Below are 57,671 nucleotides of genomic sequence, written 5' to 3'. Positions count from 1 at the left end.
TCATTATTGTCAATAAACCTGCAGGCTGCAAAACGCATCCTAACCAACCGAACGAAACCGATACGCTGCTCAATCATCTTGCGGCTTATTTAGCACCAAAAGCGCAACGTCCCTACGTCGTCCATCGCTTAGATAAAGAAACAAGCGGCGCGATTTTGTTTGCTAAAAATCCGTTTGTTTTACCAATTCTGGGGCGTCTCCTTGAGCAAAAACGCATTTATCGTCGTTATCAAGCAGTCGTTCATGGCTTACTGAAAAAAGATTGTACCATTCATCAAGCAATCGGCCGTGATCGTCATGATAGACGAAAACGCATCATCGATCCAAGGAATGGACAAGAAGCTGTTACGCATGTCACCATTGCCCAAACACTCAAAAATACTACCCAAATTTACTGCGTCCTTGATACCGGTCGAACGCATCAAATCCGGGTCCATCTCGCAAGTCTTGGTCATCCACTTGTCGGTGATCCGCTTTATCAACCTAAAGTCGCTCCTCGCCTAATGCTGCACGCGATTGAAATGCATTTTATTCATCCTTTTACGAAAGAAAAAATGGTGGTTCAAGCACTTCCTGGTTTATGGTAAAAACAATTCCTAAACCTAGCAAAAACGCCTTTTTACAATAGTTCAGATAGTCATTCCCTGATTACTATTGTGAAAAGACGTTTTTTGCGGATGTTTATCTCGTTTTTTGCCGGGTGACGTTTAAGTTATTCTCTAGTTGCGTTGCTTTATGTTGATAGTGTTTATAAAGCGTCGCAAATTTTCCCTTGTATGTTTCGTCCCACGGTTTGGATTTTCCACAAAAATGCAAAAAGACGGTTTCTTCAATTAGATGGTTCACATCCCATTTGCCTAAACTCGTTGTTTCATAGACCGCTGATTTGCGGACATCGTAGTTAAATAAAAAGTCAGAGACTGCTATGAACTGATCTCCATATAAGCCATTCAAAATATCTTGATCAGGTAGGAGTAAATTCAAACGATTATTCTCAATAAACGTAAAAATATCTTCAGCCTTCACTACTTTACGAATTTGTTTTAAGTTCATTAATAGCACACCTGAATTATAATAACCTTCTGCTTCGTAGGTTTTTAAACGAATTTTATTAATCACATTGGTGACGTTCGTCAAGTGCGTATGACTCGCAGCTGCGTAAAGATGCTCCCCCATCTCCATTTGATAAAGCTCGACCACATCATTAATACATAAGATATCCGCGTCAAGATAGAGGATTTTTTCGAGGTGATCCGGTAAAAATTGGTGCGCAAGTAAGCGATAATAAATAATTTCCGGATAGCGTTCAGTCACAGGCGCTTGGGCAAAAAGTGTCGCTCGGTCCATCTTCAAAGGATAGTAATTCATGCCCAACAATTGACAAAACACCGTTAATTCTTCGTCAAATGTCGTTTCTTCAGGATGTAAAAGATAGACATTATACGTGGTAGCACTTGAGTTTTTCTGAATTGAATATAAGGTCGTCTTCAACTGACGAACAAATCGTTGATCAATCGCAAAGAGTAAATTTACTTCCATCTTAACACTTCCTTTAAACTAAATATCGTCACTATTCAATTATAACAACTTCTCGTATTTTTGATAGTCTTCCTAGACAACTATTATTGTTTCTTATCGTTAAGAAGGCGACGGTATTGTTACCATACGTTTGATTGTGCTAAGGGTTTGTGCTCATTTTAGGATTATCGATACCAGTTAAGAGCATCTATCTCCAATAAAATTTCACCATTTAGCCATAAAAAAACCTCCACACTCGCCCGCGTAGGCGTAGTGTGAAGGTTCGGATAAACATGTTTGATTTTGTCTATAGATATGGTATTCCCTCATTTTAATTTTAAAAAAAGGCAATTAGTAAATAAAATTAGCTGGATCAACAAAACCACTCCAAAGATCCGTTGCGATTCCAAAATGCAAGTGAACGCCAGTCGAATTGCCTGTCGTACCCATTGTGCCAATTTGTTCTAAGGTGGTAACGCTTTGACCCACGGTAACATAAACATCTGTCATATGCATATAGTAGGTGTAGTAGCCATTGTCGTGTTGAATAATCGCATAATTCCCTGCACTCCAATGATTTCCTGCTTCCACAACCGTGCCATACCGTGCCGCTAAAATCGCCTCACCTTGATTGCCAGTGTAATCAATGCCGTCATGCATATTACCCGAATAACCTGTGGGGTCCGCTCGATAACCAAAAGAACTGCTAACATTTAATGCTCCTTTTAAGGGAGAAAGAAATCCGGTTACAGCTAATTTATCGGCCAATTGTTTCGCCTTCGCTTCCGCTGCTTTGGCTTTTTCTTCCGCAATAGCTTGTTCTTCTTTTAATGTTTCTAACGTTGCCTTTTCATCCGCTAACATTTCCGTTAAGGTTTCAAATTCTTCCACTAACGTTTCTTTCTCAGTTGTATTTGTGGTAACGTCTGCTTCTAGTTGAGAAAGAGTTGTCTCTTTTTCAGCGATTGTCGCTTCTAAAGTAGCCATTTTTTCTTTTAACGTCTTGATTTCATTTTCATGATTATTGATGCTATATCCCGAAAGATTCGCGCCTGACATGACGCCTTGAATAGCCGCCACGACCCGGAGCCGTTCTTCTTTTGTCATTAATTGTTCCTGAAGTTGCGCTTGTTCGTTATTCAGTGCAACGATTTCTTTTTCTATGATTTCTTGTTCGGAATTCAAAGTCTTGTTTTCTTCTTCAAGGGTAACTTGTTGGTTTTGGTTTTCAGTGACTTGTTTTTCTAAGACAACAATCGTCGATTCTTGGGCCTTAATCTGGGGTGTCGTTTCAGTAGCTTGAGTAACGTCTGGTAAGCAAAACAGCAAGCCTAAGCCTGCAAGTAAAACAAAAGACTTCATTTTCAATAGTGGTACGCTCCTCTAAATTTATTCCTTCGCTACTTTAGCATAAATTAGCAGAATAAAGCGTAACAAATCCACAACAAGTTGATATCAATTAAAGAGAAATGATGACGAAAGACGCTATCTTGCAACATGAAACCCTTTTCTATGACAACTAGATTACAGAGGTCTTGTGATTTAATTTCTAAGTAACTTGAGTTCATCTTGGGTTAAGGGTCGAAACTCACCTAAAGCTAACGTTTCATCCAAGGTTAATCCGCCCATGCGCAAGCGTTTTAAATACGTTACTTCTTTCCCCACGGCTTTCACCATGCGCTTCACTTGATGGAACTTTCCTTCATGTAAAATCAAACGAATTTGGCACGTATTCGCCGCTTCATCGACAGTATCAATCATTAATTCTGCGGGCAGACAAACTTCGCCCCCATCAATTGTGAGGCCTTCTTTAAATAAAACCACATCTTCAGGTGTCATGATTCCTGCTACTTCCGCATAATATTCTTTTTCAACATGATGTTTCGGTGACAAGAGACGATGAGCAAGTTGGCCATCATTCATAATCAATAATAATCCTTCGGTATCTTTATCGAGACGACCAACCGGAAAAAGGTCTTCGCGAAAGGTGTCATCATCAAATAAATCTAAGACTGTAGCGTCGTGATTATCGACTGTCGCCGAGACGACTCCTCCTGGTTTATTCAATAGATAATAAAAATCTTTTTGATAATGGACTCTTTCTCCCTCAAATAAAACGAGATCTTTCTGTTCCTCAACCTGAAATTTATCGGATTTCACAACGGTACCATTGACCGTCACATATCCTTTTTTGATTGACTGTTTGACTTCTTTTCGTGAGCCAAAATTCATATCGGCTAAAAATTTATCTAAGCGCATTGGACTAACTCCTTCTCTTTTATTCAAAAAAAGAGCTGTGTTGCGACTGCTTGCTACGAGTCAATCTTCGAATCGTTCACGAGCGAAGGACTTGTAGCTGACTGTCTCAACCTCAGCTATTTTTTTATTTAATTCTTAATTTATGACGCAAACGAACCATGTTAGGTCCTAATAGTTTATCGGCAATCCGGATTTTCAATCCTAAATAAAGATACGCAAATCCTCCGCTACCGGCTACTAACATGACCAAGATAAAGGATTGGATTTTATGTTCATCGCTCAAGAACGATCCAAAAACAGCTTTCGCAAGTGCTGCAACGACGATCATACAAATCGTCATCAATAACATGAGGAGCGTCCGCCGTAACACGAGACTGCGATTAAAATGCGTTTTTTGATGCAATTTTCGCAAATTCAGGTAACACGCAACACCTAGCCCGATCGTTGTTGAAAAATGCGGACCATAGGACTCTAAAAGATAAATACTGGGGGCTTGTAATAAAAATTTAACGATAAAGCCGATTCCAAAAAATATCATCGCAGACATGTTTTCATAAATCCCTTGCAGCATCGTTGCAGAAATCATAAATAATCCTAACACTAGACCGGATAGACACGCTACCATTAATAAGCGTGAACCTAGTACATTATAGCCGTAAAAAATAGTATTTAATGGATACGCCAGTAACACCATGCCAAAAGTGGCAGGAAACATGATAAACGAGTAGAGTTGTAAATTATTGGTTACTAATTTCGTTAAACTCCGTTGATCTTTTTGGGCGTAAGATTCCGTAATTAACGGCAATCCGACGGCAGCCATCGCCGTTGCTAGCCCGATCACGACCATCGTCAATTTATCGGGATTGACACTGAATAACGCCATTAAATTTTGCAGTTCTTGATTGGTATATTCCGTAAACATACTCATCATGCGAATAAAAGTGAATTGATCGACTAATTTAAAAATCGTAATCGCCGATCCGACAATAATAAACGGAATCGCTTCTTTAACAGTTGAAACCAATATCCCAACCGTATCAATTTTTCCAAGTTCTTGACTTTGCTCCGCTAAAATCGCCATTTTGACTTTTTCTTTTCTAAAGTAGTAAAGTAAGACTCCAATACCACCTAATGCCCCAATAAATGCCGCAAAAGTCGATTGCGTTACCGCCGAAACGTAGTCACCACTTCCTAAACGCATAATGATAAACGTCGCCATCAGCATATAAATGACACGGAAAAATTGTTCCACTAACTGTGAAATCGCGAAAGGACCGACATTTTGAGTCCCCTGGAAATACCCTCGCAAGACACTCATGACGGGAATGACAAGAATCGCCACACTTAATGAACGCATCGCTGGCACTAAGTCGTCTCCGCCACCTGATGCTTTGGATAAGGCAGGCGAGGCGAGATACATAACAGTGGCACTAATAATTCCAAAAATAAACATGATTTGCAGTGCGCGTTTTAATAAATTTTGACTCGTTCGATACTCTCCTCTGGAATTATGAAAAGCGATTTGCTTGGCAATCGCCGCCGGAATTCCTGCCGTTGAAATCATGATAAATAAGGCATAGACATTATAGCCCATCCCAAATAGGGCATTGGCAGTTTCCGCATTGTCGCCCAACCAAAAATACCATGGAATAATGTAAACCACACCAATGAGTCGCGAGCCGATATTACCGACGGTTAACCACGCAGAACCCCGGGCCATCTTCTCTTCATTTGTTAGCAGTGGTTTTTGAATCTGTTCTTGATGATCCATTTGCCTCTTTCCCAACTTTCTTCTTTTTACATACCTTCTATTTTAATGCTTAAAGACTTTTGTCGCAATCTATTTCTTTCGTTTAGAAGTGACTATGCTATAATTATCTATATCGATTCCTACGAATAAGGAGAAAACGTATGTATACCATTACAACCACAGAGCTTTATACTTTATTAAGAAATCATCAATTACTCGTTTCATCCCCTATAGATGACACTTTACCAGAACAAACCTTTCATCACCTTTCGTATGATTCGCGTGATGTTCAAGCACAAACCCTTTTCTTTTGTAAAGGGTTTGCGTTCAAAGAATCCTTACTACTCGATGCCATCACAAAAGGGGTGACGGTTTATTTAAGTGAAATTTCTTATGATACAAAAGCAAATGAGATTTTGGTCACCGATATCCGCGAAGCCATGGCCGTTATCGCCCAAGCTTTTTATCGTCATCCACAAGATCAACTGATTAAAATTGCCATGACGGGCACCAAAGGAAAAACGACGGTTGCCTATTTTGTTCATAAAATTCTTAAAGATGCGTATGGGCCAAAAGTCGCCTTGTTTTCTTCGGAAGAAACGACAACAGATGGTGTGCACTATCATCCTTCTGTTTTAACGACACCTGAAGCATTGGTCTTATATCAACAAATGGCCCAAGCAGTTGAGAACGGACTCACGCATGTAGTGATGGAAGTCTCTTCACAAGCCTATAAAACCAAACGTGTTTTTGGACTGACGTTTGATCTTGGTATTTTCTTAAATATTAGCCCCGATCATATAAGTCCGATTGAACACGAAACATTTGAAGAGTACTTTTTATGTAAACAAGAATTACTGTTACATAGCAAAAAAATGGTGATGAACCATGAGTCGGATCACTTTGAGGTCTTAGAAAATCTCTGTCAGACAAATCATATTCCTTACCTGACTTATGGTGGTTCAACGGCTGATTACCCCGTTATCGCCACGGACGATCCTCGAACCTTCGAACTCAAAAGTGCCACGGATCCGCTAGCGATTAATGGCGATTACGCATTAACCATGTTTGGTCACTTTAATCATGAAAATGCAGCTGCTGCACTACTGGCTACTGCTTGGTTAGGAACACCAAGAAACCATATGAAAGAAAGTCTCAGTAAGTGCGTGATTCCAGGCCGGATGACCCTCTTTGACTTACCAAATGGCGCGCTTGCCTTTGTCGATTTTGCTCATAACTACTTAAGTTTGCTTTCAATGGGACAACTCGCAAAAGAAATTCGTCCGCATGGCAAAGCCATTGTCATGACCGGAAGTGCTGGCGGCAAAGCGCTCTCGCGTCGCAAAGATATGGGACTCGCGATTACGCAGATCTATGATGTCGCGGTTCTAACGAGTGATGATCCAAATTTTGAAAATCCGAATGCCATTGCCGAGGAGATTCAACAAGCAATCGAAAATCCTGAAGTCACTGTTTATCGCGAGATGAATCGAGAACAAGCCATTTATTTAGCCCTTTCACTCGCTGGTCCCAATGATGTCGTTGTGCTGGCTGGGAAAGGAAACGAAGCCTCGATGAAAATTGAGGGGCACGATGCCCCTTATGACGGAGATGCGATCTACGCCCAAAAATGGATTGCTACGCAAAAAGAGGCTTGATATGTTGCGTTTTTGTAACAAAAATTACGTTATTAATATATTGCCCATTTTGTAACAAACTTTCGTTATAATAAACCCGAAGAGATTGGTAAAGGGGCTTGTTCCATGAAATTTTTGCAAAAGAAAAGTGTGATGATTGTTGTATTCAGTCTTTGTACTGTCATTATCGGTTTACTGGCATGGAAGTTATTAGTGCGTTTTGAGATTATTCAATTGCATGCACTCGCACCGAAACGTTATTCACGGACAAATTCGGCTAGTGGGATGATTTTAGTTTTCTTCATGCCCATTATTGCGACTGGAATGTTGTTTTTAGGTGTTACTCGAAAAAAAGATTAGATTAAGGAAAGATTTCTTTGAATAGAAGAAGTCTTTTCTTATTTTTTACTAAACAGCCTTCATGAAAATTTCTAACTTTCTTCCTTTTATGTTAGAATGTTGTTTGAATCATTTAAATATGAAATTTTAATTATTAGGACGTGAAATTATGTGCGGTATTGTTGGTTTTGTGAATCAGAAAAATCAAAAAGAAGCCACTATTGAAGCGATGATGGAGCGAATCATTCATCGCGGACCCACGAGTTCCGGAAAATACGTGGATGAGCAAATCGCTCTTGGTTTTCGTCGCTTGTCAATCATTGACTTAGAAGGCGGCTCACAACCGATCTATAATCAAGATCGGAATAAGGTCATTATCTTTAACGGCGAAATTTACAACTATCAGATATTGAGAACAGAATTAGAAACTCTAGGCTATCTCTTTGAAACAAAAACGGATACTGAAGTCATTCTTCATGGTTATGAGGCTTGGGGAGTTGACGTGTTACAAAAACTACGCGGTATGTTTGCCTTTGCGATTTGGGATATCAACAAACAAGAACTCTTTGGTGCCCGTGATCATTTTGGAATGAAACCTTATTACTATGCGGAAATGAATGACACCTTTATGTTTGGCTCCGAAATCAAGAGTTTTCTCGCGCATCCAGATTTTGATAAAACGTTAAACAAAGCGGCTCTAAAACCGTATTTAACGTTCCAATACTCACCACTTAATGGCGAAACGTTCTTTAAAGGCGTTCACCGTTTAGCAGAAGGGCATTACTATTTTTATAAAGATGGCAAGCTAACGATCAATGAGTACTGGGATGCCGATTTTACGAAGAAAGAAAAATTAACACGTGAGCAATGGGTCGATAAAATTGATCAAACGGTACAAGAATCCATTATGCTTCATAAAAATGCGGATGTTGAAGTTGGGTCTTTCTTATCAAGTGGCGTCGATTCGAGTTATGTCGCGGCCGTTTTACGACCAGAACAAACTTTTTCGATTGGTTTTGATGATAAAACGTATAACGAAGCGATTGAAGCGCGGAAACTAACGGAAACAATCGGCTTAAATAATATTGCTGCCATCATTCACGGAGAAATGTCTTTCAAAGCCTTCCCCTTGATTCAATATCACTTGGACGAACCGGATGCGAATCCTTCGTGTGTTCCGCTTTATTTCTTAGCAAATTTAGCGTCACAGCACGTCAAAGTCGTCCAATCTGGCGAAGGAGCCGATGAACTCTTTGCCGGTTATAGCGCCTATGGCTTACATACGCATTCCAAAGTGGTACGGGTTGTGGCTCAAGGTTTAAGAAAATTACCAAAAGGCCCACGTTATTCGATTGGTCGCAAACTAGGCAAGATGAAAAACTTCCAAGGTCGCTTGCACTTGTATGCCGCTTCTGCACCTGCAAAAGACTTTTTCATTGGTCATGCAGAGATTTTTGAAGAACAAGAAGCTGCTTCTTACTTAACGGCCGCTTACCAAGATGCGCCAAGTGTGGCAGAAATTGTCGCACCACATTTTGCCAAAGCTGAGAAATTAGCGGATGAAGAAGTCAATAAAATGCAATATTTAGATGTCCATCAGTGGATGCCAAAAGATATTTTATTAAAAGCTGACAAATTAACCATGGCAAGCTCTTTAGAGTCGCGGACACCATTACTCGATATCGAGTTGATGAAACTAGCGCAAAGTATTCCAACAAAATACTTAATTAACCAACACAACACCAAAGATATTTTCCGTCAAGCTTCTAACCGTCACCTACCAGAAGCTTGGGCAAATCGTGAAAAACTTGGGTTCCCTGTGCCAATCAAAGCTTGGTTACGAGAAGATTTTGGTTATGCTCAAGTCAAAGCGCTCTTTGAAGAAGCATTTGTCAAAGAATTTTTTGACCAAGCGAAAATCATCCAACTATTGGAGGATCATCATACAGGCAAAGCCGATCTCCAACGTAAAATCTGGGCTATTTATGCGTTCTTAACTTGGTACAAAGTCTTCTTTATCGACACAGATATTCCTAAAGCCGAACCAATTATTTATGATACTTTTTAAGAAGAAATAAAAACAGCTGACACCCCGTTTATCATCGAGGTGTCAGCTATTTTTTTGGTTTTTCGCCAAATCGTATGGATCGAAATTGATACTATTTGGCGAATGAATCTCAGTTAATCGCATGTGAGATACCTTTGCTCGATCGAACTTTTGAGTGCATTGTCCTATTCTTGGCAGAAGCCATTCACTTATCTCCTAAGGTTTTCTTTCTTCTTCTGTGTTACTTCGACTGGGAATTTTACTGATCATCCCTGTTGGGCTCGTCGACCTCAAGCAATAAATTTTCGGCTCGTTTTAAGTGCCAAAAAATATAACACAACATTCCAAATAAGAGCACGATTCCGAAGTAGGCTCGGATTGCAATCACGTAAAGAACCATTAGGCTAAACAGGAACACCGCGACGTAACGCCCGATTTTTAACGCACGTTGGGCTTTCATTTTTGGTGTCATCCAACCCCCTCCTTCTAGTCCACCTGCGAATAAGACGTATTATTTACTACCACTTGATAATATGGTCATTATTTTTCGCTACTTGTTTTTTCCCATAATTGTTTCATGACTGGAACATTCGCCAAATCGGTCATATTTGATGGAATAATGACCGTATTTGTCTCACTATTTGCGACTTCTTTAAAAGCTTCTAATCCTAAGTATTGTAGCACTTCTGGCGTCAATTCACTTTCTTTAATCGCTTGATTTAGCGCTTTAATCCGTAATTGTTCTGCTTCTGTGATGACCCGAATTTTTTCAGCTTCAGCGGCTGCATCAATGCGTGTTCTTTCTGCGCGTGCTTCTGCGTCAATTTTGGTTTGTTTGGAACGTGCTTCAGCATCAATTTGCATTTCGGATGATTTGGCTTCAGAGTCTAAAATTAAAGAGTGTTTGCGTCCTTCTGATAAGGTTATCATCGATTCTTTATCACGGGACGCCGTGATGAGTTTATTCATTGAATTAATAATTTCATCGGAAACTAAAATTTCACCAATATTAATCCGATCAATCGCGAGTCCATAACCCGCAGTAATATCTTTAATCGACTCAAACAACGCGACGTTAATTTCTTCCGTTCCATTTAATACTTCATTTAAATCCATCTTTCCGATAATTCCGCGTAAGTTCGACTGCGCATCTTGAATCATCGCGGTTACAGCATCTTCGTTGTCATAGACGAAAGCACGAACATCTGTCACGTGGTACTTAATCGCTTCATCAATTTGGACAATTACGTTATCGCGCGTAATCGCACTTTGAGGAGGAATTTCTAATGGTACTTGTTTTAGTGACACTCGTTGGCGGACTGTATAGACGATCGGGATTAAAAAATGAAGGCCCGGTTCTAACGTCCGAACAAACTTCCCGAAACTTTCCACAACTTTCACTTCTCCTTGATGGACAATCACGGCCGTGCTGGTTAATAACCAAATCAATAAGGCAAAGATTAAAACAAAAATAACGATTCTAGCAACAAACATCTCATACACTCCTTTTATTTTCTAATTTCAATGTAGTCTTCACTTTCTTCAATTAAATAATCATTTACTCGCACAAAGGCCTTACCATTTTCGATGGCAAACACTTCTAACATACTATCGACATTAGGTTCACCTTCAATGACTACATATTCGATGTAACGCCCCAGCGCAAAAACGACGCCTCTAATTTGCGTGCCTTTACTGCGAAAGTACTTACCGAGTAATTTGTGATCCAAATAATCCAATTTCGTCAACTCCTTTACTTGTCACAGACTCTCTTTCATTTTACCACTTTCAGCTTCAGACACAATATGAAAACCGTTTCTACTATCAACCGCTTCGCTGAACGCTTTTGAATAGGCTGTTTTCATTTCACTTGTCATGAAAACAATTGAAGTCAGACATGTAACAAAAAAACTGACCTACTTACTCTTTGAAGTAAGGTCAGTTTCCATTCATTGATTAATTGGCTACAATATTAACCAATTTTTTCGGAACAACAATCACTTTACGAATTGTTTTTCCAGCTAACAGTTCTTTAATTTGAGATTCTTCTTTAGCTAATTGCTCCAGTTCCTCACGCGTTGCTTGCGTTGGCACGAATCGTTTTGCACGAACTTTGCCATTGATTTGAATGACAATTTCGACTTCATCTTCCACAAGCGCTGCTTCGTCATACGTCGGCCATGGTGCATACGTCAAGCTTTCTGTGTTTCCTAGAATCGACCACAATTCTTCCCCAATATGAGGCGCAATTGGTGCCAATAATTGGACGAATCCTTTGATATAGTCAATCGGTAACGCGTCGACTTTATATGCTTCATTGATAAATACCATGAGTTGCGAAATTGCGGTATTAAAACGTAGTTCTGCGAAGTCCTCGGATACTTTTTTGACCGTTTGGTGATAGACTTTCGTTAACGTACCATTGTTAATCGTCGTAATCCGGTCACGCATTTTCCCATTCTCGTCAACGATTAAACGCCAAACGCGATCGAGGAATTTGCGACTACCTTCAAGACCATTTTCATTCCAAGCGATAGCTGCGTCTAACGGTCCCATGAACATTTCATACAGTCTTAACGTATCCGCACCGTATTGTTTCACGACATCATCAGGATTCACTACGTTACCGCGTGATTTCGACATTTTTTCATTATTTTCGCCGAGAATCATTCCTTGGTTATACAATTTTTGGAATGGTTCAGAAGTTGGAACGACGCCAATATCGTACAAGAATTTATGCCAAAAACGAGCATATAATAAGTGTAAGACGGCGTGTTCCGCACCTCCGATATAAATATCTGTCGGTAACCAACGTTCTAATTTTTCATAATTCGCGAGTTCATTTTTATTATGAGGATCGATAAAACGAAGGAAATACCAAGAGCTTCCCGCCCATTGTGGCATGGTATTCGTTTCACGACGCCCTTTCATGCCTGTTTTTGGATCGACCACGTTCACCCATTCCGTGATATTAGCAAGAGGAGACTCACCAGTACCACTTGGATGAATATCGTTCGTGACTGGCAAACGTAACGGTAATTCTTCAACTGGTAGCGTGGTTGTTGTGCCATCTTCCCAGTGAATGACAGGAATTGGTTCCCCCCAATAACGTTGGCGTGAGAATAACCAATCTCTGAGACGGTAGCTAACTTCTTTTTTCCCAACTCCTTTTTCTTCTAACCACGTAATCATCGTTGCCATCGCGTCATCTTTTTCTAACCCATTTAAGAAATCAGAATTGATGTGTACACCATCGCCGACATAGGCTGCAACATCAATGTCGCCACCTTCAACAACTGGAACAATCGCGATTCCAAAGGTTTTCGCAAATTCATAGTCACGTTCATCGTGCGCTGGAACAGCCATAATAGCACCTGTTCCATAAGTTGCGAGGACATAATCGGCAATCCAAATCGGCACTTCTTGCCCATTGGCTGGGTTAATCGCATAAGCTCCCGTAAAGACGCCGGTTTTTTCTTTCACTAAATCGGTCCGCATTAAATCTGATTTTTTACTAGCCGCATCAATATAAGCATCGACAGCTTCTTTTTGTTCTGGTGTCGTAATCTGTTGAACAAGATCGAGTTCTGGTGCTAACACGCAGTACGTTGCACCAAATAATGTATCCGGACGTGTCGTAAAGACGGTAAATTCTTCGTCGCGATTCGCCACTTTAAACGTCACGTTCGCGCCGTAAGAACGACCAATCCAATTCCGTTGCATTTCTTTAATGCTTTCTGGCCAGTCCAACTCTTCTAAATCATCTAATAAGCGATCGGCATAAGCCGTAATTTTTAACATCCATTGACGCATCGGTTTGCGAACAACATCATAGCCACCACGTTCGCTCTTGCCATCGATGACTTCTTCATTGGCGATGACTGTTCCAAGTTCCGGTACCCAGTTAACGGCCACTTCTGCTTCATAAGCTAACCCTTTTTCATAAAGTTTGGTAAAAATCCATTGCGTCCATTTGTAGTACTCTGGATCGGTCGTATTGATTTCACGGTTCCAATCATAACTAAACCCTAGTGAATTAATTTGACGACGGAATGTCTCAATATTTTTCTTGGTAAACTCAGCGGGATCATTACCAGTATCTAACGCATATTGCTCTGCGGGTAAACCAAAAGCATCCCAGCCCATTGGATGTAAAACGTTATAGCCTTGGCTGCGTTTCATCCGAGACAAAATATCGGTTGCGGTATACCCTTCTGGATGCCCAACGTGTAATCCTTGTCCGGATGGGTAAGGAAACATATCTAAAGCATAAAATTTAGGTTTATTCGATTCTTCTTTCGTATTAAAGCAATGATTTTTTGCCCAATACTTTTGCCATTTCTTCTCAATTTCTCTGTGATTATAGTTCACGATAAACGCTCCTCTGCTCATTTTTAATCATAAAAAAAGCCCTATAAGAAACAAACTGTTCCTCATAGGACGTTAAAGACGTGGTACCACCTACATTTACTAGCTAAAAAAGCCTAGCCTCAACGTTTTAACGATCGTCACCGTATCTTCCTACTATTCTTCAAAAGATAACACTCAAAGGCGAGTTCAAAAGTTTCTCTGTACATTTCCACCAACCATGTACTCTCTACGAAAAGAACGACTCTCTACTATTCCTATTCAAACGTGTTTTATTCAACTTAGATGTATCTTAGCAAACTTTCAAATGTCTTTCAAGTTTTTTAACGAACTTTCAATGTTTGACCGACGTAAATCGTATCAGACGTTAACGAATTTAACGTTTTTAATTGCGCAATTGAGAGATTGTATTTTTGAGACAGCATCCAAAGACTATCGCCACTGACTACTTTATGGCTCTTTTCATTACTTGTATTAGTCGTAGTCTGAGCAGTCGTTTGATTGACGACTGGTTTCGTCGTCACCGTGTTTGATGACGTGCTTGCGTTGCTGACCTTTAGGGTTTGATTTGGATGAATCAAATCACTCTTTAAATTATTCCAATTCCGTAATTGATCCATCGTGATACCATGTTTATTGGCAATTAACCACACCGAATCCCCTGCTTTGACGGTATAGGTCTTTGCCGTTGTTGTCGTCGCATTAGAAGAATTACTACTGTTATTTGTATTCGTTGGCGTTGTCGGTTTCGTGGTTGTTCCGACATTTGTATTCGTTGATGTCACTGGTTTTGTGGTTGTTCCAGTACTCGTCCCACTTGCTTGGCTGACAATCAACTTTTGATTCGGATGAATTAAATCACTCTTTAAATTATTCCAACTCCGTAATTGCGCCATCGTAATACCATGATTATTGGCAATCAGCCAGACTGAATCGCCAAATTTCACCGTATACGTTTTCGCTGTGCTGGTCGTTGGTTTAGAAGTGGCATTATTCGTCGCATTATTTGACGTATTCGTATTCGTCGGTGCTGTCGGTTTCGCTGTCGTCCCCGTATTCGTTGTCCCTGTTTGACTGACGACTAATTTTTGACCTGGATGAATCAAATCATTTTTTAAATTATTCCAACTCCGTAATTGTGCCATCGTAATGCCATGGTTATTGGCAATCAACCACACCGAATCACCGGATTTTACCGTATACGTTTTTGCTGTACTTGGCGTCACCGACGTCTCTGGTTTTGACGTTTCGGGCGTTGGTGTTGGTGTTGGCGTTGGTGTCGGCTTCGGCGCTTCTGGTGTGACCGGCGCTTGGCTCGATTGACCTACGATTAGTTTTTGACCAGCATGAATGAGGTCACTCTTTAAATTATTCCAACTACGCAATTGATCCATCGAAATCCCGTGATTATTGGCAATCAACCAAATCGAATCGCCTGATTTCACCGTATAGGTTTTCGCGGTGTCCGTGCTACTGCCGGTATTACTACCTGAGCCTGTCCCAGTATTGATCACCGGATTTCCATTGCCTGTATTCGTTTGATTTTGATTGTTTCCAGTGGCTGGAGAATCAAAACGCGTCAATTGATACATTTCAATTGTGGAATTGAGCTTGCTGGCATAGTTTGGATCTGTTGCGTAACGACCCGTTAACCAAGCTGTTGCATCACGGTAGCTCTTCGTATTGCTCTTCCAAGCGCCTGAATAATAATAGACGCCTGATTGGAAGCTAACATTTCTTAACGTGGCAGCATTATCTGCAAATGATTCTGCAAAAGAAGGATACTTTTTAAACGGCTCATTTTTCGTCACCCATTGACCATTTAAATATTCCAGTGTACTCATATACACGGTCTGACCATTGTAACTTCCTTTAATCCCGAACAAATTATAATTTGGCGCTTTAGATAACGTACTACTACCCCAACCACTTTCAATAATGGCCTGCGCAATCATGACTGACACATATAAATCATTGGCATCTGCCACGGCTTTTGCTTGTTGTGCGATAGTATTAATGAAGGTCTGAGGGTCAACAAAGGCTGACGCCCGTGCCAAGCCAGCAGAAAATGGCAAGATTGTCGGCGCTTGAACAGCCGATTGTGCTTCTTCAACGAGAGCGGGTTCTTCGATCACAAGAGGTTCTTCGTTTACTTCGACCTCTTCCATCGACGGATCTTCCATTGATGTTTCCGGAACAACAGGTGTTTCGGCTACATTATTTTCTTCCACCACTTCCGAAGCGGCTGGCAATTCAGGTGTTTCCGTTACGACTGGTGTTTCGGTTGCTTCTGAGGATGCTTGCATTTCTTCCTCTGCATTGACGGATTGAACGGCTGAATTCGTTGTTTGGACAGCTTCAGACGGGGTTGTTTGTTCTATATACGTATCAGATTCATCTGCTAAAACAGTGATGACGGGCGAGAGTGGCGCAACTGCTGAAACAGCTGTGACTGTTGTTCCTAAGACAGCCGCTCTTTTCTTCATATTACGATAAAAAGTCCGTTGCTCTTCCATTTGACGTCGTTCTTTTCGTGTCAAAGACTTTTCCATTTTCTAACCTCCGATATACTATTGGATAAACTTATCACTAGTATACCTGTTCCTTTTTGTTAAGAAAAGTTTAATCTGCACTTTTAGTGAACTGTAATATAGGTGTAATACTTTAAGGTGTGAAAAATCCCTTGATTGCTCGTGGAATGCTTGCGAAATTTGTCAGCTATTGTATACTAAAAAAGATTATCTATTCTAACTTCTAATTATTAAAGGAGCGTACCATGAAAAATAAACTATATTATCAATTTGCAGGTAGCTGTAGCCTCTTGCTTTTCGCTTTTTTAAGCTATGTGATGAAATTCTATCCGAGCTGGATCCAACCGTTTGATACTTTTTTAGCCGAACCACTTTATCAACTACGTCCAACCTTAAGTGGCTTCTTTTTGTGGATCACCCAATTTGCCAATCCGATTCCACTCGTGATTCTTTTTCTAGCCGTTTTAGTGATCTTACTGTACGGCAAACAGTACACTGAAGCCATTTGGTTAAGCGGTGGCGTTATTTTAGTGGCCGGCATCTTAAATCCCGTATTGAAACTGTTCTTTTTACGTGAACGTCCGACTTTAGAACACCTTGTGACGGAGCATAGTTTCAGCTTTCCAAGTGGACATGCCGTAGCAAGTATGGTGTTTTATGGTAGTTTAATCTTGCTGTTACCCATTTTTGTCGAAAACAAACAGCTTCGTTGGTTCTTACAAGGATTACTGGGTTTGATTATTCTTTCGATTGGGATGAGCCGGATTTATTTAGGTGTTCATTATCCATCCGATATTCTTGGAGGCTATGCTTTAAGCTTAAGTTGGCTCCTCCTAACATTCCCTCTTTATCAAGAACAACGCTTTATCTGGCGTTTTAAAAATAAACAATATTAAGAAAGAAGCAGACCGATGAATCCTTTTCCTTTTACCGAAGATCCAAACAAACGTTATCATTCATGGAATTACGCTTTACGCCAAGCTTTTGGAGCAAAAATATTTAAAGTTCCCATCGATGGTGGTTTTGATTGCCCGAATCGCGATGGGACGGTGGCACACGGCGGCTGTACTTTTTGTAGTGTATCCGGTTCTGGTGATATGATTGTCGCGCCAGAAGATCCGATTCCTGTTCAGTTTACGAAAGAAATTGACATGATGCATAAAAAATGGCCGGATGTTGATCGCTACATCGTTTATTTTCAAAATTTTACGAATACCCATGCACCGATTGACGTGATTAAAGCTCGTTTTGAACAAGTCGTCAATCTACCAGGAGTTGTCGGTTTATCGATTGGAACACGACCAGACTGCTTACCAGATGACGTGGTTGAATACCTCGCAGAGCTCAATCAGCGTCTTTATTTATGGGTAGAACTTGGTTTGCAAACAACCTACGAGTCCACTAGTAAGATGATTAATCGCGCGCATGATTATCAGACGTATCTAAACGGCGTCGAAAAACTCCGTCGGCATCAGATTCGCGTCTGTACTCACCTGATCAATGGCTTGCCTGGTGAAACACAAGAAATGATGGAAGAAAACGTTCGACGTACGGTAGTTGACTCTGATATTCAAGGCATTAAAATTCATTTACTTCACTTAATGCGCAATACTCGCATGTTACGTGATTATCATGAAGGAAAATTACAACTCCTTTCCCAAGCAAAATATACTGAAATTGTCTGTAATCAACTTGAAATGATTCCAGCCGAAATCATCATTCACCGACTCACTGGTGATGCTCCTAGAGAAACGCTCGTCGGGCCGATGTGGAGTTTAAAGAAATGGGAAGTGTTAAATGGGATTGATCAAGAGCTTTTGCAGCGTGACTCCTATCAAGGGAAATACAATGCCCGAATGACTGGAGGGATTGGATGTTAAAAACGGCTTTACATTTCAGTCGACAATTACTCGCAGAAGTTCTACAACCTGGTGATATCGCCGTCGATGCAACGATGGGGAACGGTCACGATACACTATTTATGGCAGAATGTGTCGGTAAAACTGGCCTTGTTTACGCCTTCGATATCCAAGCGCAAGCGATTGAAGCGACTAAAGCTCGCTTAACCGATACGCCTTTTGAACAACGGGTACAATTAATTTTTGACGGCCACCAAAATCTAGCACTCTATTTACCCAAAGGAATAACCATTAAAGCCGCTATTTTTAATCTTGGTTATTTACCTAAGAGCGATAAATCGATTATTACTTTACCGAATACGACCAAAAAAGCCCTCGATGCGTTACTCGAGCGCCTAGAACCAAAAGGGCGAGTGGTACTGGTAGCTTATTATGGTCATGAAGGTGGCGAAGCCGAGCTATCGACCGTGCGTCATTACTGTGAACAACTACCACAAGAACGATACAACGTACTCAATTATCAATTCATTAATCAAAAGAATCAGCCACCAATATTATTTTGTATTGAAAAAAAATAACGAATGCTTAAAACAGCTTGAAGGGATTTTTGAAAATGACAGAATTACGTGTTGCAACGTACAATATTCGCATGGATGCTGTAGAAGATGGCGATTGGGCTTGGACTGCTCGCAAAGAACATGTCCTCGACTTAATTACTTACCATGATTGGGACTTATTTGGGATCCAAGAAGCCTTACCACATCAATTGATGGAGTTAAAGACATTGACCGACTATGCTTTTATCGGAACAGCTCGTGAAGACGGCATCAACACCGGTGAATACAACGGTGTCTTTTACAAAAAAGAACGTTTTGAATGCATCGAAGAAAAAACATTTTGGCTTTCCGAAACACCTGATGTACCAAGTATTCATCCAACTGCAGGATGCCATCGTTTATGCGTTCTTGGATTATTCCAAGATCAAAAAAGTGGTGCCCATTTTGCCTTTGGCGATACTCATTTAGACCATGTTTCAGAAGAAGCCCGTGAACTTGGAGCACAATTAATTATTGACAACGGTCTATCGAAATTTAAAGAATACCCAACGATTTTAGTCGGTGACTTCAATGCCGAACCGACGGAACGTGCTTATCAATTACTAAAAAACCAGCTCAATGATAGCCGCTATGTTGACGGTGTTTTTTCTTATGGTCCAAAGGGTACCTTTAATGAATTCCGCTATGATTGCCCTTGGCGTGAACTTGTTGAAATTGACTTTATCTTTGTTTCAAAAGAAATAACTGTCAAAAAAGTAGGCACGCTAACAGATAGCGTTGATCATCATTTTCCGTCTGATCACTTCCCAGTTGAAGCGACGATTATTATTTAGTTCATTTAACCTCTTACACATGATTTCATCGTGAGTAGGAGGTTTTTTGATATAACCGTGCTCGTTTCACCACTTGAAAAATGAATAGAATAATAAATCAAGCTGTCTTTTGTCTTTAGAAAACAACTTTATGAAAGATTGATTGTAAGAGTGAATCATCTGAACTGAAACCCTCAACAAATGGTTAGCGAACCGGAGAGGATTCTTGGCGTCAGAGTCATTTTGAGGAGTCGAGTAGCATTATCGTAGTTCATGAAACATAAAGTTCCAAGTATTCATATGCCGTTCCACCTATGTTCACTCTCCTATATATTGTGATCAGTCTTACAATTTAAGTGTTAGATACGTAGATTTTTTTATTTAGTATACATTATCATCATTATTAAACGAAAATCATATCCACATAGGACACACATTCACTTACAATACTTTTTTTAAAACGAGATATTTATTTAACATATCAGTTTAGCAAAAATTTATCTTATTCGAATTAACATTCTTTTAATTACTAATCAATAAAATAAAAAAGCGGAGTTTTGAAACGAAAAAAATCACACTATTATGTAGTCTCACTTTAATTAGCTTGAGCTCAGTACCCATTAATGTGTTTGGATCAGTTATTGATAAAGAAAATAATGTAACAAAGCTCGTGGTATCAAATTCTATGTATGAGTTAAACAGTTTCAGTATACACAATACTATTAATCACCACAGTGTTGTACCTTATGGTTTTGGAATTACAGCAGTATTCGTTGCCGGAATATTAGCAGGCTATATAATTGATGGTTACATAATGTTTGCATCTGGACAACCGGCTTCTAGTTGGATATCCGATGGGATGCACGCAGCATTGAATTACTATAATAAACAATCTGGCTTCGTATCCACTATTCGTGTTTCTAAGGATGGTGGGATCTATGGTGGAGGTGGTCATCCTTGTTATCTAATATTCAAATCAACCCAAACGCCTAAATATATACGAAAAAAGCATACCCACGATAATTCCGGCGATACCAGCTATAACCATTTTCCATTTTTTGACACTATTTCTCACCTCTTCCAGTAACATAATTAAAAGTGCTGATTTATAAATTATTTATTTCAGAGTTTACAGTGAACTGAACACCGATAAACACTAAAATAAATTCATTAAAAATAATCCAGTATTAACTCCCCATAAAAGAAGAATCGAAACATCTTTTTAGAAGGTATTTCGACTCTTCTTTTCTAGTTTTTATAAAACAAACATACTTAAATATCAAATCGATTCATAAAATTTTAGATCTTTTTCCATTTCTAATAATATTTGATCGTGCGCGATGTTATCGCCTAACAACATCGCTGTTTTCGCAGCCACACGATACATGACTTTTGCTTTTTCTGTATCACTTACATGGAATAAGAGATACTTTGCTTCCATCATCTGCAAGATGGGCTTCTTTTGAAATTCTTGATTCTCCTCAGAAATCGTCTTGGAAATATCTAACAACTGTTTGTACGTGTCATAGTCTTTTAATTCCGATAAAAAATTCAATGCGATGATATGTATCTTTATAGCCAGATAGGCATTTGAATCATTCGAATAATCCGAGTTTTTAACGAGCTTATTGATTGCCTGCTTCGTCGTATTCCTATTTTTATAAGCTTTATCTTTCCCAAAAATATAAAAGAAATATAAATAAATTAGTAGAAAATCAAGCTCACATAGTTCTTTTTTTAATAACGTCTGTGGAAAATATTCTTTTAGCAATCCTGATTCAAATTGAACGTTATTAAAAACCACAATATCTGTAGTCGCTCTCAGAATATCAATAGTCAATTGTTCTTCTTCATTAATCTGATCATAAAAATTATCGTAAATTTGATCAAACAGCAGGTTAACCTTCTCTGCTCGTATCGAGTCTTTATACATCGTTTGTTTCATTAACTTATTTTTTAGCCTAATGTACCCTATAGGTAACTCGATATATGAATCATCAATTAAGCTATTTAGGGAGATTTTAAGCTTATTAGCTAAAAAATTTAGTTTTGTTAAAGTTGGGAGAGATTTTCCAGTCTCTATTCTAGCTAATTGTCGTATTGTAATATTAGATTCATCTTCACAAACCATCTCGCGAGTCAATTTTTGACTTTCTCTAGCAACACGTACTTTCATTCCCAATTTTTCCTTCATAACTACTTCCCCCCTCCTTCTATTACGCCTATATTATTTTTACGTACTAATGAAGCACTTCGATTCTTTTTTTAAAGTTATTTTACCATAAGTTGAATTCTTTTTTTCTACATTGTTATAAAATTCAAAAAGGACATGACATTGATGTCATGTCCTTTTTGAATGAAACGAGCTAAATTGTATGTATTCAAATACTAAATAGATGAAGGTGAGTTCATGCAGTATATTATAAGTTTACTAGTGGATTATCCTTGGTTTTGGACTTAATTTCTATACGAGTAAAACATACTCTGTGTCACTGAATCTCGTAGTCAAATCTATGAATAATAATTCTAGTTTTCAAACAAGATATACCGGTGTTTTGAAAATCAGAACTTATTGTTAACAAAATTCTGTTCTACCTAAATAACAACTTGAAAGATGTTGAAAATTATGGAAATGATTTCAGTAGAAGTAACGCCATTCGATTGGCAATGGTATTTCATTTAATTTTTTAGTAAATATCCTCCTAATTAATTATTTTTAGGAGGATATTTTTTATTCAAGAAAGGAGTAATATAAATGAACTATAAAATTATGTATCCATTATGGAACTTAGATAAATTCTATTTTAAATGGGATAAACAAACACTTCGAATTGGAACTGAAGATACCGGTTCTTGGAACATTTCCGATCCTGAGGGCATTTGGGAACAGATGATTGGTTTATGTAATGGTAATCGCACAACCGCCGAAATTTACCTGTCAATAACCAATGATTTTCCCATTAAAGAAACCGTAGTTATAGATGCCTTAAAGCAATTAGCAGAATCAGGGTGTTTAACTTTTCTAATGGATCCATTTATTATGGATGATTGGGCGAGTCGATACAAAACTAATATCGCATATTTTACATCAAAAAATGTCAATGGATTTTCAATACAGAAAAAATTAAATTCTATGAAAGTTACTATATTAGGTTTAGGCGGCGGTGGTTTTACAATACTAACCCATCTAGTCAGTTTAGGTGTCGAAAATATTCATGTTGTCGATTTTGATAAAGTTGATTTATCAAACTTGAGTCGACAAGTCGTTTTTAAAGAATCTGACATCAATCGATACAAAGTAGATGTTGGCATTGAATACTGTAAAGCAAGAAACTCTAATATAAAAATAACGCAATCTAAAAGAAAAATTGAAAATGTCATTGATGCTGAACTGGAAATATCAAATAGCGATTGGGTATTTTGTTGCTTAGATGAGCCTGCATACGTCGCACAACGGATTGTAAATAAAGCTTGTTTCAATCTACAGATTCCAGTTGTATTTGGTTTTTGTCAAAAAGAAAATGGTAGAACATTTATTCTAGATCCAGCAAGAACCGGATGTGTGGATTGTTTATTCAGTCAAATTTCCAATAATCAGTTCGTGCATTTAGTACGCTCTTTGAAAAACTCTAATTTTCAACCTGTTACTTCTGCTACTTCTGTAACAATTAATTTACTCTGCGCCTTAATGATTAAAAACTGGTTAGACAATATTATTTATAAAAAAAACAATGAAAATCAAATTATTCGTTTAGATTTTAATGATTTTAGCACACGAAGCGTCATTGATTTTAATAAACAAGAAAACTGCCCTACATGTGGTAACAAATCAGCGAATATCCCACAAAAGATTTTTGATTTAATAGCTATAGACTAGGATTCTTTTCACAAAACAATCTAAATTGATATATGTACTCTCATAATCATGGTACTATACACGTAATCAAATTAAAAGGAGTGTCTAAAAATGAAAGGGTTGTATCTTTTTAAATATGGCAAAGGGAAATGGTTATTCCTGACAATTGTTTTATCGATTCTAACGAGTTTTGGGGGTATTTTTACTGCATACATTACGGGAAGATTTATTGATAGCGCGACAATGGGTAGTGTTGACGTGTTATTTCAAACAATTCTCATTACGATTATTGGTCTTTCCATCTTATTCATCTTAGGAATTGCATTTATTTATGCTAAAAACAATTTAATTTATCAATGCAATACAGCGATTAAAGCGATAACCTTTGATGCTAGTTTGAATTCTAGTGATGAGCATTCGATTAAGGAACAACTTTCACTTTTTACCAATGATTTAAAGCAAATTGAAACAAAAGGATTTCTAAGTGAAGTCGCAATGATTCAAAATGCGTTGATGTTCGTCTTTGCTTTAAGTTACGGTATTTTCCTTAGTCCTTTGACGATGTTGATGTTTGTCATCGCTTCTTGTGTACCGATTATTATTTCTCAATTATTTGCCAAAAAAATTGAAAGTAGCTCGGCTGCTTGGTCTGCTAATAATAGTCTTTATACCGGTAAATTGAGTGATTACATGAAAGGAAAAGACACAATTGTGAATTACAATGCGCAAGATCCTGCCAAAAAAGATTTTTCGAAGATTACGACTCAGCTTGAAAATAGTTTGAAGCGCATGAACAATACAGTCAATCTCAGTAATCAAACGGTTGGTTCGGTTGCCAACTTGGCGATTTTCGGTTTAGCATTTAGTTTTGGTATTTATCAAGTCATTCAAACAAATCTCTCAATCGGTCATTTCATGGCAATTGTACAAGTGACGAATTACTTAATCAATCCGTTGATGACCATTGTTAGTGCGGTCAATGATAAGAAAACGACAACGGTTATTTTCAAAAAAATTGAGGCGCTTGAAGCAAAAAACACGAATGTCTCCGGAAGTGCCCCCCTTGAAGTCCATTCGATTAAAGTCAGTAATGGTAGCTTAAATGTTGGTGAAAAGAAACTCTTTGGACAACTGAATTTTGAGTTGCAAAAAGGCGATAAACTACTAATTACAGGTCCTTCTGGCTATGGAAAATCAACGTTGTTAAAAGCTTTAGGTGGTTTTATGCCGTTTGCTGAAGGACAATACTTAATTAACAACCAAATATACACTTCTGAAAGCATTCGAAATGTCGTTGCGCTGATTAAACAAGACCCCTTTATTTTCGATGATACGATTTTGTTCAATATTACGATGGGCAATCCTTATCAGCAAATCGACCTAGAAATAGTTATCGAACAAAGCCAACTCGCTGAATTAATTGCTGAAAAAGGATTGAATTATGAAGTCGGAGAAAACGGTAAAAATCTCTCTGGTGGTCAATTGCAACGAATCGAAATCGCGCGCGGCTTACTAGCTAAGCGCGAAATTATTTTAGCCGATGAAATTTCTTCTGCTTTGGATAACGAAACGAGCTATAAAATCAATCAAATGTTACTCAAATCTAATGTAACCTTAATTGAAGTTTCGCATAAAGTCTCAGAAGAACAAAATGAACAATACCAGCAAATCATTAACTTGTCACAACTATAAATTTTTTGAGCCATGAAAGGAAAGAAAATGAAATGAATCAAACACAACAGAAGAAAATCAATCTATTTGGCGTGTTTGGCGTAATTTTTTTCAATTTAATCGTCGGACTAGCAGTTAGTATTATACTACTCGCATTGTTGTTTAGCTTATGGATGATTACGTTGATTTTCACCTTCTCACCCGTTCTATTCGTCATAGTTATTTTGACAAAACTACAAGCCTTCACTTGGTTCACATTCATAGCAAGTCTCCTCTTATGTGCGTTAGGTATACTACTTTATCCCCTCGCCCATAAAATAACGCAGCAACTATCCAATATTGCGAAAAAATATTTAAGGTATAACCAACAGATGATGTACCATTAACTGATTAAATTAAAACCCACCTGCTTTTCAGCTCAACGAAAACAACTTTATGAAAGATTGATTGTAAGAATGAATCATCTGAACTGAAACCCTCAACAAATGGTTAGCGAATCGGAGAGAATTCTTGGCGTCAGAGCCATTTTGAGGAGTCGAGTAGCATTGCTGTTTTAGCAACATTAGGATACGTTTGAAAAAAGGCTACATCTTTTAGGAAAAATGATTTTAAAAATAGACTCACAAAAGAATAACGACACTATTGTGGAAAGTTTTGTTCAATGAATTAAAAAAGCTGAAAAGGATTATTTTAACGAATACTCCCCTATGTTGACACTCCACACGACTAAAGTCGTCGGATTCTTAGGTAGTACGCCCTAACGGACGAAAATTGACTAAGCGATCCCCGAAAGTCCTTCGGTTTTAATATTTATGCTTGCATTAATATCTCTGTCATGAATTGTTCCACAATTTGAGCATACCCATTCACGAATATTTAGCTCTTTTTTGCCGTCATTATGACCACAAGAAGAACAAAGTTGTGAACTTGGGAAAAATCGGTCAACTTTAACTAAAGTACGACCTTTCCATGCACATTTATAGTCTAATTGTCGAACGAATTCACTCCAAGATACATCTGAAATTGACTTCGCTAATTTATGATTTTTAACCAACCCTTTTACATTCAAATCTTCAATACAAATGATTTGGTTCTCATCAGTAAGTCGTGAAGATAGTTTATGTAAAAAATCAGTACGTTGGTTGGCAATTTTCTCATGGATACGCGCAACTTTTACTTTTTGTTTTTGGTAGTTGCGACACTCATCTAATTTTCGATTGTGTTTTTTCGCAACTTCCAAACGCTTGGAAAGTTTTCGTTGTTCGCGTATTAACCGTTGTTCAAGAGAGCGATAGAATCGGTTATTATCGATTTTTTCTCCTGCGGATGTGATACAGAAATGAGTTAAGCCCAAATCTAATCCAATGTTATTTGCTACGGGTTCTTGTTGGAAATTCTCAGCATCAACTAAGAATGTCGCAAAATAGTTCCCTGATTTAGTTTGACTGATCGTCACGTTCATTAATTTCCCTTTGAAACGCAATTCTTCTGCCATCTTGACCCAACCAACTTTAGAAACATAGAAGTATCGTCCGTTGACTTTCATGCCTACGGCAGTTCGATAGGATTTCTTTGAATATTTTTTACTCTTGAATTTAGGAAATCCGAATTTAGAGTTGAACGTATTTTTGTACGCTTTATTCAAATCCATATTTACTTGGCTTAGAGGTTGTGCTTCAACTGCTTTTAACCAAGAAAATTCTTCTTGCTTTTTCAGTCCAGCATAGGTCAGTTTGTTTTCAATATATTCAGGATTTTCTTTTTTCATCTTGTCATTCGTAATCCGTTGGTCAAGTAAAAAATTCCAGTAGAACCGAACACAACCAAAGGTTTTTTGAAATTGAATTTCCTGTCTTGAATTAGGGTAGATTCTGATTTTATGGGCTTTTTTCATTTCTGTACACCTCCTTAACGTAAACTCAATATCTTGTCCTTTGACTTTCTACATATCGTTTAATTGTTTCACTAGAAATATTCCCTGCTGTTGAAACAAAGTAAGATCGTGTCCAAACACTTGGCATTTTACTTAAATGTTCAAATGATTGTCTTAATTCTCTAGATGTTCTTCCCTTAATCACCTTCATGATATCCGCTGGTGAATAGGTAGGTTGAACATTTACAAAAAGATGACAATGATCTTTATCTGTCTCTATAGCCATGATTTCCCATTCATTTTCTTTACAGATTGAATGAACAAGCGATTTAAAACTAGCGTCTACTTCGGAATTGACAAATAGTTTCCGACGATATCTAGGACAAAAAACAAAATGATAGTTGAGTAACGATACAGTTGTCTTAGAATGTCTATATTCGTTATCCATGAGTTTATTATACATCAAAAAGTGTATTAATTAAAAATTATTATACACAAATAGTAACATTTTTTTGACTTTATCGTGTGGAGTTTGTTCACACAGGTTCGCGACTTCCCATGCAGTTCTCTGATGAACTTCTTACACTTCCATGCAGGCACAGACTATATCTTATCCTTCAACTTTACTTGTTAAGGCGAAACCACTTCCACATGCTTGTGTGGACTTCCCTCAAGAGGAATAGTCGTTGAGCCTTCCTATTTCTAGGCTTGGCTGCTGATTTTCGATTATGTGAACACTTAGGATTTAAGCTTATGCCATCTAACGAATTTTTTCTGTTTTCACCACGTTCACGCTTGGGTTTGATATCCCTACGTTGTCGTTTCGTTAGCTTTACGAGTTCCCAGCAATTCAGTTTCTTCATTGGACAATACGAGCATTTGTATTGCCTCTAAATGCAAGTTTCCCTACATTCTTACAGTACGTCTACGGGCTATCATCCCACCATTAAAACAGTGGGTTTTCTCGCCCGCAAATTCTATAAAAACAGAACCATCCTCACCTATGATTGGTAAGGATAGTTCTATTAGATGGTTTGACTCTCTTTGCTTTTCACACGCCACCAAAGAATCGAATTTAATACGACTGTTCCTAAAAGAGCAAGTCCCAATAATGTATACATCGTTGGGATAATATCCATCATCGCCGACCAGTCTTCTTTTTGAACCAGTCTCCCAATATAGCCGTACTCTAGCCAGATACCTAAAGCACAAGCTAGCATACTAAAAAAAGAATAGTAAAAAAACTTTTTCTGGAAAAACATTGCAACAATTGGCAATAGCCATGCAATCGTCAGGCTCAAAAAACTTACTAGTATCATCATCTCATTATCCCTGTCCTTTTAGAATGATTATACACGATAGGACAAAGATCTAATTTCAATTGTTCTTTTATTATTACATTCTTAATCTTAGTCAAAAAAGCACCGTTCCTGAAGCGAACGGTGCTTTTTCTTTCAATTAGGGTAATTTGGGTTTGAATCGTTTTAATCGTAAGGCATTCAAGACCACCGAAATCGAACTAAAGCTCATCGCAGCACCGGCTAACATTGGATTTAATAATGGGCCACCAAAGGCATAGAGGATTCCCATTGCAACTGGGATCCCTAAAACGTTATAGGCAAAGGCCCAGAATAAATTTTCACGGATGTTTTTGATTGTTGCTCGGCTCAATTCAATCGCTGTTGGTACATCATTTAAATCACCACGCATTAAGACAATATCGGCTGATTCAATCGCAACATCCGTTCCTGTTCCAATCGCAATTCCGACATCCGCTTGGGCTAATGCAGGTGCATCGTTAATCCCATCACCCACCATTGCGACTTTCTTGCCTTCAGATTGGATTTTTTTGACTTCTTTGGCTTTATCTTCTGGTAAGACTTCACTAAACACACGATCGATACCCACTTGTTTGGCAATCGCTTGGGCTGTTTGATGATTATCCCCTGTAATCATCGCCACTTCTAAGCCCATCTTGTGTAGACGAGCAATCGCTGCTTGACTACTCGCTTTAACGGTATCGGCCACTGCGACAATCCCGACTAATTGATTTTCTAAAGCTAAGTACATCGGTGTTTTGCCATCCATCGCCAATTTCTGTGCATCGGCTACTTCATTCGTTAAGGGAATATTGTTTTCAGCCATTAATTTTTGATTCCCAAATAAGACTTTTTGTCCCTCAACAAAAACTTGAATTCCATGACCAGGAATCGCATTAAAATTATTACTTTCAGGTAAAACAAGGCCGTTTTCTTTCGCTCTTTCAATGATTGCTTGCGCCAGTGGATGTTCTGAACCCACTTCAGCTGCTGCCGCTAACGTTAACAATCCTTCTTCTGTCATTCCTTGATACGTCAACAGATCTGTTACAACCGGTTTCCCTTCTGTGATGGTTCCTGTTTTGTCAAATACAATCGTTTCGATTTTGTGCGTTGTTTCTAATGCGTCGCCACTCTTGATTAAGACGCCATTTTCCGCGCCTTTACCCGTTCCAACCATAATGGCTGTTGGTGTTGCTAATCCCAGCGCACACGGACAAGCAATCACTAACACGGAAATCGTAATCGTTAAAGCAAAGACCCAAGACTCTTGTCCAAATAAGAACCAAGCAAGACCCGCCAAAATCGCTAGTACAATGACGATTGGGACAAAGACCCCTGAAACTTTATCCGCTAATTGTGCAATGGGCGCTTTCGATCCTTGAGCTTCTTCAACTAAATGAATAATTTGGGATAGTGTCGTGTCTTCGCCGACTTTTGTTGCTTCAAACTTAAATGAACCCGTCTTGTTGATACTTGCCCCCACTACGCTATCACCGATTTTCTTTTCAACTGGTAAACTTTCACCGGTTAACATCGACTCATCAATTGCGGAACTTCCTTCAACAACCGTGCCATCGACTGGAATTTTTTCACCGGGACGAACGACTAAAATATCGCCTGTTTGGACGTCTTCAATCGCAATTTCAACTTCCACACCATCACGCATCACGTTGGCTGTTTTGGGTGCCAGACCCATTAATTTCTTAATCGCTTCCGACGTTTTTCCTTTTGAGACCGATTCAAAGTATTTCCCTAATGTAATCAACGTTAAAATAACAGCTGCGGATTCATAATATAAGTTCATCGCCGCATGAGCATCGCCTTGATACACTAAAATCGTACTATAAACACTATATAAGAAAGCGGCACTCGTTCCTAAAGCGACAAGTGAATCCATATTCGGATGACCTTTAAATAAGGTACGGAATCCTACGATGAAAAAGCTACGACCAAAATACATCACTGGAATCGTTAGCAATAATTGCAATGTCGCAAACGTTACGCTATTTTCCATTGGATTTAAAAAGCTTGGTGTTGGTAACCCAACCATGTCACCCATCGCTAAGTAAAGCAATGGTACCGTAAAAATAGCTGAACCGATAAAGCGAGTCCAAATATCTTTTAGATGTTTGGCTTTTTTATCTGCTTCTTCTGTCGTATTTTCTTTGCTTGAAGTGAAAATCTTAGCACTATAACCCGCTTCCTTCACGGCTTCAATAATCTCACGTGCTTGCACCGCTCCTGGATTGAATTGAACGACTAATTTTTCTGTCGCCAAATTGACTGCCGCATCCTTCACACCTGCTAAATGCTTGGCTGTTTTTTCAACCGTTTGGGCACAAGATGAACACGTCATTCCTTCAATCGCAAAAGTCATTTCTTGCGTCGGTTGAACGACTTCGTACCCTGCTTGATGAACCGCTTCGCTAATAGTTTGAGCAGTTAATTCTTGTTCATTATAAGTTACCGTTAATTTTTCCGTTGCAAAGTTGACTGAGGCCTCTTGGACCCCGGCGAGGTTTTGAACCGATTTTTCGACGGTTTGCGCACATGAAGCGCAAGACATCCCTTCAATCGGAAATGTTTCTTTTTTCACGTCATTTTCCTCCCTACTAATTTTTTAGTCTACAGGATAGCCCGCATGACTGAGCGCCTCTTCGATTTGTTGTGCCTTTATTTTTTGGTCATCAAAAGATACGTTAACGGTTTGTTCCGCAAGCTTTATGTCAATCTTTTTAACACCTGCTAGTTGCTCTAACGTAGCCGTAATCTTATTGGCACATCCTGCACATTTCATTTTTTTAATCGTATATCTTTTCTCCATCTTTCAACACTCGCTTTCTTTTGTTTACAATTGTAATCACATCTTTACTATATACCCATTATCTAAAAATGTCAAAATCAAATCCCTTAATCACGAAAAGAATCTTGCGCGCATCGACAGCATCTTTTTTAAGAGACGGGAATCAGTTCAATCGTTAGGGACCCTCGAATATTTTTGAGGCAATAAAAAGAATCGAGCATATTTCATTAAGAATCACTAAAAAAGGAAATCGACACATGAATAAAAATTCAGGTTATGGTATTCTTTTACTATGATAAAAAATTATTAGGAGAAACGTATGGATAACGAAAAATTGCAACTTTATACTTCCCTGTCACACTTTTTAGGGAAAACACTTGGTCATCAATATGAAATTGTGTTACATGTGTTAGATTCTGGAAATTTCCACATTGCTACGATTGAGAATAGTCATGTCAGTGGGCGGACAATTCATTCGCCGATTACCGGTTTTGCACTTGAGTTAATCCAATCTAAAAAACATAAAGTGCAAGATTACGTCTTAAATTACAAGTCGCAAACAATCAACGGTAAACAACTGAAAGGTTCCACCTTCTTTATCAAAGGAAAGAATGGCGAGTTAGAAGGCATGCTTTGTATTAATCAAGATACGAGTCGCTACGAAGAACTTTCGCGTGATATTCTCGCCTTAGCGAATCTGGCACCTTTTCCTTCAACGACATTGTTACCATCTGATGAGCCTCAATCAACCGATCTCGTCGAAATCTTAGACGAATCGATTGAAGGAATTGTCTACTCCATTGTTTCGCCAGACTTACTCGACCAAAAAGTATTATTGAGTAAGGAACTAAAAGTAGAAATTGTGCGTAATTTAAATGAACGCGGTGTTTTCCAAATAAAAGGAGCTGTCGCGCGCGTTTCAGAAATTTTACACATCTCTGAACCAAGCGTCTATCGTTACATTAAAATGGTAGAAAACAGCTAAGTTTTACAAGAAAAAACCCGATTGACCAATGAAAGAGTTTCCTCTTTTTATTGGCCGATCGGGTTTTTATTTATTAAAAATGATTATTCTTCATCACTACTTGCTTTCATCGGTGCATCGTAAATTTCACGATTAAATGTACCATCCCATTTATCAACGACGATCGCAGACACCATCGCACCTGCCACGTTTAACATCGTACGACCCATATCGATGATCGGATCAATTCCGAAAACCGCACCAATACTTGAAATCGTATGGCCATAGCCTAAACCATTCAAGGTAACAGTTGCTGCAACGGTCGCTGTTCCAGGAACGCCAGCAATTCCGATTGAACCAACTGTGACGACAACGACAACTAGGACGAAGAACGAGAGATTCAATTCCGTTCCCACCGCACCCGCAATTAAAGTCCCAAGCATTGCTGGGAAGACACCGGCACAGCCATTCATTCCAATCGATGTTCCAAGTGTCCCAACAAAATTCGATGTTTCACCTGATACACCAAGATCTTCTTGTAATGTTTTCAAGGTGTAAGGCAATGTTCCCACACTTGAACGAGAAGAGAAGGCAAAGACTAAAGTCGTAAAGGTTTTTTTGTAGAACGTAATTGGATTTGCGCCAACTGCTAGTAAAATCACCACATAAACAAGTAGCATGATGAAGACACCCGTGTAGAGCGCGGCAATAAAGCCTAACATTCCGATAATCGCTTCAACACCATTTGAAATAATGGTATTTGAAACTAAGGCAACAATTCCGTATGGCATTAATTTGATAACGTTTGTTAAGACTGAGTTCACTGTCACTTTTAATGAATCGAGTAGGACCATAAAAGGGGCAACTTCTTTTGGTTTTTTGACTTGTAAGAAACGAATCGCACTCGCAAACATCGCTGCGATAATCACAACAGAAACAATACTGCCATTATCACTCATGACTTGGAAAATATTATTAGGAATTAATTTTAAGAAAAATTCCGGAAAACTTTGTGCGGCAATGGTACCAATCGATTCCGCTTTAGCATCTGTTAAATCACCCGCAAAACTAGCTCCTTGTAAATTAAACAGTTTTACGACTAAAATCCCAACAATTGCTGAGATTGCGGTCGTTCCTAATAATGTTGCAAAGGTTCTACCCGTTAAACTTTTAATGCGGTCACCTTCAACATTGACAACTACTTGAATAATCGATAAGAACACCACAGGAATCGCCAATAATTGAACTAATTTCAAGAAACCTGTTCCAACTAAACTATACCAGACTGAAATTTCTGTTCTTCCGTAATCAAGGAAGATTGGGCTGGATTTCCCTACTAAATCAATCGCAATCCCTAAAACTAAACCAATGACTAAGGCAATAATCATTCGTTTTGAAAAGCTCGTCCGTTTATCTTTTAACACTTTTAAAATACCAATCGAAAGAACTAATAAAATAATAGCAATCAGTGTATAGGCATTACTGATTTTTAAAAACTGGGTAAAAAATGGTGATTCAATCATAATCATTTCTCTCCTTTATTTTGCAGTATTAGCCGCGACATTAATCGCTTCCCATGTCGAAGCGAACGGTGGTGCATAAGAAAAATCAATAAATCCTAATTCTTTTGTCGTGATTCCAGCATGAATCGCACTCGTTAAGCCGGTTGCTCGTAAGACCGTTTCGTTTTTACCGAACAATTGGGCACCATACAAGACAAACGTCTCCGCATCGTAAACAAGTTTAATCATGATTTTCTCTTGGACTGTATAATAATTTGAATGATTGGATGTTTCAATACAAGTTGTTCGTACATTCAGATTAAGCTGTTTTGCTTGCTTTTCAGTCAAGCCCGTACTTGCTGCTTCGTATTGCCCGGCTTTAATCGCACTCGATCCTAAAACTCCTGGAAAAGCGAGCATTTCATCTGCTTCCACCGCAATATTCGTACCGATGATACGCCCCATTTTGTTCGCAACCGTCGCTAATGGTAAATAGACATTTCCGGCAAGTCGATGAGGAACCGTCGCACAATCTCCCGCAGCAAATACCGCTTCTTGTGACGTCCGGCCATAAGCATCAATGACGATTGCGCCATTTGGTAACCTGTCTAATTCTTCTTTTAGAAATTGCGTGTTTGGTCTAAAACCAACTGCGACAATCACAACATCCGCCGGGTACTCCCCTTTATCGGTTTTCACGGCAGTCACGCGACCATCTTGTGTCACAAATTCTTCCGCTTTTTCGGATAAGTGAACGGTAATGGCTTCTTTCTCAACAGCCATTTTGATTTTTTCAGAAAACTCCGGATCAAACGGTCCATTCATCAGCGCATTTTCCGCCTCAATTAAATGAATGGTTTTTCCTTGTAAAGCTAATTGATCTGCCACTTCTACGCCAATAAATCCCCCGCCAATGACCACGACATCTTGAATGTCTTTTAAACGCGCTTTGAGCTGCGCTACCGGTTCTGGTTTGGTAATCGTGTAGACATTCGTTGAGTCAATTCCCGGGATAGGAGGGATAATCGGTGTTGCTCCAGTGGCAATCATCAAGCGATCGTAACGTTTCGTTTTCACTGATTGGGTTGTTAAGTCAGTCATCGTGACGGTTTTCGTTTGAAAATCAACCGCTACGACTTCATGTTCTAATAATAACTCAATTCCACTGGCACGCATTTGTTCCGGTGTTCGCGCAAACATTTCTTTTTGATCCTCAAATTGGCCACCTAAATAATAAGGTAACCCGCATGCTCCAAAAGAAACATAGGGTTCTTTTTCAATCACGGTCACATTTGCCGCTTTATTAGTCCGTTTTGCTTTTGCAGCGACACTCATTCCAGCCGCAATTCCCCCAATAATCACTATTTCCATTTGGTTTCCTCCTTTTCTTCTATGATTCTTTTATTCTACCTGTTTTTCTTTCATTTTGGAAAACTTAACACTTGTCAGATTTGGAACTGTCCCTACACCAACAGCTGTTTTTTCCGTTGTTTTTCTCTTACCTGTTAAATCGTTCGCCAATTCTCATGATAATTTTTTTTTATCAAATACGTAAAATCGCCTCCTTCACTAGTTTCAAAAAGGTTATTCCAAATGATCTTGTCATTTTATCTCGTTAAAACAGGTATTTTTTAACGAACGAAAGTGATTAACCTCATTGATTTGTGATCGCTTTCAATTATATCATAAATATTTCTTATGTTATACATTTCTTTGATAATTTTTTATCATTTTTGATTGACAAATACTTTTGGTCTATGTTACCTTCTTCATTAACCTAGTTATTATTTTTTTCATTTATATTTATTATGAATCGGTTGGAGGGTAAAATATGAACATCAATACAAAATTATTACATGCTTATCCGGTAATCTGTCGCGAAACAGGCGCTTCTTCTATTCCAAAATTTCAAGCATCAACCTTTCATCAAAGTGACGTCTTTAAGCATGAGGGCTATCAATATACGCGCTTTGGTAATCCGACCATTACCGCAGTTGAAGAATGCATTAAATCATTAGAAGATGCGTCATATGGGCTGGCCTTTTCTTCAGGAGTCGCTGCTATAAATGCCGTTTTATTTTTGTTATCGAGTGGCGATCACCTCGTATTAGGCAAAAACATTTACGGTGGCACTTACCAAACCGTCCATGAATTTTTAATTCGTTTTGGGATTGAGTGTACCTTTGTCGATGAATCAAATGTTTCCGCATGGGAAGCAGCGATTCAACCAAATACAAAAATGTTTTATTTAGAAACACCTTCCAATCCTTTATTAACGATAACCGATTTAGAAGCCGTCACCAAAATTGCGAAAACACATCAGCTACTCGTTGCTTGTGATAACACGTTTATGACACCTCTTGGCCAAGAAACCTTGCCACTTGGAATTGATATTGTGATTCATTCTGGGACAAAATTTATTAACGGCCACAGTGATGTGATTGCCGGTCTAATCGCAACGAACGATGAAGCATTGTATCAGCAACTGAAAATCCACCAAAAAGCGCTCGGCGGTATTCTCGCTGTGGAAGAGGGCTGGTTACTTCTTCGCGGCGTCAAAACAATGGGCTTACGAATGGAAAAATCCATTGTAAACGCTCAAGCGATGGCTGAATATTTACAGCAAAAACCGCAAATTAAACAGGTTTATTACCCAGGATTAGCTACACATCGCGGTTATGAAACGCATCAAAAACAAGCAAAAAATGGCGGGGCTGTGTTGTCATTTGAACTGGCGTCAGAAGAACACGTTCATCAACTGTTTGAAAACTGTCAATTACCGATTGTCGCTGTTAGTCTAGGTGGGGTCGAATCCATCCTTTCACTGCCATGGTGCATGTCGCATGCCTCCATGCCGGAAGAAGAACGCTTAAAAATGGGTGTTACCCCCACACTCGTGCGGTTGTCGTGTGGAATTGAAGACATCGAGGATTTAATTGCTGATTTTGAACAAGCCCTTCAGTCCTAACCAAAAATGCCATGCATTCAGTTGAATCTGAATACACGGCATTTTTTTATAATAAGGAGGATGCCCATTGCTTGACGGGTGACCGTTTGGCTTTTGGTGTTGATAACGTAGGATCTGCGTAACCTAAACGATAATTCGCAATCAGTTGATAGTTTGCAGGAAAGCCTAGTTCTTCTGATAATTCTTGGTCCATAACAAACGGACTCGATGCCCAAAAACCAACGAGACCTTCTTCATACGCCAGTAAAGAGAAGTTTTGAATTAAGGCAGCCGTTGCTTGGATCGCATCCGAATCAAGGCGAGGATTTTCAGGAATTAGCTCACGAGCAAACAAAATCGTCGCCGGCGCTTCTTTTAACAACCGCGTCATTTTAGTCGTAAACTTTTTCTGACTTTCCTCATCATGAATGAGCCCTTTTCGTTCATATGTCGCAATCACTTTTTCATAAAGCCAGTCTTTTTCTGCGGGTGTCGTCACAATTTTAGCTTGCCATGGTTCTCGTTTATGAAAAGGAGCGTAACTCGCTTTTTCTAATAATTGATAAATTAATTCTAATGATACCGGTTGGTCTAAACTTTTTTTGGAGGTTCGTCTGTTAATGATTGCTTCTGTGATCGTACGTTGCATAAAACTTCCGCTCCTTTGATTGTTATCTATTTTTGATTCATCTTAGTTTAACTTGTCAAAAGAACACGAGCAATTTTTTTGCTTGTTTCATGACGATCCGCAATCTAAAGGCGACGGTCATTGTTCGAAGAGAGACTAAAAAAAATAGGATCGTTGAAAAAAGTGTTGAAGAATGATACGAATATCAAGTATCAACACAAAAAGTTATACAACCAACTTAATTATTTTTATCTCTAATTTCTTCTAATATGCGTATAATCTTTAAAAGATATTTGAACATAAATACCACTATCAGACCTTTCACTATTATCATTCCTACGTTTATATACAAAGCCAATTCAGCCATGACCATTCTATACACCATCTATTTTAATATTTTTTTACATTATGATTTAGGCAAAATGAATGATTGCCAACAATGACAGAAATCTTACCAAAAAAGGAGCTGTGACTTTTGCCACAACTCCTTTAAATCAAACGATTGCATTCTATGCTCACCATCGCAGGGCCATTGAACACCCTCTGTTATTTCAAAATAAAACAAGCGAACATAGACGATGATTCAGCCTTCTTATTCAACTATTGAATTTATCGATACAAATCAAAGCGGCCTTTCGCCATTACTTCTTTCACGCCACCCGTTTCTAAGAGTGATTTATTCATGATCATTTTCTTCACAAATGAAGCAGGATAGCCTTTAACATTGACTTTTCCGACAAGTCCAAATGCATGTGCATTCCCAATCGATGCCACGGAACCTAACGATTGGAACGAAAAAGCTTTCGTTGGTTGGTTCTTTAGTTGGGCTAAAAGATTACGTCCAGCATGTGCACCCATTTTTAAGGCAATTTGAGCGGTTGTTGGATACGGACGATTCGTTAAGGGATCGATGACCGCACTGACATCCCCAATGAGATAGATATTTTCGTGTTTAGGATCGCGTAGATCAGGGTGAACACTTACGCGACCTCGACGTTCTTCAAAGCCTGATGCCCCAATAACTTCGCTTCCGCTAACCCCGGTGGTCCAAATAATCGTCCCCGTTTGGAGTTCTTTTTCTTCTTCTCCATCCGCATAGACGACCGTATTTTCTTTTAATCCTTTGATTGCCTTACCTGTCATCAAAGCAACATCCCATTTTTTCAATTTATTGAGACAATAGCTTCTCAACTCATCATTAAACATTGGTAGAATCGAAGGTGCGGCTTCTACACAAAAAATCGTGATTTCTTCTGGTTTCACTCCAGCCCGTTTGGCAAAGGCTTTTTTATTTTCAACTAAGGAACCCACTAATTCAATTCCTGTAAAGCCTGCGCCACATACCGTAATATTTAAATATTTACGATCTTGCGTTGCTTGATATTGATCCATCGCTGTCAAAATATGGTCGTGAACTTTTCTAGCGGAATCAATATCAACCATTTCTAACGCATATTCTGTTGCCCCTGGTATACCGAACGTCTCTGAACGGAAACCGAGCGCAACAACTAAGTAATCGTAGGTAATCACACCGCGATCTTTTAAAACAACTTCTTGCTTTTCGGGGTCAATTTTAAGTACATCATCTTGAATAAAAGTGGTCTTGGCTGGGTCGACAACATCGCTAATTTCATAAGTGATTTTTTCCCAAGGTTGTGTGCCTGCCGCTACTTCATGTAAATCGGTTGATTCAAAATGGTAACGATTGCGGTCCACTAACGTAATACTAAAATCCTCTTTGCTTTTTTGTAATTCTCTTAACGTTCTTAATCCAGCGTATCCAGCGCCTAAAATTGTCACATTCTTCATGACTGCCACTTCTTTCTTTTGTTTAAAATAAAGGTATTAACAAACCTACTAAATAGGTAAGTACTTGGATTGTTGAGCCCACTGCAAGGATTTTTACCGCGCAGATAAAGGTCTCTTGTTTATCTTGTTTTTGTAAAAAACGTGTTGTTTGCTGCCAAATAAAGGGAACGATCAGATAACTTAACAACACGCTCAGCGGTGCTAAGTTTAGGATAACGGAAAGTCCGATACTCATGAGCGCAATCACATTCATCGTCACAAATAACGATAAGGCTCTTTTTTTACCGATATAATGAACTAATGTATAGCGTTTATTTTTACGATCTTCTTCTAAATCACAAATATTATTTGCTAACATTAAATTGGCAATCCACATGGTATTTGGCAAGGCAATGATAACAATACTCAATACTTCAAAAAAATGCCAATGAAATGCTTCAAAAGCGTTTAAATAGACGCAAATCAGCGAAATCATGATCCCCATCGTCACTCCAGAAAAAACTTCGCCTAATGGCAGACTAGAAAGTGGTTTAGGACCAGAAGAATAAAAGATTCCCACAGCGTAACAATACAAGCCCATCCAAAATAATGGCCAACCGACTTGAGTGGCTAACCATAGACCAAGACCTGCCGAAAAGACAATCATACCGGTCATCAACCAAAATAAAAGACGAAGCGAGAGCTGTTCACGACCAATGATATTCGTCTTTTCTTTATAATCGTGCTCCTCAGTCGCATGTTTATAATCATTGTAATTATCTAAAATATCAACGGCCATATTAAAAATAAACATCGCCACAAAGTAAAGCCCAACATATCCTAAATGGAGGGTACCATAGCGATAATAACTGTAACAAAGACCAATTAAAAAAGGCAATACACTTGCCGTTTTGGCTTTCATTTCTACAAGTTCAAAAAATAGTTTAATTGTCATAAAAACTCCTTTGTTTTATAGGCAGATATTTGCCTTTTTATGCATAGATAAGCTAGAATGATGAAGAATGTATTTATAGAAAGGATACAACAATGCTTACTTACTTGAACGATTATCCCATGATTCAAACAAAACTCCAAGCTGTCTGCTTATTAATTGAAGAACGACTCCAGATTGAAAATACTGAAATCAGAAAAGCGCTCATTGACTTAACCAATGCGGGGGGGAAATTTCTCCGACCCACTTTTTTCTTCTTATTTGCCGAGCTAGGAGATAAAGAGAAACAAAATCCTGAGCAATTATTAAAAATTGCAGCGTCACTCGAAATTCTCCATATGGCGAGTCTTGTTCACGACGATATTATTGACGATTCTCCTTTGCGCCGAAACTTGATTACGATCCAGGCCCAATATGGCAAAGATGTTGCGGTCTATACTGGCGATTTGTTATTCACTATTTTCTTTGACTTGATTATCGAGAGTATGAACGGCTCTGCTTATCTCGCTAAAAATTCGGCAGCCATGAGCCATTTGTTGCTAGGCGAACTCAATCAAATGGCTGATCGATTCCACACTGACAATACAGTGGAAAATTATTTACACAATATCGATGGCAAAACCGCTGAACTCTTTGCCTTAGCTTGTTTAGAAGGAGCCTACTTTGGTCATTGTTCCGAAGAAACAGTTGGACTTGCCGAGAAAATTGGCCGAAATATTGGAATGGCCTTTCAAATTTATGATGATATTCTTGATTATACAGCTGACAAAAAAGCCTTGAAAAAACCGATTTTAGAAGATTTAGCTCAGGGAGTTTATACGTTACCATTGTTAATGGCGAAAAAACGACATCCTGAAGCCTTCATGCCTTATCTTTCAAAAGGGGCAGACATCACAGTGGAAGAAGCAAAAATTGTAGCTGATTTAGTCGTGACGTATCAAGGAGTGAAAGAAGCGAAAGCTTACGCCAAAAATTTCACGAATGAGGCACTCACATTAATTGACCGCTTGCCAAAAGGCGAAACAAAAAAATTGTTGAAAAAACTAACGACTTATTTATTGTTACGCACCTCTTAAAAAAGAGTTGAGACGATGACCGTCTCAACTCTTTTTTGTAGTTTTTTTACGAACGCCCTTCATCGATGGCTTTTAATTGTTGATATCTCAGGCTTGTTTTGGCTAATTCTTCTGGCGAGCCTGAGATTTCTAAAATGCCTTCTTCAATAAAGATGACTTGGTCCATTTTTTCAATCCCTTGTAAATGATGCGTAATCCAAATCATCGTTTTATCTTTTAGTGTGGTTAAAAACGTATCAATCAAGGCTTGTTCTGTAATCGGATCAAGTCCAACAGTTGGTTCATCAAATAAAATAATCGGCGTCTCTTTTAATAGCAAGCGCGCTAGCGCCATGCGATGACGTTCGCCACCTGAAAAACGTAGTCCAGCTTCATCCACCATGGTTGCGAGTCCATCCGGTAGGCTTTCGACTAAGTCTTTTAAGCCGACTTGTTGCAAGACTTCCCAGACTTTTTCTTCACTCGCCGTCGGATCTCCTAAGCGTAGATTATTTAAAATAGTCGTATTAAATAAATAGGGACTTTGTTGAATGACACCCACATAATTTGCGATGGCATCGCCAAATAGTGGTGTCGGAATTCCGTTTAAACAGACTTGACCTTGCTCAGGTACTAAATCGCCGCGCAATAAACTGGCTAGCGTGCTTTTACCGGAACCACTCCGGCCTAAAATCGCCATTTTGTGCCCCGCAGGAATCGTTAAATCAAGTTGTTTTAAGACTTGTTTCGTGCTCTTTGGATACGTAAAAGACAAATTCTCAATTGTTATTTCAATCGGGTCGTCTAGTACCGGATGCGCCTCTACTTCTTCTTTTACCGATAAATGATTCAATCGAACAATTGATTCCTTGTAGCGATTGGTCTCTTCGGCTGCTGAAGGCAAGACGGAAAAGGCATCAATTAACGGAAAGACACTTAAGACAAAAGCGGCGATCCAATTGGCTTTACCACCATGATTGCCAACAAAACGTTGACTAGTCCATAACAGCAAGGCTAAAAGTATTAGCCCAAAGACACATTGAATTAAAAAAGCCCTGCGATTATTAAAGCGACGCATCGCTTGTTGAACAGTTAATAATTCGGCTTGATTCGCTTCATGTAACGCCACATATTCTTCGCCTCTTTGGCTAAAAATCCAATCTGAAACGCCTAACACATTATCCGTTAATTCAGTATATAAGCCATTTTTATAACGTTTTTCTTGTTCTTGGCGTGCGCCGTTGACGAGAATCGACCAGACTGGCATGACAGCTACTAATAAAAAGAACAAAAGCGCCATCACAAGGGCAAACCAAAGGGAAAAGAAACCTAACGCGATGACAATAAAGAAATACAGAAGCCACGCAATAGCTGTGGGGAAAATCGTCCGTAAATACAAATCTTGAATATGGTTGATATCTTCCGCTAGTAACCCTAAAATATCGCCCATTCGGTAGTGACGCTTCACGAAAATCCCATCAGTTTCCAACGTTTGATACAATTTCAACCGTAATTTAGAGGTCATTTTCAAGACCCAATTATGACTGACCAATCGTTCAATATAACGAAAAACCGGCCGACTAATCCCAAATCCTCGCGTAAAGACAATGGGAATATAAATTAATAAGATATTTTCAGGTAACGAAGCTGCGCGACTAATCAAATAACCAGAGTTAAACATCAACGCTGCGGCACTAAAGAATGTCAGGAAGCCTAAAAAAATGGCTAATAGTAATGTTTTTTTGTATTGCTTCATGAAGGGTTTCACCCAAGTATCTTGCGCAAAAGCACTCAAAAGCGGAATCTTAAACATCGGCTTCCCTCCTCATTTGTTTTGTGAGTTCATAAAAATGTCCTTTTTGAGCAGTCAACGATTCAAACGTTCCCATTTCAACAATCGTTCCTTCTTTCAAGACAATGATCTGATCCATTTGATGCATCCAATGCAGACGGTGCGTTGCAAAAAAGACTAAGCGATCGGCCATTAAGGGTAACATTCGTTCCTTTAATTCAACTTCCGTCTCAATATCTAAGTGCGCTGTTGGTTCATCAAATAGTAAAATATGACGTGATTCATCTAAAAAGGCGCGTGCTAAAGCAATTCGTTGGGCTTGTCCGCCACTTAATGTCCGCGCACCGCCTCCTAGGAGTGTTTCTAGCCCTTCTGGCAGCTCTGCGACTAATTCATTCAGTCCGGCCACTTCAACTGCCCGTAGCACGGCAGCCTCACTTGCATCAGGTGTATAGAACGTAATGTTTTCTCGTAAGGTCGTTTGGAAAATATAAGGATTTTGTGGGATATAAATCATTTGCTCTTGCCACTTTTTGTGAGCAAAATGCTGCATCACTTCCCCATTAACGATACCACGACCTGAATCGGGGGTCACAAATCCACTAAGTAAATTGATTAAGGTTGATTTCCCTGAACCACTCATGCCAATAATCCCTATTTTTTGATGCCCCTGAACGTGTAAATCCGCCACATTTAAAACGGTTTTGTCCTCATACGAAACTTGCATCGCTTCAAGACAGAGCGTACTATCTGCTTGCCAAGGGGTCATCGATAAGGCTTGGGTCGGTACTTCTGGAACTTCTAACACTTCGCGAATGGCGCGCATGGCGTTTTTTCCTTCTAATGTTGCATGATAATCAGCAGAAAAATCACGAATCGGCAAGAAATATTCTGGCGCTAAAATTAAGACTGTCAAAGCAGGGAAGAGAAAAATCCCTTCATTGATTAGACGTAAGCCTAACATCACCGCGACAATCGCAACCGAAAGCGTCGTAAAGAAATCTAAGGCGAAACTTGAAAGAATGGCAATTTTTAACGTACTCATCGTGGCCTTCCGAAAAGACTCACTTGTTTGGAAAATACTTTTCCCGTAACGCTTGCTTAAGCCAAACATTTTTAGCGTATCGATGCCGCGCAAAGAATCTAAAAAATGATTCGATAACACTTGGAAAGAAGCGTACTGACGATCCGCTTTTCCTCTAGCAGCGTAGCCTAAAAGCACCATAAATAAAATGATTAAAGGATAAATGGTGATTAAGATGAGTCCCGATTGGAGATCCAAATAAAAAATAAACGCTAAAATAATCCAAGGAATCAACATCAGATTGATGATTTTGACGAGAATTAAGTGAATATAATTTTCCACTTGGGTAATTCCTTCTAGGGCCATAGTGGTCATATTCCCTGTTCCTTGTTGCTGGACGATGCTCGGTCCAACCCGGAATATTTTTTCCAGTAACGCTTTTCGTAGTCCTTTACTTTGCTCTGCCGCATAGTGATCTAACAGGTGATCGCGCAACCAGATACTCGCATGACGCGCTAAATAAATCACTAAGAAACCGACTAGCCAGGTTATCTGATCTTTCATCAAATCCCCTTGCCATAAATTCGTGATGATTCGAGCTAACGTATAGGCTTGCCCAATAATGAAGAGAGCTTGCAAAACCGCAAGTCCTGCAAGCATCCCCATTATTTGTTTAATTTTGGACAAGCTCATTAAAGCTTTATCCATCATTGCTTGTACCCCACTGAATCCTCGTCATGACGGATTCTTCCTCTAAGAATATAGTAAGACCATGCAATATATCCTAGGACAAATGGTAAAATCGTGAGCGAAATGAAACTCATTATTTTTAAGGTATAAGGCGATGAAGACGCATTTTTGATTAATAAATCAAATTCCGATGAGATCGAACTAATCATCACTCGTGGGAATAAGCCGTTAAACAATAGCGCGACTAACGTGACAAGTGTCAAACCACTCGCAAAAAAGGCTGTTCGCTCTTTGCCATAATTCAAGGAAACATTCGCAACTACCGTTAATAAAACCATCACTGCAAGTAAGAGAGTTGTTGAGAGGAAACGATACTCAAAGAAATCGGTTTGCATATAAAGCAACGCCGCAAAAATAACTAACCCAACATACAACACCCAATATAAGGCTTGCGCATGATTTTTTGCCTTCAATCGAACCGGACCGGTCGTTTTCATCGCAATATAGTTCATACCATGTAAATACGAAAGCAGCGTTAATGCGATACCGCCAACAATTGAAAAGAGATTAATATAATCAGTGAACGTCGCCATCATATTCCCATCCGCATCCAAAGGCATTCCTTGAACGAGATTCACGAATAAGACCCCAAAGAAAAATGGAATCATAAAGCTCCCTAGACTAAGCGTCCCCGTCCAAATCTTTTTATATTTTGGTTGGCTTTTTTCACGAAACTCAAACGACACGCCACGAATAATCAACCCAACTAAAATCAGTAACAAGATTAAATAAAATCCACTAAACAAAGACGCATACCAATATGGAAAAGAGGCAAACATGGCGCCGCCAGCTGTCACTAGCCAAACTTCATTGCCATCCCAAATCGGTCCAATCGTTTCAATTAATTGATCTTCTTCTTTTTCGTCAAAAGCGAGTGTTTTTAAAGACATGCCCACACCAAAGTCAAAGCCTTCTAAAAAGAAAAAACCGGCAAAGAATAATCCAATAATCAAAAACCACAATAGTTGTAAGCCGCTCATTAATACGCACCTCCATCAAATGGATCTTTTGGCATTGCCTGATCCAACTTCTCTTGCTCTTCTTGTGCTTCTGGCCCTTTATGTAACTGACGATTGACAAAGTACACCATCACGCCACCTAAAACAAGGAACAACGTGAAATACGTAATATTTGAAATCAGTAACGAAGTCGCAGAAACATTTGGTGAGATACTATCTTCAATTTTGAACAAGCCATAAACAGTCCACGGATAGCGCCCTAATTCAGTCACTAACCAACCTGCTGTATTCGCTAAAAATGGCGTGATTGTCATTAAAGAAGCAACCCATAACATCCAACGCTTCTCATATAAAATCGGATTTTTCTTCCGTGTAAAGAATAGTCCCAAACTTGATACTAAAAGGGTTAACATCGCAATTCCTGCCATAATTCTAAAACTCCAAAACAAGGTGTTCACCGGTGGGTAATAATCCCCTTCTCCGTGTTCTTCCACCAGTTCGGCATTAATGGTATTCATGCCCTTTACATAACCCGAAGGCTTGTTATACGATAAAATACTTAACATATACGGCACTTCAATGCCAAAGACGCGTTTTTGTTCATGCGTATTCATCCACGCAATCAGCGTCCATGCAGCCGGATCGCCTGAATCCTCATACAGTCCTTCTGTCGCAGCGAACTTCATTGGTTGATCATGAACAAGAGCCTTCATTTGTAGATCACCAGTTCCTAAGGCAGACAGTGACCCAACGAGTGCTACCACAAAACCAATGCGTAGTGATTTTTGATAAATCGTACGACTCACGTCACTTAAGTTCTTCGTTCTTAATAACTGAATGGCTGCCATTCCAGCAATCGCAATTCCCCCCATGATAATTGCTCCAGCAATCACATGTGTAAATTCATAAAAGACTTGTGGACTTGTAAATAACGCGACAAAATCAGTCATTTCTGCTCGTCCATTGTTAATCGTGTAGCCAACTGGATGTTGCATGAAACTATTGGCAACTAAAATCCAAAAGGCAGACATTAACGTTCCAAAACAGACTAACCAAATAAATGTCACGTGTAATTTCGGACTAACTTTATCCCAAGTAAATAACCATAGTCCGATAAACGTTGATTCTAAAAAGAAAGCTAACAACGCTTCTACTGCTAGCGGTGCACCAAAGATGTCTCCAACAAAGCGTGAATAATCCGACCAGTTCATCCCAAATTGAAATTCTTGGATTAACCCTGTTACGACTCCGACAGCAAAGCTTAATAAGAAAATATTCGCCCAGAATTTCGTCATTTTTAAATAAAGGTCATCTTTCTTAATCACATACATTGTTTCCATTATTGCGACGATAAACCCTGTCCCAATAGAAAATGGCACAAAAAAGTAGTGAAAAATAGTTGTCATAGCGAACTGTATTCGCGCAAGTGTTACGATATCCAAATCCATTTTGTATTCCTCCATTGTTCTTTATTCAGATAAAGAAACGGATCATGCAGTGTTTTCAATAAAACAAGTATAATTCAACTTTAAACTAATGATAACAAATAATTTTTTCACAAATACAGAGGAATTATCTTTTTCATTACGCTCATTGACCGTCTTTTCTTCCATTACAATCATAGTTTTTTTTTCGAAAAAAGCAATTAATCTGCTTATTTTAAAAGGATTTCATTTCAAATGAGGATTCTCTTTGTTTCATAAAAGAGAATTCTCACAAAAATAACTTAATGCCGTTATATACATTGATGATTAGTACAAGTAAAATAACAAATTGAAAAACCATTCCCACTTTTTTTGAGGGCAATAAACCACTGAATTGGGCACCTAAAAAGCCACCGATGATCGCCGCGACAATGATATACGGTAAGACGCTTAGATCAAAGGCCGCAAAACCTGTCGTACTCGCAATCGTCACTAGTTTCGCCAATTGTGAAAAGAAAATCGTCCCAATTGAGTAAACGGTCGCTTCTTTAATCGGCAACGAAAAAAGTAAAATCAGTAGTGAAACATTGATTGGACCGCCCCCAATTCCTAGCAAACTTGCTAAAAAGCCTAATAATAACCCACAAAGGAGATACCATATAACACGCTTCAATGAGAAACGAGGCCGGTTCAAACGCGTGTATAAAAACGCAAATATTAAGGTAATAATCGTCAAGATAATCTGAATCAGTTGTACCCAACGGTCACCCGATAATCGTTGCAACAGTTGATCCAGTGTAAAGCTTCCGATTCCTCCGCCCAATACCGCACCAAATGAAACCCAACCAGCAAGTTTCCAATCGATGGCAATCCCATTTTTTATTTGGCGATACGTCGAAACAAGCGCCATCACAAAAACAGCAACCGCCGAATAAAAAGAAATGGCTGCGACACTATGGGCACCAATCATATCAAAAACTGGCTTAATGATAACACCGCCACCCATCCCTGAAATGGCTCCCAACGTATTGGCTAAGACAATCACTATAAAATACACAATTCCGATATTCATCGCATTCTCCCTTCTATTTTATTTGAAGAGTACTCTTTTAGGAAGTAAGCGTCATCCTCTTCCATTTTCCCGTTCTCTTTTATCCTACTCCTTTCATTTCGGATACACAATCTGAAAAACAGCTATTCCGACTAAAACAAGACTTTTGCTAGATTGTTCTCCCATATTCGGCACAAATAAAAAACATCCAATTATATCATTTTTTATTTCTACCTTCAAATTCCTCATTCTTTGTGAACGTCAACTAGAAATAAGCTTTTGTTATAACATTTCCGTTTATTTTGCTTTCACAAATTCCACTGATTTCTACCAATACTTTAAAGGTTTTGCCAATAACGAGGTCTTATTGCGAAAAACCGCTTTTCTGAGCTCTTTTTAAGAGGCTATTTTATTAAGAACCGTGTGTTATCAAGCTTTCACTTTTATCATTTTGACTAATCCTATCGGTTTTTAGCATTTACTTCGTATTTTTATTTATTTTCGCGTCATTTTGCTCGAAAAAACCATAGAATTAAGAAATATCTTCATTTAAAGTATCAAAAACCTCATCTTTTGACAAATAACCACCTACTTTTGCAAAAATCGAAAATATGACGTAAGTGTTAATTTGGTATGGTATCTCCGAGGTGAAATGAACATGTTTAGTCAACTATTAACGAAGCAAGAACAAATGATTTATCAAACATTGAAAAATGGCTCGTATCCTATTGATTTTTTCTCCAAAGTAACTCTTTCGCCCTTTGATCAGACGATTGATGAAAAATTATTTCCGTGGCTCGTAGAATCGCACAATCAGCGAACTTCCATTACAATGACACTCACCCATTCGCCCGTACAAATGCTCGATTGCTATGCTACTTTACTGCAAAAAAATCCTCATCTTCAGTTATGTTGGTATTTGATTCAACATCCGTATAGTCGTCTTTGTGAATTAAAGGAGTCTTTGTACTTCAGCACTTCCACTATTCAGCGACAAAGCATCACCTTGTCCACCTTCCTTGCATCCTATAAATTACAACTATCGTATAACCACGACCCTGTCATTAAAGGCTGCGAAGTCCAGCTTCGGTGGTTAGCTTGGGGGTTGTCATTAATATTTGATCCGCCATTTAACTGGTATGATAACAACGAACTCTATCAACGTTTAAAAGAAGTCCAACAAATGAGAATTCAAGCAGGTCAAACATTAAACCATTGTGCGACGAAAGAGTTGATGTATCTGCCAGAACTTCCATATCAAATCAGCGAGAGAGGATGGGAATATTTAGTCAAACAAATACTAGGCTTAGCCGTTCCCACAATGTCTCTAACGTCCTCTTCTATCTTCCATTTTTTCCAAAATGAAGGACAATTCTTTCAACAATATCAACAACAAATTCTCCAGTCATCGTCGCAATAATCAATCAAATAAAAATGCTAGAAAGACGAAACGATCCGTCCTTCTAGCACTTCATCATGATTGTGTGTTTTCTTAGTAACTCTCTGTAGGTGCTTTTGCGAATTTATTGACTAAAGAGAATATCAGCGTTCCCACTAAAATAATCCCAATCGCTAAATAAAAAGCATAGACTTTAGAACCGGTAATATCCGATATCGTGCCCGTTAACGAAGGAACGATGACAGAAGCAGTCATTCCGAAGAAATTAAACACCCCATAAGTCGTTGCAATACTCTTACGTGGGGCAAATTGACTTAACCAAGAAATAATGATGGGTTCAACTGCTAATTTCCCAAAGAAACCATAGGCAATGATTCCGACAATGGTAACCGTTTGATTGGCCGTTCCGACCATAATAAATAACATCGTTGCGGCCATTAACTCTAACGCGATAATAATCGGTACTTTTTTATGCGGTATTTGGTCCGCTAAACGACTAAAGACTAACGCTCCTGGAATCGCTGCGAAAAAGACTAAAGAAGACACAAGACCGATTGCAGTTCCTTCAAACTGACGTTCCGTTTCAAGGAAGTTCGGTAACCATGTATCGATTAAATAATACGCATATAATGTTGAGAAATATAAAACATATGCCGCAATCATATGTGGACGAAAGAGTTGTTTAATGGTTGATCCTTTTTCAGCCAATTGTGCTTCTTGCACTTTCGTTTTTTGTTCGACTGGCTTCATTTGCTCTTTTTTGATGACTTTCGCAAAAACAACGGTCATGATGGCAATCAAACCCGCCGTCATCCAAATTAAGCTTTGCCAAGGTAAAATACCCGTTCCGACAAAGTAACTAGAAGAAACAAGTCCTAGACCACTTCCGACAGCGGTTCCACTATTAACGATTGCCGTTGCAAGACTTCGTTTATTACTTGGAACATATTCAGCTGTTAGCGAATAAGCCACCCCATAAAACGTTCCACAACCCAAACCTGCAAAAACGCTTCCTAAAAATAAGACCGGTAAAACATTCGCCATCGCGACAATAATTGTTCCTAAACCAAACAAAATAAATCCTGGAATTAAAATGGTTTTTTTACCAAATTTATCCACTAACATCCCCGATGGAATTTGCATCATAACATAACCTAAAAAATAAAAGCTTGAAATACTACCCAATTGTGAATCGGTTGCGCCACCAAAATAATCACTAATAATCGGATAGATTGGCGTTAAAACCGTCCGATAAATCCAAATTACAATCCAACCAACCGTTAATACTGCAACGATTTTTTGCCAGTATGGCATTCCTGTTTTCTTATCTACCACGTTCATCATCCTAACTCTTGTTTTATAACCTAATCATAACGAATTTGTCTTCTGAATTCTTTATTCATAATAACCAAATAAATAGAAAAGATTGTTGGGTAGTGAATACGCCCCCAACAATCTTTTTTTGTTTTTACTTATTTTTTAATAAAGACACCTGGGAATTCACTTGTTACTCCCGCATCTTGACTATAAACTGTTTGTCCACGTAAGATTGTGTGTACCACTTGCGCCCCGATTTCACGACCGATATAAGGACTGATTTTGTTACGGTACTCTAAATCTTCTGCTTCCAAGGTATATGGTGCATCCGGTTTAATTAACACGAAGTCTGCATCTTTTCCAATACTGATGCGTCCTTTTTGTTCTAAACCAAAACGATCTGCTGGATTCGTTGCAATGATTTCTGCAAATTTTTTCAATGGTAATCCACGTTTTTGAACGCCTTCATCAAAGAGGATATCCACATTATTTTGGATTCCAGAGATTCCACCCCAAGCTTCGAAAGCATTTTCTTTATCTTTCAAATCTGGTGTACATGGAGAATGGTCAGAAGTCACGAAGTCTAAACCGCCATTTTCAACATGTTTCCATAACCCTGCTTGTTGCTCAGCGTCACGAATTGGAGGGGAACATTTCACGACTGGTCCAATGGCGTCTAATTCATCTGTCGTAAAGTATAGATAGTGTGTACATGTTTCACACGTCACGTCAACGCCTTCTTTTTGCGCTTTTACAACTTCATCGACACCTTCTTGACAAGCAATGTGACAAATATGAACACGACAGCCAGTAACTTTTGCTAGATAAATGACACGACGAATCGATTCTACTTCCGTAAACACCGGACGAGTATTGACATAAGCAGCTAGGGTTGTTTCGCCATTTTTATAAGCAATTTCCCCTAAACGATCGGTAATATCTGGATTTTCCGCGTGCACGGCTAATACTTTACCCGTTTTCGCAATTTGTTTCATTCCTTCATATAATGAATAGTCATCGACATTTTCAAAATCGCCGTCAATTGTACGGTCACCACAAGTTCCTAAGAAGCACTTGTAAGCTGCGACACCGTTATCATTTAATTCTTGAATGCCACCTTTTAAGTTAAATGGTACAAGGCCACCATAAGATGCAACATCGACTTTCAGACGATCTTTACCTGCGGCATATTTAATTTCAATGCTTTTTCCATCAACAGTTGCTGGAATTTGGTTTAATGGCATTTCCATAATAGATGTTACGCCACCTTTAGCACATGCAGCTGTACCGGTCACATATCCTTCCCACTCATCACGGTAATTGCCGCCTGGATCGGTAATATGTACGTGCGCATCGACCATTCCCGGGCTAACGATTAAGCCTGTTGCATCGACCACTTCTGCCCCCTCTAAATTTTCGCCGATTGCGACAATCAGACCGTCTTTTACAGCAACGTCTGTTTGTACTTCTCCGCTTTCTAAAATTACTAATCCATTTTTGATTACTAAATCATGACTCATTCTTTGTTTCCTCCCTTAGATTGGTTTTCATAAATGGGTGTAGCTTCTTTGGTGAGTGTAGCTTTTTTTAATACTAAATAAATAACAAAAGCAGAAATAAATCCAACGAACCATGAAACATCTGAGAGCACTTTGAATGTTGGTACGAATTGGCCAATGAGCGATAAGATTAACGCTACGATTGTCGCAATATAGGCTGGTTTATTCAACCCGTAGTATTGGTTCTTTTCATCGTGTTCCTCGACATTCATGTAAAGTTCATCTAAATTGATTTCTTCTTTTTGAACAAAAAAGTAACTGGCAATCATTACGCCGGCAACAGGACCTAAAACGGCTCCGATTGAATTCAAGAAGATAAAGATACTATCCGCATTTTCCATTAATTTCCATGGCATAATGAGGAAACTAATGATACTCGCTACAATAACACCTGATTTATAGTTTAATTTTTTCGGAAATAGCGCGGTTAGTTGGTATCCTGCTGGAATAATATTCCCTGTTGCATTGGTTGAAATCGTTGTCAATAAGAAAACAGACATGGCTAAAATAATTGCTGGGAAGCTATCCCAACGTTCGATTAAGTTTAAGATATTCCACTCTTGAATACCATAGTGAATGGATCCACCAATTAAAATAACAACACTTGAGAAAGCAAACATCAGGTATGCAACCATTAAACTTAACGTTTGACCCATCATTTGCGCTTTTGTCGACGTTGCATTTTGGGTAAAGTCCGACACACTTGCTCCTGGCGCTGCCCAAACAGCAATGACGGAGTTAAAGATAATAAAGTACGCCCAAATCGGATTGATTGAACTGGTCGCATCTGGAATGCTATAAGCTAAGATTGGCCCAAAGCCACCTGCAACACGTAATGCCCAAATCGCCATTCCTCCAACGACGATATAAATCATCGGGCTTAAAATCGCAGTGAATTTATTTAAAATACCGCCGCCACCTAACCCAATTAAAACGTTAATAAACCAGAAAATCGTAAATGAAATCAGTCCTGGAACACTAATCCCTAAAATTTGTGTACCACCACCAATTTCTAAAAATCCAGGCCAAATTTTCCCAATCATAATCAATAATGCCAATGAACCTGTGTAGTTTTGTAACCCAAACCAAGCAATGGCCGCAACGCCTCCGCGTAAGAATCCGGGTAATTTTGCTCCTAAGTTACCGTAAGTAGCTCTTAGATGCATGGCAAATGGAATCCCATATTTTGATCCTGCTTTTCCGTTAAGCGTTAGAAAAGCCGATACAAACAAGGCACTAATCACTACCGCAAACATCACATTAATCGGTGAGAGACCTAAAAAGATGAAGCCTCCAACAGCCGTGTAGTTCGGAATATTATGAACGGAACCCATCCATAACGTAAAGAAGTTTTTTACCCCCATATTTCTTTTGTCTTCTGTTTTTGGTAATAAATCATCATTATAATTCCGTTCTTTGAAGCGTGTAACCTCTTCTTGGGTTACCTGATAATCTTTCATATCCACGTTGAACTCTCCTTTTTCACGAATTAAAACCCTTACATTTTTTTGATAAAAGTGATCTTTTTGTACCTTACGCGCGTTTTTTATCCTAGACGACCTTATCCTTATAAAATGGAATGAATGTTAAAGTCCTTCAACCTTTTATCATCTATATTGTAAGCATTTTTATTCTGACTTTCATTGTCCATAAGTTACAAAGCGTAATTATTGTTTGTTTAATTCGGCTAACGATATTTCATGTGTGATTAAAAAGACAACCATTAGACGAAACGCTGCGTTTAGGTTATATTAGCCGGCTGTTTGTGAATTTATTTCGGAATAAAATCCAATGGCAAAGGTGTCGCTACACCAACGCAAATAAAACGCTCCTGCCCCGTATTTTTCATTCCATGTTGTTCTCCAGGACGAGATAAAATCAAATCACCTACCGTAATTTCAATTTCTTCCCCTTGCGCTGGATAAAAAGTTCCCGTTCCTTGAATGCAAATCCATAAATCATCTGCCTTAGCATGCGCATGGGTAGGGATTTCTTGGCCTGGTTCCAAACACCAGACAGCGCCAGCCGTTTGGTCTGTTTCATAAAAGAGATTCTTTTTACCTTGTTTGTGATCAAATTGAGCAATCTCACTCATTTTAAACAACCGCTGTATCATGCCAGCTTCCTCCATTGTTTCCCCACTCCTTGATTATTTCCACGCCTTCAGAAAGAAAGCGCTCTTATATCAACTTCTTAAAAAAACATCTGACAAAGGATGAACTGTTGCTTCTTTATCAGATGTTTTTATTTCTAGCTTACTTCAAGTATTCTTCTAACGCATACGTACTGCCGACGCCATAATCAAATTCATAGCCTACTTTTTTCAAGACGGTCTCAAAGGCACTTAAAAAATGTAAGACATTCGTTTGACGACTACTGTAACCCATATTTCCTATACGCCAAATTTTTCCTTTTAACGAACCAAATGAAGACGCGATTTCAATTTTGAATTGATCGAGTAATAACGCTCGAACTTCTTCGCCATCGATGCCTTCTGGAATGCGGACAGGAATAACGGTGCCCATTTTTGTTTCCCGTGCGCCGAAAATTTCTAGACCCATCTTTTCTAAACTCTCTGTTAAGATGCGATCATTTTTCGTGTGACGGGCATAGACATTCTCCATACCTTCTAATAACAATAACCGTAAGCCTTCATGTAAGGCATAAACCATCGAAGTCGCTTCCGTATGATGATTGATGCGTTCAGGTCCCCAATATCTTTGTAGTTGTGTTAAATCTAAATAGTTACTCCGAACGTAACGCTCACTTTGTTCATCAGAACCTAAGCCTAGTTCTTTTTGATAGCGTGGTTGAATGTATTTTTCTACACGATCATTATAGGTAATTAATGACATTCCTGATGGTACGCTGACACATTTTTGTGTTCCGGCGATGGCAATATCCACTTTCCAGTCATCCACTTTTAACTCGATACCACCATAAGTTGCAACCATATCCACCACAAAGAATACATCATTTTCGCGACAAAACGCACCGATTTGATCGAGTGGTTGCATTTGTGCATTAGCAGTCTCACCATGAACCATCGCCACAATTTTCGGTTGATGTTCTTTAATCGCTTCAATCACCACGCTCTGTTCAAACGGCGATTCCCAATCTTTTTCTAACCAGACGATTTCTGCTTGTGCACGTTGACAAATCTCACCGAGTAAATACGCAAAACGACCATAAGCTGGAATTAAGACTTTATCTCCGGGTTCAATTAATGCCAATAAAGCCGCTTCTAAACCTGAACGAGACGTGCCATCAATCGCAAAAGCTTGCTTATTTTTTGTACCAAATGGGACTTTAATCATTTCTTTGACTTCATTCATGATTTTTAAAAATTCTGGATCAAACTGTCCTAAAATCGGTTGGACCATTTGACGTAATACGGCAGGATGCGCCTCAACGGGGCCAGGCGTCATAATCGTTCTACCTTCAAAAATAGGTTGTTGATACATTGCGATCCCTCATCTCTTTATATTTTTACTATCTTTATCTTAATGGATAAGCGCTTTCGTTTCATTGTACACATTAACCTAAGATTTACCTTTATTTGTCCGAAAAGTATAAAAAACCTGTCTTTCTTTCGTATTCTCTTGTACAATAAAAGCAATCCATATTCACACTGAGGTGACATTCATGAAAACATTACAAGAATTACTCAATACACCCCGCTTTTCTGACCTGATTGTTTTATCCACACATAAATCGTTGGAGCAACCAATTGAAAGCGCTGAAATTACTGAAACACCCGACGTTGCCAATTATATTCCTCAACATACGATTATTTTGACAACGGCGATGAATTATCAACATGACCAAACAGGGCTTAAGCGGTTGATTCGTGAATTAAAAGAGCATCAATCCGCTGCTTTGGCTATCAAAACAGGACGTTTCTTAAATGAAATTGATCCTCATATCTTAGAATATGCTTCTGAAATAGATTTGCCGATTATTAAAATCCCTGACACACAACCATTAGGCGCTCTTTTGCACCAAATATTAAGCTATCTTTGGAATGATCAAACGCAACAAATGACGTATGCGTTTGATATTCAAAATCGGTTTTCTGATTTGTTGATGCATGATGTGAGCAATGCTCGTTTTATTGCCGAATTCGGGAAAATCATTAATGTGCCGATTATCTTGTTGAGCCCTTGGCAATCGATCATTGCCCATTCGCGCCATTTTTCTGACGAAGGGAAACCCGCATCGCATTATGTCAATCAACTTTCAGCTGAAGACTTTCGCAAAATCGATCGGGAAAAATCGGCTTTCATACTAAAAGATACGGATCACAAACCCGTTCAAATGACGTGTTATCCAATTAAAGTGAATCATTATTTCCCCTTTTATTTATTGATTGTGACACCAGAAAACATTCCTTTTCCGATTTCAGAATTTGCGATTGATCAAGCGATTCTCGTCTTGACGCTAATGCTTTATAAAAATCAGGAAGTCAAAAAATCTTTTGAGCATTTAAAAACAGATTTTTACAATCAACTAATTGATGCCAAAGTGAATCAACAGACACGCAATTGGCTTGATTTAGGAAAGAGTTATGGTCTTATCAAAAGTAAAACGTATCAAGTCGCTATTGCCTATTGTGTTTCGTCTGAAGAGACCAAACATCACGTTCGTTATCAAAAGGAAGAAGGACAAATTGTCGGCAATTGGCTCAATGAATTCTTGCCGCTTCGACTAAAAGATGTCGCAATTTTTAAATTACGGCATACGAATAATCTGTTTCTCTTGTTTCAAACGCCGCAAAGCAATACAGAAGAAGTGCTAATTGAACTTGTAGAAGAACTTCATCACATCCTTCCGATTCAGTTACGCTTTGCTTTTGGGAATGTGCATGAAACGGTAGAAGAAATTGGCGATTCATATATTGAAGCGCTCGATTCTCTTGAGGCAACAACGCAATTACTGTATCCCGAAACCATTCAACACTATCAACCAAAAGGCTTAAGCGGCTTATTTGAAAAACTCGACTTGAAAGATGTTCATTATTTTTGTGAACAGACACTAAAAGAGCTCGCCTATCCAAGTGATGACACAATGATTGAATTGCGAAAAACCTTAGCAACGTTTTTAGGTTTTAACTGTGAGATCACAAAAACCGCGAGTGAACTATACTTACATCGCAATACGATTAAATACCGAATTAAACAATGTGAAGAAATTTTAGGACTCTCCGTCCAAAATACAGAAAATAGTTTAACATTACGGGTAGCGTTAGAATTATCGGCGAGTCGATAATTCATCTGAATTTAGCAAAAAACGGTTTAAGAAAAGCAAAAGCTTTCTTAAACCGTTTTTTTAATAGGCTAATTCGTAGAGTGTATCGGT

48 protein-coding genes and 1 other annotated feature (2 of these 49 only partly in view) are annotated in these 57,671 nt (G+C 38.8%); of the genes, 17 read left to right on the top strand and 31 right to left on the bottom strand.

Annotation, left to right across the window (positions count from 1 at the left end; all coding sequences use genetic code 11):
• Positions 1-587, top strand: the 3' portion of a protein-coding gene (locus tag IGI68_RS05920) for an RluA family pseudouridine synthase (protein WP_438731339.1). Its footprint begins 268 nt before the window's first position; 587 of the gene's 855 nt are visible here — the last part of the coding sequence; the start codon falls outside the window, past its left edge; the stop codon is at positions 585-587.
• 94 nt (positions 588-681) lie between these two features.
• On the opposite strand, the gene IGI68_RS05915 is transcribed toward IGI68_RS05920, so the two are convergent.
• From IGI68_RS05915 to IGI68_RS05900, 4 genes are all read right to left on the bottom strand, one after another.
• A complete protein-coding gene (locus tag IGI68_RS05915) occupies positions 682-1,539 on the bottom strand; it encodes a glycosyltransferase family 8 protein (protein WP_438731336.1) in 858 nt (285 codons plus the stop codon).
• A 330-nt stretch (positions 1,540-1,869) separates the two neighbouring features.
• Positions 1,870-2,880: a peptidoglycan DD-metalloendopeptidase family protein gene (locus IGI68_RS05910; RefSeq protein WP_438733226.1), complete on the bottom strand. Its 1,011-nt coding sequence runs from the start codon at positions 2,878-2,880 to the stop codon at positions 1,870-1,872.
• Between the two features lie 180 nt (positions 2,881-3,060).
• Complete coding sequence (locus IGI68_RS05905; RefSeq protein ID WP_071875417.1) at positions 3,061-3,777, bottom strand: pseudouridine synthase; 717 nt, start codon at positions 3,775-3,777, stop codon at positions 3,061-3,063.
• 124 nt (positions 3,778-3,901) lie between these two features.
• Positions 3,902-5,548, bottom strand: a complete 1,647-nt coding sequence (locus IGI68_RS05900) for a putative polysaccharide biosynthesis protein (protein ID WP_071875418.1) — start codon at positions 5,546-5,548, stop codon at positions 3,902-3,904.
• A gap of 140 nt (positions 5,549-5,688) precedes the next feature.
• Between IGI68_RS05900 and murE the strand changes: the two genes are divergently transcribed.
• From murE to asnB, 3 genes are all read left to right on the top strand, one after another.
• The gene (murE, locus tag IGI68_RS05895) at positions 5,689-7,185 is read left to right on the top strand and encodes a UDP-N-acetylmuramyl-tripeptide synthetase (protein WP_438731331.1); all 1,497 of its coding nucleotides are present in this window, start codon (positions 5,689-5,691) and stop codon (positions 7,183-7,185) included.
• 105 nt (positions 7,186-7,290) lie between these two features.
• On the top strand, positions 7,291-7,524 hold the full coding sequence (locus tag IGI68_RS05890; RefSeq protein ID WP_071875420.1) for a hypothetical protein: 234 nt from the start codon (positions 7,291-7,293) through the stop codon (positions 7,522-7,524).
• A gap of 148 nt (positions 7,525-7,672) precedes the next feature.
• Entirely contained in the window at positions 7,673-9,571 is a 1,899-nt protein-coding gene (asnB, locus tag IGI68_RS05885) for an asparagine synthase (glutamine-hydrolyzing) (RefSeq protein WP_438731327.1), read from the top strand.
• A gap of 238 nt (positions 9,572-9,809) precedes the next feature.
• Here asnB and IGI68_RS05880 read toward each other — a convergent pair whose 3' ends face one another.
• The 5 genes from IGI68_RS05880 to IGI68_RS05860 form a co-directional block, all read right to left on the bottom strand.
• A complete protein-coding gene (locus tag IGI68_RS05880) occupies positions 9,810-10,022 on the bottom strand; it encodes a hypothetical protein (RefSeq protein ID WP_438731324.1) in 213 nt (70 codons plus the stop codon).
• Between the two features lie 68 nt (positions 10,023-10,090).
• A complete protein-coding gene (locus tag IGI68_RS05875; protein WP_438731321.1) occupies positions 10,091-11,044 on the bottom strand; it encodes an SPFH domain-containing protein in 954 nt (317 codons plus the stop codon).
• 14 nt (positions 11,045-11,058) lie between these two features.
• Complete coding sequence (locus tag IGI68_RS05870; protein WP_084131371.1) at positions 11,059-11,289, bottom strand: hypothetical protein; 231 nt, start codon at positions 11,287-11,289, stop codon at positions 11,059-11,061.
• 217 nt (positions 11,290-11,506) lie between these two features.
• On the bottom strand, positions 11,507-13,921 hold the full coding sequence (gene leuS, locus IGI68_RS05865) for a leucine--tRNA ligase (protein ID WP_071875424.1): 2,415 nt from the start codon (positions 13,919-13,921) through the stop codon (positions 11,507-11,509).
• 62 nt (positions 13,922-13,983) lie between these two features.
• Positions 13,984-14,193, bottom strand: a binding site (T-box leader).
• 48 nt (positions 14,194-14,241) lie between these two features.
• The gene (locus tag IGI68_RS05860) at positions 14,242-16,470 is read right to left on the bottom strand and encodes a LysM peptidoglycan-binding domain-containing protein (RefSeq protein WP_438731317.1); all 2,229 of its coding nucleotides are present in this window, start codon (positions 16,468-16,470) and stop codon (positions 14,242-14,244) included.
• 224 nt (positions 16,471-16,694) lie between these two features.
• On the opposite strand from IGI68_RS05860, the gene IGI68_RS05855 reads away from it, so the two are divergent.
• The 5 genes from IGI68_RS05855 to IGI68_RS05835 all read left to right on the top strand — a co-directional run bounded on the left by IGI68_RS05855 (position 16,695) and on the right by IGI68_RS05835 (position 20,764).
• Complete coding sequence (locus IGI68_RS05855; protein WP_071875426.1) at positions 16,695-17,345, top strand: phosphatase PAP2 family protein; 651 nt, start codon at positions 16,695-16,697, stop codon at positions 17,343-17,345.
• Positions 17,346-17,360: 15 nt separating this feature from the next.
• Positions 17,361-18,329 (top strand): TIGR01212 family radical SAM protein, encoded by a 969-nt coding sequence (locus tag IGI68_RS05850; RefSeq protein WP_273230706.1) that lies wholly within the window; start codon positions 17,361-17,363, stop codon positions 18,327-18,329.
• Positions 18,323-18,886: a class I SAM-dependent methyltransferase gene (locus IGI68_RS05845; RefSeq protein ID WP_071875428.1), complete on the top strand. Its 564-nt coding sequence runs from the start codon at positions 18,323-18,325 to the stop codon at positions 18,884-18,886. Before IGI68_RS05850 ends, IGI68_RS05845 begins: the two co-directional genes overlap by 7 nt.
• Before the next feature lie 35 nt (positions 18,887-18,921).
• Positions 18,922-19,698: an endonuclease/exonuclease/phosphatase family protein gene (locus tag IGI68_RS05840; protein WP_438731312.1), complete on the top strand. Its 777-nt coding sequence runs from the start codon at positions 18,922-18,924 to the stop codon at positions 19,696-19,698.
• A 664-nt stretch (positions 19,699-20,362) separates the two neighbouring features.
• Entirely contained in the window at positions 20,363-20,764 is a 402-nt protein-coding gene (locus IGI68_RS05835; protein WP_438731309.1) for a hypothetical protein, read from the top strand.
• Between the two features lie 192 nt (positions 20,765-20,956).
• On the opposite strand, the gene IGI68_RS05830 is transcribed toward IGI68_RS05835, so the two are convergent.
• Positions 20,957-21,871, bottom strand: a complete 915-nt coding sequence (locus IGI68_RS05830) for a helix-turn-helix domain-containing protein (RefSeq protein WP_071875431.1) — start codon at positions 21,869-21,871, stop codon at positions 20,957-20,959.
• A 561-nt stretch (positions 21,872-22,432) separates the two neighbouring features.
• On the opposite strand from IGI68_RS05830, the gene IGI68_RS05825 reads away from it, so the two are divergent.
• The 3 genes from IGI68_RS05825 (at position 22,433) to IGI68_RS05815 (ending at position 25,590) form a co-directional block, all read left to right on the top strand.
• Positions 22,433-23,554 (top strand): HesA/MoeB/ThiF family protein, encoded by a 1,122-nt coding sequence (locus tag IGI68_RS05825; protein ID WP_438731305.1) that lies wholly within the window; start codon positions 22,433-22,435, stop codon positions 23,552-23,554.
• 90 nt (positions 23,555-23,644) lie between these two features.
• Positions 23,645-25,225: an ATP-binding cassette domain-containing protein gene (locus IGI68_RS05820; RefSeq protein ID WP_438731302.1), complete on the top strand. Its 1,581-nt coding sequence runs from the start codon at positions 23,645-23,647 to the stop codon at positions 25,223-25,225.
• 32 nt (positions 25,226-25,257) lie between these two features.
• A complete protein-coding gene (locus IGI68_RS05815) occupies positions 25,258-25,590 on the top strand; it encodes an HAAS domain-containing protein (RefSeq protein WP_071875433.1) in 333 nt (110 codons plus the stop codon).
• Positions 25,591-25,979: 389 nt separating this feature from the next.
• Here the strand turns inward: IGI68_RS05815 and IGI68_RS05810 are convergent, their stop codons facing one another.
• The 5 genes from IGI68_RS05810 to IGI68_RS05790 form a co-directional block, all read right to left on the bottom strand.
• The gene (locus IGI68_RS05810) at positions 25,980-27,098 is read right to left on the bottom strand and encodes an RNA-guided endonuclease TnpB family protein (protein ID WP_438731298.1); all 1,119 of its coding nucleotides are present in this window, start codon (positions 27,096-27,098) and stop codon (positions 25,980-25,982) included.
• Positions 27,099-27,123: 25 nt separating this feature from the next.
• On the bottom strand, positions 27,124-27,525 hold the full coding sequence (tnpA, locus tag IGI68_RS05805; RefSeq protein WP_438729833.1) for an IS200/IS605 family transposase: 402 nt from the start codon (positions 27,523-27,525) through the stop codon (positions 27,124-27,126).
• Positions 27,526-28,102: 577 nt separating this feature from the next.
• The gene (locus tag IGI68_RS05800) at positions 28,103-28,396 is read right to left on the bottom strand and encodes a hypothetical protein (protein ID WP_438731295.1); all 294 of its coding nucleotides are present in this window, start codon (positions 28,394-28,396) and stop codon (positions 28,103-28,105) included.
• A 139-nt stretch (positions 28,397-28,535) separates the two neighbouring features.
• Positions 28,536-30,995 carry a heavy metal translocating P-type ATPase gene (locus IGI68_RS05795; protein ID WP_438731292.1) on the bottom strand — a complete coding sequence of 820 codons (2,460 nt, stop codon included), beginning with the start codon at positions 30,993-30,995 and terminating at the stop codon, positions 28,536-28,538.
• A 24-nt stretch (positions 30,996-31,019) separates the two neighbouring features.
• A complete protein-coding gene (locus tag IGI68_RS05790) occupies positions 31,020-31,223 on the bottom strand; it encodes a heavy-metal-associated domain-containing protein (protein WP_071875301.1) in 204 nt (67 codons plus the stop codon).
• Positions 31,224-31,521: 298 nt separating this feature from the next.
• On the opposite strand from IGI68_RS05790, the gene IGI68_RS05785 reads away from it, so the two are divergent.
• The gene (locus IGI68_RS05785; protein ID WP_438731289.1) at positions 31,522-32,187 is read left to right on the top strand and encodes a helix-turn-helix transcriptional regulator; all 666 of its coding nucleotides are present in this window, start codon (positions 31,522-31,524) and stop codon (positions 32,185-32,187) included.
• Positions 32,188-32,270: 83 nt separating this feature from the next.
• Here IGI68_RS05785 and IGI68_RS05780 read toward each other — a convergent pair whose 3' ends face one another.
• Both IGI68_RS05780 and IGI68_RS05775 read right to left on the bottom strand, forming a co-directional pair.
• Positions 32,271-33,689, bottom strand: coding sequence for a cation:dicarboxylate symporter family transporter (locus IGI68_RS05780; protein ID WP_273229993.1), 1,419 nt, complete (start codon positions 33,687-33,689; stop codon positions 32,271-32,273).
• 15 nt (positions 33,690-33,704) lie between these two features.
• A complete protein-coding gene (locus IGI68_RS05775) occupies positions 33,705-35,039 on the bottom strand; it encodes a CoA-disulfide reductase (protein WP_071875298.1) in 1,335 nt (444 codons plus the stop codon).
• A 460-nt stretch (positions 35,040-35,499) separates the two neighbouring features.
• Between IGI68_RS05775 and IGI68_RS05770 the strand changes: the two genes are divergently transcribed.
• Positions 35,500-36,636 (top strand): trans-sulfuration enzyme family protein, encoded by a 1,137-nt coding sequence (locus IGI68_RS05770; protein ID WP_071875297.1) that lies wholly within the window; start codon positions 35,500-35,502, stop codon positions 36,634-36,636.
• Between the two features lie 46 nt (positions 36,637-36,682).
• Here IGI68_RS05770 and IGI68_RS05765 read toward each other — a convergent pair whose 3' ends face one another.
• The 3 genes from IGI68_RS05765 to IGI68_RS05755 form a co-directional block, all read right to left on the bottom strand.
• Complete coding sequence (locus tag IGI68_RS05765; RefSeq protein WP_438731284.1) at positions 36,683-37,264, bottom strand: nitroreductase family protein; 582 nt, start codon at positions 37,262-37,264, stop codon at positions 36,683-36,685.
• Between the two features lie 588 nt (positions 37,265-37,852).
• Positions 37,853-39,052, bottom strand: a complete 1,200-nt coding sequence (locus tag IGI68_RS05760) for an NAD(P)/FAD-dependent oxidoreductase (protein WP_071875295.1) — start codon at positions 39,050-39,052, stop codon at positions 37,853-37,855.
• A gap of 22 nt (positions 39,053-39,074) precedes the next feature.
• The gene (locus tag IGI68_RS05755) at positions 39,075-39,986 is read right to left on the bottom strand and encodes a prenyltransferase (protein ID WP_273229840.1); all 912 of its coding nucleotides are present in this window, start codon (positions 39,984-39,986) and stop codon (positions 39,075-39,077) included.
• 92 nt (positions 39,987-40,078) lie between these two features.
• On the opposite strand from IGI68_RS05755, the gene IGI68_RS05750 reads away from it, so the two are divergent.
• A complete protein-coding gene (locus tag IGI68_RS05750; protein WP_438731279.1) occupies positions 40,079-41,059 on the top strand; it encodes a polyprenyl synthetase family protein in 981 nt (326 codons plus the stop codon).
• Positions 41,060-41,105: 46 nt separating this feature from the next.
• Here the strand turns inward: IGI68_RS05750 and cydC are convergent, their stop codons facing one another.
• The 5 genes from cydC to IGI68_RS05725 form a co-directional block, all read right to left on the bottom strand.
• Positions 41,106-42,851, bottom strand: coding sequence for a thiol reductant ABC exporter subunit CydC (gene cydC, locus IGI68_RS05745; RefSeq protein WP_438731276.1), 1,746 nt, complete (start codon positions 42,849-42,851; stop codon positions 41,106-41,108).
• A complete protein-coding gene (cydD, locus tag IGI68_RS05740; protein ID WP_438731273.1) occupies positions 42,844-44,565 on the bottom strand; it encodes a thiol reductant ABC exporter subunit CydD in 1,722 nt (573 codons plus the stop codon). The genes cydC and cydD overlap by 8 nt, the downstream gene beginning before the upstream one ends.
• A complete protein-coding gene (cydB, locus tag IGI68_RS05735; protein WP_438731270.1) occupies positions 44,562-45,584 on the bottom strand; it encodes a cytochrome d ubiquinol oxidase subunit II in 1,023 nt (340 codons plus the stop codon). The genes cydD and cydB overlap by 4 nt, the downstream gene beginning before the upstream one ends.
• Complete coding sequence (locus IGI68_RS05730; RefSeq protein ID WP_211272582.1) at positions 45,584-47,011, bottom strand: cytochrome ubiquinol oxidase subunit I; 1,428 nt, start codon at positions 47,009-47,011, stop codon at positions 45,584-45,586. Before IGI68_RS05730 ends, cydB begins: the two co-directional genes overlap by 1 nt.
• 265 nt (positions 47,012-47,276) lie before the next feature.
• Positions 47,277-48,059, bottom strand: coding sequence for a sulfite exporter TauE/SafE family protein (locus IGI68_RS05725; RefSeq protein WP_438731266.1), 783 nt, complete (start codon positions 48,057-48,059; stop codon positions 47,277-47,279).
• A gap of 637 nt (positions 48,060-48,696) precedes the next feature.
• On the opposite strand from IGI68_RS05725, the gene IGI68_RS05720 reads away from it, so the two are divergent.
• Positions 48,697-49,458, top strand: a complete 762-nt coding sequence (locus tag IGI68_RS05720; RefSeq protein WP_071875288.1) for a helix-turn-helix domain-containing protein — start codon at positions 48,697-48,699, stop codon at positions 49,456-49,458.
• Positions 49,459-49,530: 72 nt separating this feature from the next.
• Here IGI68_RS05720 and IGI68_RS05715 read toward each other — a convergent pair whose 3' ends face one another.
• From IGI68_RS05715 to IGI68_RS05695, 5 genes are all read right to left on the bottom strand, one after another.
• Positions 49,531-50,751, bottom strand: coding sequence for an MFS transporter (locus tag IGI68_RS05715; RefSeq protein ID WP_169818107.1), 1,221 nt, complete (start codon positions 50,749-50,751; stop codon positions 49,531-49,533).
• A 158-nt stretch (positions 50,752-50,909) separates the two neighbouring features.
• Positions 50,910-52,274 carry an allantoinase AllB gene (allB, locus tag IGI68_RS05710; RefSeq protein ID WP_071875286.1) on the bottom strand — a complete coding sequence of 455 codons (1,365 nt, stop codon included), beginning with the start codon at positions 52,272-52,274 and terminating at the stop codon, positions 50,910-50,912.
• Positions 52,271-53,779: an allantoin permease gene (gene allW, locus IGI68_RS05705; protein WP_438731262.1), complete on the bottom strand. Its 1,509-nt coding sequence runs from the start codon at positions 53,777-53,779 to the stop codon at positions 52,271-52,273. The genes allB and allW overlap by 4 nt, the downstream gene beginning before the upstream one ends.
• A 305-nt stretch (positions 53,780-54,084) precedes the next feature.
• The gene (locus tag IGI68_RS05700; protein ID WP_438731258.1) at positions 54,085-54,444 is read right to left on the bottom strand and encodes a cupin domain-containing protein; all 360 of its coding nucleotides are present in this window, start codon (positions 54,442-54,444) and stop codon (positions 54,085-54,087) included.
• Between the two features lie 124 nt (positions 54,445-54,568).
• Positions 54,569-55,777: a pyridoxal-phosphate-dependent aminotransferase family protein gene (locus IGI68_RS05695; protein ID WP_438731255.1), complete on the bottom strand. Its 1,209-nt coding sequence runs from the start codon at positions 55,775-55,777 to the stop codon at positions 54,569-54,571.
• 181 nt (positions 55,778-55,958) lie between these two features.
• Between IGI68_RS05695 and IGI68_RS05690 the strand changes: the two genes are divergently transcribed.
• Complete coding sequence (locus IGI68_RS05690; protein WP_438731252.1) at positions 55,959-57,581, top strand: PucR family transcriptional regulator; 1,623 nt, start codon at positions 55,959-55,961, stop codon at positions 57,579-57,581.
• Between the two features lie 60 nt (positions 57,582-57,641).
• Here the strand turns inward: IGI68_RS05690 and allC are convergent, their stop codons facing one another.
• Positions 57,642-57,671 carry the final stretch of an allantoate deiminase gene (gene allC / locus IGI68_RS05685; protein WP_071875282.1) on the bottom strand. It continues 1,191 nt past the right edge of the window, so the window shows 30 of its 1,221 coding nt (coding positions 1,192-1,221); its start codon lies off the right edge, out of view — the gene reads right to left on this strand; its stop codon occupies positions 57,642-57,644.

Origin of the sequence: Enterococcus sp. DIV1314a (assembly GCF_051713805.1) — a bacterium.
GTDB classification, from domain to species: Bacteria; Bacillota; Bacilli; order Lactobacillales; family Enterococcaceae; genus Enterococcus_I; species Enterococcus_I aquimarinus.
Note: the sequence above shows the minus strand (reverse complement) of the source record. Positions and strands in the feature narration are given on the sequence as shown.

Bases quoted from the DNA above. Each gene is read 5' to 3' on its own strand.
- IGI68_RS05915 (WP_438731336.1), bottom strand. From the start codon at position 1,539: ATGGAAGTAAATTTACTCTTTGCGATTGATCAACGATTTGTTCGTCAG.
- IGI68_RS05910 (WP_438733226.1), bottom strand. From the start codon at position 2,880: ATGAAGTCTTTTGTTTTACTTGCAGGCTTAGGCTTGCTGTTTTGCTTA.
- IGI68_RS05905 (WP_071875417.1), bottom strand. From the start codon at position 3,777: ATGCGCTTAGATAAATTTTTAGCCGATATGAATTTTGGCTCACGAAAA.
- IGI68_RS05900 (WP_071875418.1), bottom strand. From the start codon at position 5,548: ATGGATCATCAAGAACAGATTCAAAAACCACTGCTAACAAATGAAGAG.
- murE (WP_438731331.1), top strand. From the start codon at position 5,689: ATGTATACCATTACAACCACAGAGCTTTATACTTTATTAAGAAATCAT.
- IGI68_RS05890 (WP_071875420.1), top strand. From the start codon at position 7,291: ATGAAATTTTTGCAAAAGAAAAGTGTGATGATTGTTGTATTCAGTCTT.
- asnB (WP_438731327.1), top strand. From the start codon at position 7,673: ATGTGCGGTATTGTTGGTTTTGTGAATCAGAAAAATCAAAAAGAAGCC.
- IGI68_RS05880 (WP_438731324.1), bottom strand. From the start codon at position 10,022: ATGACACCAAAAATGAAAGCCCAACGTGCGTTAAAAATCGGGCGTTAC.
- IGI68_RS05875 (WP_438731321.1), bottom strand. From the start codon at position 11,044: ATGTTTGTTGCTAGAATCGTTATTTTTGTTTTAATCTTTGCCTTATTG.
- IGI68_RS05860 (WP_438731317.1), bottom strand. From the start codon at position 16,470: ATGGAAAAGTCTTTGACACGAAAAGAACGACGTCAAATGGAAGAGCAA.
- IGI68_RS05855 (WP_071875426.1), top strand. From the start codon at position 16,695: ATGAAAAATAAACTATATTATCAATTTGCAGGTAGCTGTAGCCTCTTG.
- IGI68_RS05850 (WP_273230706.1), top strand. From the start codon at position 17,361: ATGAATCCTTTTCCTTTTACCGAAGATCCAAACAAACGTTATCATTCA.
- IGI68_RS05845 (WP_071875428.1), top strand. From the start codon at position 18,323: ATGTTAAAAACGGCTTTACATTTCAGTCGACAATTACTCGCAGAAGTT.
- IGI68_RS05840 (WP_438731312.1), top strand. From the start codon at position 18,922: ATGACAGAATTACGTGTTGCAACGTACAATATTCGCATGGATGCTGTA.
- IGI68_RS05835 (WP_438731309.1), top strand. From the start codon at position 20,363: ATGTATGAGTTAAACAGTTTCAGTATACACAATACTATTAATCACCAC.
- IGI68_RS05830 (WP_071875431.1), bottom strand. From the start codon at position 21,871: ATGAAGGAAAAATTGGGAATGAAAGTACGTGTTGCTAGAGAAAGTCAA.
- IGI68_RS05825 (WP_438731305.1), top strand. From the start codon at position 22,433: ATGAACTATAAAATTATGTATCCATTATGGAACTTAGATAAATTCTAT.
- IGI68_RS05820 (WP_438731302.1), top strand. From the start codon at position 23,645: ATGAAAGGGTTGTATCTTTTTAAATATGGCAAAGGGAAATGGTTATTC.
- IGI68_RS05815 (WP_071875433.1), top strand. From the start codon at position 25,258: ATGAATCAAACACAACAGAAGAAAATCAATCTATTTGGCGTGTTTGGC.
- IGI68_RS05810 (WP_438731298.1), bottom strand. From the start codon at position 27,098: ATGAAAAAAGCCCATAAAATCAGAATCTACCCTAATTCAAGACAGGAA.
- tnpA (WP_438729833.1), bottom strand. From the start codon at position 27,525: ATGGATAACGAATATAGACATTCTAAGACAACTGTATCGTTACTCAAC.
- IGI68_RS05800 (WP_438731295.1), bottom strand. From the start codon at position 28,396: ATGATACTAGTAAGTTTTTTGAGCCTGACGATTGCATGGCTATTGCCA.
- IGI68_RS05790 (WP_071875301.1), bottom strand. From the start codon at position 31,223: ATGGAGAAAAGATATACGATTAAAAAAATGAAATGTGCAGGATGTGCC.
- IGI68_RS05785 (WP_438731289.1), top strand. From the start codon at position 31,522: ATGGATAACGAAAAATTGCAACTTTATACTTCCCTGTCACACTTTTTA.
- IGI68_RS05780 (WP_273229993.1), bottom strand. From the start codon at position 33,689: ATGATTGAATCACCATTTTTTACCCAGTTTTTAAAAATCAGTAATGCC.
- IGI68_RS05775 (WP_071875298.1), bottom strand. From the start codon at position 35,039: ATGGAAATAGTGATTATTGGGGGAATTGCGGCTGGAATGAGTGTCGCT.
- IGI68_RS05770 (WP_071875297.1), top strand. From the start codon at position 35,500: ATGAACATCAATACAAAATTATTACATGCTTATCCGGTAATCTGTCGC.
- IGI68_RS05765 (WP_438731284.1), bottom strand. From the start codon at position 37,264: ATGCAACGTACGATCACAGAAGCAATCATTAACAGACGAACCTCCAAA.
- IGI68_RS05760 (WP_071875295.1), bottom strand. From the start codon at position 39,052: ATGAAGAATGTGACAATTTTAGGCGCTGGATACGCTGGATTAAGAACG.
- IGI68_RS05755 (WP_273229840.1), bottom strand. From the start codon at position 39,986: ATGACAATTAAACTATTTTTTGAACTTGTAGAAATGAAAGCCAAAACG.
- IGI68_RS05750 (WP_438731279.1), top strand. From the start codon at position 40,079: ATGCTTACTTACTTGAACGATTATCCCATGATTCAAACAAAACTCCAA.
- cydC (WP_438731276.1), bottom strand. From the start codon at position 42,851: ATGTTTAAGATTCCGCTTTTGAGTGCTTTTGCGCAAGATACTTGGGTG.
- cydD (WP_438731273.1), bottom strand. From the start codon at position 44,565: ATGATGGATAAAGCTTTAATGAGCTTGTCCAAAATTAAACAAATAATG.
- cydB (WP_438731270.1), bottom strand. From the start codon at position 45,584: ATGAGCGGCTTACAACTATTGTGGTTTTTGATTATTGGATTATTCTTT.
- IGI68_RS05730 (WP_211272582.1), bottom strand. From the start codon at position 47,011: ATGGATTTGGATATCGTAACACTTGCGCGAATACAGTTCGCTATGACA.
- IGI68_RS05725 (WP_438731266.1), bottom strand. From the start codon at position 48,059: ATGAATATCGGAATTGTGTATTTTATAGTGATTGTCTTAGCCAATACG.
- IGI68_RS05720 (WP_071875288.1), top strand. From the start codon at position 48,697: ATGTTTAGTCAACTATTAACGAAGCAAGAACAAATGATTTATCAAACA.
- IGI68_RS05715 (WP_169818107.1), bottom strand. From the start codon at position 50,751: ATGCCATACTGGCAAAAAATCGTTGCAGTATTAACGGTTGGTTGGATT.
- allB (WP_071875286.1), bottom strand. From the start codon at position 52,274: ATGAGTCATGATTTAGTAATCAAAAATGGATTAGTAATTTTAGAAAGC.
- IGI68_RS05700 (WP_438731258.1), bottom strand. From the start codon at position 54,444: ATGGAGGAAGCTGGCATGATACAGCGGTTGTTTAAAATGAGTGAGATT.
- IGI68_RS05695 (WP_438731255.1), bottom strand. From the start codon at position 55,777: ATGTATCAACAACCTATTTTTGAAGGTAGAACGATTATGACGCCTGGC.
- IGI68_RS05690 (WP_438731252.1), top strand. From the start codon at position 55,959: ATGAAAACATTACAAGAATTACTCAATACACCCCGCTTTTCTGACCTG.